Consider the following 57183-nt stretch of genomic DNA (forward strand, 5'->3'; position numbering starts at 1 on the left):
CGCCCGCACGTGTTCAAACGCCACGGCCAACCCAGCGTAGCTGGCCTGGAAATCGGCGCCGTCTACCTGTAACCGATGCAGGCCTTTGAAACCAGCGGCAAACTCGTAAGCGTTCATCGTCCGCATTTCGCGGCCCGTAGCCGAGATACCCCAGTCGTTGTCCTGCACCAGATAGATGATGGGCAACTCGTGCAGCACGGCCATTTGCAGCGCCTCACTCACCTCGCCTTCCGTCATGGCCCCATCCCCAATGGAGCACACTACCACCGGCAGTGCGGCGGGGGCATCGGGTCCGGCATGGTGCGCTGTTGTTTGCTTCGGCGCAGCTCCCCGCTGACTCTCCAAGTATTTGATGCCGTGAGCCATACCGGTAGCGGGAATAGCCTGCATACCGGTGGCCGAGCTTTGGTGCGGGATGGTAGGGAAACCAGCCCGCCGCAAAGAAGGGTGGCTGTAGTAGGTTCGGCCGCCGCTGAAAGGGTCGTCGCGCTTGGCCATGAGTTGGAGCATCAACTCGTAGGGCTCCAGCCCCAGCCCAATCAGAAAAGCGTCGTCGCGGTAATAAGGGGCGGCGTAATCAATGGCTTGGAGGTGAAAAGCCGCCGCTAGTTGAATGGCTTCGTGGCCGCGGGCGGTGGCGTGCACATATTTCGCCGTTACGGCCTTTTTCTCCTCGAAGAGGTGGGCCATTTCGGCGGCCGTGTGCATCAGGCGGTAGGCCCGCTGCCAAGTAGCACGGTCGGGTTGGGTGGTAACGGAAGCGGGTTTCAGGGGTGGGGCTGATTCAGTGAACATGCGAGAGCAGTGGGTGGCGGGGGCGAAATTACACCTTCGGCAGGGACTTCGGTAGCGTAGCGGATAGGGCGTAGTAGCGGCGTTTTTTCGGAAACTCGAGCTTACTTGCCTCGTTTGCTCGGCCAGGTTGCTACCTAGCACTTCGCCACTTCTTTTACCTTCGCGCTATGCTTGAAGATCTTGTTATTAAGCCCGCCACCCCTGCCGATGTTCCGGCATTAGCCACTTTAATAAATAGTGCTTACCGGGGCGAACAGTCCACGCTGGGTTGGACCACCGAAGCTCATCTGCTCGACGGCCAGCGCACCGATACCACGGCTCTACTCGAGTTGTTGGCTGCTCCCAAGGCCACCATTCTGCTATGCACCACCCCCGACGGCCACCTTTGCGGCTCTGTTTACCTGGAGCTCCAAGAGCCTGCCTTGTACATGGGTATGCTTTCAGTGGCGCCTACTCAGCAAGCCCGCGGCATCGGTAAACGCTTGCTACAAGCCGCGGAGGCGCATGCCCGCCAGCATGCGTGCTCCCGCATGCGCATTACCGTCATTTCTGTTCGCGCCGAGCTTATTGCCTGGTACGAACGGCACGGCTACCGCCGTACCAACGAAACCGAGCCTTTCCCTACCGATACTCGCTTTGGCATACCACGGCAGCCGCTGGAGTTGCTGGTGATGGAAAAGGAGTTATCGTAAAAAGGCATTTGTTAATAGAAGCTACTTAGCCGCGTTCTACTTTCCCACATGGCACACACTGTCTTTCGCACATCTAGCCTTCCAACCTACAGTTGGCTTCAGCTCGGAGTATGCACTTTGCTGTTCTCTCTTTGTGCCGTTGCTAGCCAAGCTCAGCTGAAAGACGACCACTTGCTGCCTGCTAAGGGCCTGCTTGCTGGCGATCCACCTCAAGATACGTACTATCTCAAAGTGCAGGAAACACTATATGTCGGGCTTGACTTAGATCCTATTGCCCGCCTAGTGGTACTCCCGTCCTTCCAACCGGAATATGTTATTTCTATTGATCAGAAAGGCAATAAGTACTACTTGACTTACAACCAAGCCTCAAAATCAATCTGGTCAACTACCCAAGCGCAAAGCAGTTCAAAAGTAGAGGCACAGGCTAAGTCGGTTGAGATAAGCAAGGAAATGGCAACTACTGTCGGCATGCTATTCAACACCGCACTCGACCAAGTAAGATATCCTGAGCCAGTTATGCGAATTACCTCTGATGGTACCACCTACACCTTTATAGCCTCTCGGGCAGGCAATGGCGTACGCGCTGGCGAAACATGGTCGCCAGACATAAAAAGCAAGATGTCAACTTTAGTGGCTGTAGCAGAAAGTTTGAAGGAACGAGCGGCCACTCCCACCAATCAGCAGCTAGAGCAAGACCTGATTCAGCAAGCCAAGCAGTTGACTACTGAATTAAGAGTTGAAAAATGACTTGCGACCGTAGCCACTGAAAGTACAATACTGGCCGGCGCAACTGCAAAGGCCTTGAATCCTCAAATCCGTACCTTTACGCCCTACTTCACAGAACACACCCTTTCATTCGCTTGATTTCTTATAAGCTTCGCTTGCCATTGAAGTCTGCGGCCCTTTCTCTCATGCTTACTCCTTTCCCTTCTGCAACTCCTGCTCCTACTTTCCGCGCCAGCGTGGAAGCATGGCTACGGGCGTTTCAGGATTGGCTTTGCCAGCAACTAGAAACTACCGATGGCACAGGCCGCTTCCAAGAAGACGCTTGGCAGCACCACAGCGGCGGGGGTGGCCGCTCACGCATCCTGACGGGCGGCACGATCATCGAGAAAGGTGGAGTGAATTTTTCGGCGGTATCAGGCAACATGACCGAACAGGCCGCTCGTGTACTGCTTATGCCCACCACCGAGTACTTTGCTACCGGCGTATCGGTGGTGCAGCATCCACGCAGCCCGATGGTGCCCATCTCCCACATGAACGTGCGCTACTTCGAGGCCGGCAACGGCGAAGCCTGGTTCGGTGGGGGCTTGGATCTGACTCCAATCTATGTGGATGAAGCGCAAGCCCGGTGGTTTCACCAGCAAATTGCCGAAGTCTGTGCGCAGCACGGCCCCACCTATTACGCACGGTTCAAGCAGTGGGCCGACGACTACTTTTACATAACGCATCGGCAGGAAACACGCGGCATCGGTGGCATCTTTTTCGACCGCCTGACGGTGGGCAAAGATGGCGACCGGGAAGCCTTGTTTGCTTTCATCCGGGCGGTGGGCGAGGTATTTGGGCGCACCTACACGGAACTGATGCGCCAGAATGCCGCCCTTCCCTATACCGAACGGCAAAAGCAATGGCAACTGGTGCGCCGGGGGCGCTATGCCGAGTTCAACCTGGCCATTGACCGGGGCACGCGCTTCGGCCTCGAAACCGGCGGCCGCACCGAAAGCATCCTGATGAGTTTGCCACCGCAGGCAGAGTGGCACTATAATTTCTCTATTGAACCAAACTCGCCCGAAGCCGCCACTCAGCAATGGCTACGCAAAGGAGTTGAGTGGCTCACTGAAACACCCTTTTCCGCTTGATCGAGCAGTTACAAGCCCTGGACCGCTGGCTAGTAGTGGCCGCTAACAGCCACCGCACGCCCAAGCTGGATGCGCTGATGATATTCTTCACGGAGCGCGAAGTGTGGTTTCCGGCCTACTTCGTGCTGCTGGTGCTGCTGAGCTACCTCTACAAGCGCCGGGCCTTGCTGGTGGTGCCTCTATTGGGACTAAGCGTAGGCTTGGCCGACTTAATATCGAGTAGGTTCTTTAAGCCATACTTCGCCCGCCTGCGGCCCTGCCACGACCCCGAACTGTCGGCCACCCTCAACCTGATTCATGGCTGCGGGGGGCAATTCGGCTTTCTTTCATCGCATGCGGCCAATGCGTTTGCCTTCGCCATCTTCGTAAACCTGGTGCTGCCCCGGCAGTACCGGGTAGCCAAGTGGCTGCTCTTGGTGTGGGCGGTGTTGGTCAGCTACAGCCGCATCTATCTAGCGGCCCACTTCGCCTCCGATGTGCTGGCTGGGGCCACGCTCGGTACTCTGACGGCCTTGCTGAGCGCCACTATCTACAAGCGCCTCACCACTCCGGATTTCTCGCCAAGAATTTCCTAGCTAGGCGCTTACCTAAGGCGTAAACGCTAACAACCAACAAGCAGAAGGCCCCTACCAAGTAACTTGGTAGGGGCCTTCTGCTTGTGGGAGCGTATTATTTAGCTGGCTTCCGGCTACCCGTGTGGCCGTCTCCCCGGTCGCCTTGTCCGGGCTTGCTCGTAATCTTAGAGTTGTGCTGGTCGTCCTGCGACAACGAGCGGTGCAGGTCAACCTCGCTGGTGAAGCGGCCTTGGGCATTGCGGCGCACGTAGCGCTTGTCGCCGGGAGTGGGTTCGATTAGTTCGCGTTTGGACTTAGACATGGCCGATACACTTGTAAGAGCTTATAGATCTTACTGATACGCAATGCCAAGCCGAGGGTTAGGCTATTTGCCCAGCAGTTTTGCCACGTATTTGCCCACAATGTCGAACTCCAGATTCACTTGGTGCCCAGGCCGCAGGTCTTGGAAGGTGGTGTGCTCGTAGGTATACGGAATGATGGCCACAGAAAAGCCATCATCAGTGGAGTTGAAGCAAGTAAGGCTCGTACCGTTTATGCAGATAGACCCTTTTTCGACGGTTACGCGGCCAGGGCCGGGCGCATGCCGAAAGCGGTAGACCCAGGAACCGTTTTGGTCTTCTACCGTTTCGCATTCGGCCGTTAGGTCAACGTGGCCTTGCACGATGTGGCCGTCAAAGCGGCCGTTAGCCGACAAGCAACGCTCTAGGTTTACGCGACGGCCAGGTTGCCAATGAGCCAGATTGGTCTTTTGCAGGGTCTCGTCGATGGCCGTGACAACGTGCGTTCCGGCTGCGGCGTCCACGGCTACTACCGTTAGGCACACGCCGTCGTGGGCCACGCTTTGGTCGATGCGCAGTTCTGCCGCAAAAGGCGAGGCTACAGTGAAGTGAATATTAGTGTCGGCGCGGCGCACATCCTGGATGGTGCCTAGTGTTTCGATGATGCCAGTAAACATGAATGCGAATTCTAATCGTTGGTTGTTCATTTCCAGCGCCTCTTCAATAGGCACTAGGGAGAGAACTAGAAACCAGCAACAAACAGCTGGCGCTTTGTTCTACTTTCCGCGCCCCTCAATGATAATTTTGAGGGTGTACAATAAGACCCGGAAGTCCATGGCCAAGCTCATATTCTCGATGTACAGAATATCGAACTTGAGGCGTTCTACCATCTGGGTCACGGTTTCGGCATAGCCGTATTTCACTTGCCCGAGGCTGGTGAGACCTGGCCGGACGCGGTGCAGATGGCGGTAATGAGGGGCAATTTTCACAATCTGGTCGATGAAAAACTGGCGCTCTGGGCGGGGACCCACAATGCTCATATCGCCGCGGATAACGTTCCAGAACTGCGGGAGTTCGTCGAGGCGAACTTTACGCATGAAGCGCCCCCAGGGCGTGATGCGGGGGTCGTGGTCGGAGCTAAGTGAGGGGCCTTGCTTTTCCGCATCAGTGTACATCGAGCGGAACTTGTAGATGCGGAATGGGTGCCCAAACCGCCCAATACGCTCCTGCGAGTAGAACACCGGCCCCGGCGACGACAGTTTCACCATGGCGGCCGTGAAAGCATACACTGGCCAGGCCAGCAGCAAGAAGAGCGAGGAAGCCACCACATCAATCACCCGCTTCAACACGCGCTGCCACAGCGGCAGCAGGTCCTGCTTGATTTCGATGAGGGGCGTGCCGAAAATGTGGCTCACTTTCACCGAGCCCAGCAACATCTGGTAGAGGTCCGGCAATACGCTAATCCGGGCGGGGGTGCCTTCCAGCAACGTCAGAATCTCTTCTACCACCCGGTGCTCCGAGGGCTCAATGGCAATTACAATCTGCTCAATTTTCAGGGCCCGGACCAGCGCGGGCAGCCGGCGATACGAGCCACGGGTAGGTAACTCGGCAGCCAGGCCAGCATCCACGGTGTCACCGACGGGGGCAAACCCAACCAGTTTGAGGCCCAGGTGCCGGCTGTTGCGGCGCAGTTCAAAGCAGGTTTCGAGGGCTAGGGCATTAGAGCCCACCAGTAGCGTGTTGAAGAAGATGGTGCCGTTGCGAACCAGATGCTGCACGCTACTCACAGCCATTGTTCGGAACACGGCCGAAATGGTAAAGTGCAGCAGGAAATACGCCGTAATGGTTTTGTAGTATAGCTGATAGTTGCTGACCCCTTGGTCGTCAAGCAGAAATGCAAAGAAGATAATCAACGCGCCGAGCACCGATACGCGCCCGAGCCGGATAATTTCCCCGAGACGCGACTTACGGAAAATGTCCCGATACTCGCCAATAAGCGCATACAGAGCCGTCCAGAAGAAGGCAATCATCAGGGCTGAGCCTGTTAGGTAGAATAAAGCCCCTTCGGTAAAGCGGTAGCCTTCGTTTATTTCACTCAGTAGGTGTTTGCGCAGTAGAAAGAAACACACCCATGCTAAAAGGGCCGCCCCAAAGTCGGCGGCAATTAGCTTTAGTCGTTGCAAGGTGCGGATCAAGGGCCGAAACAATCGGGCCGGCCTAAAGCCGGCGAGTGGGATTATGAGGGCGAATAGGTAGCTTCGCACCGAAACAAATGCCTTCACGGGCACTAAAGGGCCCGTTTTGGGTAGGTCAAAGGTAGGGCAATAAACCGAAATCCGGGAAAACCGTGCCAATCAAAAGCGCTGCCCCACGCCCAACTGGAACTGCTTCTCCTGCATGCACGCCGATACCTACCGACACCGCGGCCAGCGCCGCACCCTCGTAGACGAGCTGCGCCGCAAAGGAATCCGCGACGAGCGGGTACTAACGGCGCTGCTAGCCGTACCGCGTCATGCCTTTTTCGAAACCGCATTTCAGGCCCACGCATACCAAGACAAAGCGTTTCCCATTGGCGAAGGCCAAACTATTTCGCAGCCGTACACTGTAGCCTACCAAACGGCGCTGCTGGGTCTAGAGGCGCACCACAAGGTGCTGGAAGTTGGCACTGGGTCGGGCTACCAGTGTTGCGTGCTGCTGGAGCTTACGCCCCACGTCTTCAGCATCGAATACCAACCCGTGCTGTTCGAGCGCACGCGGCGGCGGCTGGCGCATCTTAACCGCACAGCCGCTCACCTATTCTGCGGCGACGGTTCCGTGGGCCTACCCGAACACGCACCCTTCGACCGGATTCTAGTCACGGCGGGCTCTCCCACGCTACCCCGGCCTCTACTCCGGCAGCTGCGCGTAGGTGGGTGCTTGGTTATTCCGGTGGGCAACGCTCAGGCGCAGCGCATGGTACGGGTGACGCGGGTAAGCGAAGAGGAGTTCACGCGCGAAGAATTCGAGCAATTTCGCTTTGTGCCACTGCTGGGGCGGGCGGGTTGGGCCAGCTAAGCGGAGGTTGCCACGAAAGCATGAGCGAAGTGCTATAATTAGAGAGCGGCACCACTGCTTCAGCCCACTAGGTCAACGATGCTATATTGTTCGGTGCGCCGGCCTAGAGCGCCTCGTATCTACCGCCTCAGAACCTATCTTTGCAGCATACTTTTCTTTTGAGAATTTCTTCGCATGATGCGCAAACAAAGGCCCGTAAAGGACTCGTTCGTTATAATGACTGAGTTGGTTCTACCGAACGACACCAACACGCTTAACAACCTAATGGGCGGCCGCATGATGCATCTCATGGACATTGCTGCCGCTATTGCTGCTCAAAAGCATTCCAACCGCATCGTCGTTACGGCTTCCGTCGACAACGTATCGTTCCGCGACGCCATTCGGCTCGGGAGCGTCGTGACTTTACAGGCTCAAGTAACGCGGGCTTTCAGCTCGAGCATGGAGGTTCATATTGATGTGTGGGCCGAGGATATTCCGAGCGGCACCAAGATGAAAACCAACGAGGCCTTTTTCACTTTCGTAGCCGTCGACCAGTCGGGCCGCCCGATTGACGTGCCAGAGGCCGTACCGGAAACCCCCGAAGAAGTACAGCTCTACGAAGGGGCCCTCCGCCGCCGGCAGCTGCGGCTAGTGCTCGGGGGACGCATGAAGCCCACAGAAGCCACCGAGCTACGGGCACTTTTTGAAATGGAATAAGCCAGAGGCACTACGGCTGCCTTACCCAGCGCCATACCAGTGGCGCTGGTGTTTGCCACCACACACTTACCGCTAGCACTTCTCAATTAGACGGTTTCTCTGCTACTCATTGCACCATGGCAACTACCGATTCGCTGGCTTTCTTTCAAAACTTTTACACGGATGTGTCGCTGTACGTAGTGGCGGAACCGGGGCCTGCCTCACAGGTTTCCGACGTGCCAGCAGCCTCATCAGTGGCCGCTACGGCTCCGGCTCCGGTGGTGGCGGTGGTGCCACTAGTTCCAGTCGCAGTACTCGTGCCTACACCCGCTTTGGTTGCATCGGTTCCGCCTCCCGCAGAGAAGCCGCCGGTGCCTAGCATAGCAGCCGCCACACCAGCCGCAATGCCCAGCAAGCTGCCTTCCTTGGCTAGCTTGCCTCTCACCCCACTACCACCTACTCCCCCCCCACCAGTTGTGGTGCCGGCCGCGGCCACCCCTGAGCCAGCCCAGCTTTTCTCTGTGCCAACCTTGGCGGAGCTACCCGCCGCACCGGCTGCGCCGGACTCGCAGCCGGGCCGGGTGCAACCCTCACCTACTCAGTCGCCGGTGGCGCACATTCCGTTTGCCACTCTTGGCAGCAACCCCAACGGGTTGCTGATTTTGGTGCGCCTACCGGCCGATGAGTTCCGCAAGCTGCCCCGCAACGTGTTCCTCAACAATATTCTGAAAGCCATCCGCCTCGTGATGGAAGATGTAGTGCTGGTGAATGTGGAGCACGATAAGTTTCCGGTGGCCTTGTGCACTCTCCGCAAAACGCTTGCAGCCAAGCAGTTCCTGGCTTTCGGCAAAAACCTGCTCGACGTGGCCGTTTACACCACCCAGCCCTACGAGCCCGTGCTCCTCTACGGCGACACTGCATTCCTGGGCGCCAGCGAAATCAAGATGCTGGAATATGACGCGGGCCGTAAAAAGCAGCTCTGGCACGCCATGCAGCGAATGTTTCTCTAGGCCTGGCGCTGAAATGGAAGAACTAGTGCCGCAAAACGGGCACTACCTTCTTCTATGTTGCGAAGAAGCCGGCCGTAGATCAGCAAGTAGAAGCGCTTGGGTGTACCAAAAGACGGTTCTGCTTTCTGCCTTGTATGGAGCAGAGTGAATACACCTCATAGTATTGTAAAATTCAGATAGTTATTTGCATATTTAGGAAGCTGGTGATTTCCCTCATTCCACTTTCTAACTCGTATGCAACAAGAAAGAACCTCTGCAATGTCTCCTACCAGTGGGTATCATCTGGTAGATGGAATCTCGATGTTGCATCAGCAAGAGCAGGACTACAATCCCTGGTTTGAAGAACAATACAGCGCTACGGCTGAGCCATGGAATTATAGTCGGCGAGGTGGCGAGTTGTTTCGCCATGCGCATACTATCGAGCTATTGCGTCGCTTTTGTCCTCACCCTTCGTCCTTGCTCGAACTAGGCTGTAGCCAAGGTCTGATGACCGCCCAGCTTGTTCCTTTCACCAAAGAGCTATTTGCCTCCGACGTGTCGCCTAGTGCGGTGAAAATCTGTAAGCGGAAATGCGATCCGCTGGCGGCCCAGCACAACTGCTCGATGCACTACTACGTGACGACTACGCCCGGCCTCCCCTTTGCTGACGATAGTTTCGAGGTAGTTACCCTCTGCGACGGAATGATTGGGTGGTGGTTCAGTGAAGAACAGAAACAAGCTGCGCTCAAAGACACGTACCGGGTGTTGCGCAAGGGAGGCTACGTCATGTTCACTGACTACGCCACTCCCGACGTATTTGACAGCTACATCCAGCTTATCCAAAACAGTGAGCTGTCAGTAGTTTCCGTCAGCTACTTATACGATAGGCCTTGGTATCTGCTTGAGTCTGTGGTTAAAAAGCTGCCGGGCAAAGCCCTGCTCAGCCCAATTGTAGCCAGCCCGAAGGTTGCTAAACTACTCCATAAGGCTGGGGGTATGGTCGGCACCGCAGCGGCCCGGCACATCCTCATCATAGCTCGCAAAGAGTAAACACTATTCTGGACAACCAAGCAACGCCCCAGCTGCACCAAACGCTGCTCCATAAAAAAGCCGAGCCTATACAGGCTCGGCTTTTTTATGTCTGCTGCTAAATCTTACTTCAACACAGAAGCTAGTTTAGCTTCCAGGGCTTCCCCACGCAGGTTTTTGCCGATAATGCGGCCTTGCGGATCAAGTAAAATAGAAGCTGGAATGGACTTGATGCTGTAAGTCTGACCAGCGGCGCTTTCCCAGCCCTTCAGATCGGAAACGTGCTTCCACACCAGGCCATCAGCCTGAATGGCCTTCAGCCATTTTTCGCGGTCCTGGTCGAAGCTAACGCCATAGATTTCAAAGCCTTTGCCTTTGAACTTGTTGTAGGCTTTCACCACGTTAGGGTTTTCGCGGCGGCACGGCCCGCACCACGAGGCCCAGAAGTCGATTAGCACGTACTTGCCCCGCAGGCTGCTCAGCGCTACGGGCTTGCCATCCGGAGCGGCCAAGCTGATTTCGGGGGCTTGTACGCCAACTGCCGTAGAGCGCATCGGCTCCAGCTTGGCCACCAAGGCCTTGGTATAGCGCGATTCGGGCTGCGTGGTTTTGAAAATGGTCGTCATCGAATCCGCGAAGGCAAATTGCTCGTCAGGGTTGATGAGGTTGGCTACTGCAAACCCCGAGACCACCGAGCCAGGGTTCTGCCGCACCAAGCCTTTAACACCTTCAGTGCTGCGAGCTTGCAGCGCATAAAACTGTTTTTCCAGCACCTGCATCGAGTCGGAGCGGCCGGCTTGCGCATTTTGGTTGTAGCGCTGCTCCAAACGGCCCATCTGCGTCTTCGACTGCGTCATGGTACGGCTCAGCTGCTGCAATACTTCCGAATCTTTGGAGCCCTTTACGGTGTAGCTGTCGCTTAGCTTTTGTGCGTCGCCGGTCAGGGACAGGCTACTGCCGTTGGCTAGTGCTACCAGCACCTGATTTTGGTCGTTTACCTTCACTTGGTACAAGCCGGCTTCTGGCACGGTGCCCGTGAACTTGAACTCCCCTTTGTCGTCAACCGCAGCCGTATCGCGCGAGATAAACTGGGTGTCACCTAGCTCCGCAAGATATACCTTGGCGCCAGCTGGCGCATTAGTTAGTTGGCCCGTAATCTGGTAGCCGGTACCAGATGTGGCCGAGCCAGTGGTGGGCGGCGTGGCTTTATTACAGGCATTGGCCATTCCTAGCACCGCACCAATCAACAGGAAGCTTTTCATTTTGTGCATCATCTCAGACGAAAAAACCAGCAGGAAGCCAGCAAACTCAGGGGGCAAAGATCGACGTTTCGTGCCGCAAGTTGTCTATTTAAGCGCGAATGCAAAAATACCTGCCTCCTACCCATCGTTTACGTGGTCTGCTACTGAAAACCTAAAAGTTCACCCTTAGTTCCTAGAGCAGCTACAACTGCTTTTCTAAGGGTAGCAAAGGCCCGCTTCTCGAAAGTAAATCTGGGTTGTAAGAAGCCAGGCGCGCCTCAGGATACGGAGGCACGCTTCAGGGGCAGCCATGCGCCGCTCTAGCTTTTCTCTTTTCGCTCACGCTAGAGAGGTGGCGGTAGCCAGACTCTTACACAAGCAAAAAGCACAGGCTACAAACGTAACTTGTGCTTTTTGCTTGTGTAAGAGCTATGGTAGATCAGCCTTCCAACTTCTGGCGTAGCAGTTGGTTGGCCATTTTGGGGTCGGCCTTACCGCCCGTTAGCTTCATCAACTCGCCCATAAACATGCCCGTCAACGACTTCTTACCCGCGCGGTACTCGGCTACCTTGGCGGGGTTGGCGTCCAGCACCTGCTGAATCATAGCTTCCAAAGCACTGCTGTCCGACTGTTGCAGTAAGCCCTGGGCTTCGGCGGCGGCGGCGGCCGTTTGCGCGGGGTGGTCGAGCAGGTACGGGAAGAGCTGCTTGCTGGCTACGGAGTGGCTGACCTTGTTGTCATCGATAAGCTGAATGATATCGGCCAGATGCTGCGCGGTCAGCGGAAACTCCGCCATGGTAAGGGCGCGCTCGTTCAGGAACGACTTCACGGCACCTTGTACCCAGTTGGCCGCGGCTTTGGCGTTCGGAGTCAGGCGGGTCAGTTCATCGAAGAACAAGGCCACGTCCTTCTCCACCGTTAGCACCGAGGCATCGTAGTCAGACAAGCCTAGCTCACCGGTGAAGCGCGTATACAACTGCTGGGGCAAGGCCGGTAGCTCCGCCTGCACGCGGTGCAGCCAGGCATCATCAATAACAACGGGCGGCAAATCGGGCTCCGGGAAGTAACGGTAGTCGTTCATCGTTTCCTTGCTGCGCTGGCCACCGGTGGTGCCGGTAGCGGCATCAAAGCCCCGGGTTTCGCTGTCGATAACTTCGCCGCGCTCCAGCATTTCAATCTGGCGCTCGATTTCGTACTCGATGGCCCGCTGCACGTTGCGGAACGAGTTCATGTTCTTCACTTCCACCTTGGTGCCGAACTTATCGGCCCCTTTCAGCATCACCGACACGTTGGCGTCGCAGCGGAGCGAGCCTTCCTCCATGTTGCCGTCGCAGATTTCCAGGTACTCCACCAGCTTCTTAATCTCGGTGAGGTACACGTACGCTTCCTCAGAAGTCCGGATATCGGGCTCCGACACAATTTCGATGAGTGGCACGCCGGCGCGGTTCAGATCCACGAGGGTTTCCACTTCGCCAGCTAAGTGCATGCTCTTGCCAGCGTCTTCCTCCATGTGAATGCGCGTCACGCCGATTTGCTTGGTCGAGCCGTCGGAGAGGCGCACTTCCACGTGCCCTTCGTAGCAGATAGGCGTTTTGTCTTGGGTGATTTGGTAGCCCTTCGGCAGGTCGGGATAGAAGTAGTTTTTGCGCGCAAACAGGTTGTCGCGGCGGATGTGGCAATTAGTAGCCAACCCCATTTTCATGGCGTACTCCACGGCCGTGCGGTTCACGCGGGGCAGCGTGCCGGGGTGGCCCAAGGTAATGACGCTCAGATTGTTGTTGGGCATGGCGCCGTACTCATTCTCATCCGAAGAGTACATTTTGCTGTGCGTGAGCAACTGCGCGTGCACTTCGAGGCCGATAACGGGCTGGTATTTGGCTTTGATGCTTTCGTCCATACGTAGTAAGTAAGCGGGTAGGCCGCCGGGGCCGCAAGTTAAAACTATCTATCCGAGAAAAAGTATCCCGCTCAAAGCAGCAAAAGACCTTTCCACACCGCAGCAGATGGTGGCTTCACCCCTGGCTTGACGTAGAAAGGTCTTTTTCACTGCTCTGCACAGCTCGGACAACGGAGTAGCTCCTGCGCGTTATTCCTAGTCGTTGAATACGGGGATGTACGTAGCCTGGAAGTTGTTGCCGGCTTGGTTGTAGGCCGTGGACAGCTTCTGGTTCTGTGTGTTATAGAGGTTGATAAAGCCGTTGAACTTGTCGGCGTCGGCTTTCGTGAAGCTGTCTTTGCGCTCCAGCAGCACCTTCATTTGGGTAGCTTGGTTGGCCGCAAAAGCCGCGTAGAATTTCACTAGGTTGCGGGCCGCGTCGCGGTAGTGGGCGTCTTTGCCCCGGAAGGGCGTAATAGCGCTCAAGCTTGCTACCGCCTTGTTGGTGTCTTCAATTAGCTGCAACCGAGCCTGTTCGAACGCTACTACATTCTGCGAACTTAAGGCATCGGTAAGGCGGGCATTGGCCTTTTCCACCAGAAACTGCGCCAGATACACTTTGTGCTGGTAGCTGTTCACCTCCGCCACCTGCCGCATGTAGTTGGCGAGGCGCTTGCCTTCCGGGTCTTCCGAAATAGTCATTTTGTGGCGCCGGGCAAACCGGTTTTGCGCAGCATCCACGCTGTCGTTGACCACTTGGAGCTTGGCTTCCGCAATTTCCTGAAGCTGGAAGTACTGCTCCATATTTTCGATGGTTGCCGTGCGGGTAGCAGCCATCAAGTCCACCGCCTTGTAGTCCTCGGAGTACACTTTCAACAACTGGTAGAAGGCCTCGGTGGTTTGCTCCTTGAAGCCTTTGTCGTCCTCGAAAGCGGGCATCTTGGCTACTTTATTCAGCGAAGCCTCGGTTTGCTTGATTAGGTCGAGGCGCTTGGCGTCGATTTTCTTCTCGTTGTCGGAGTGGGCTGATTTGCTGATGTAGCGCAGGTTCTTCTTCAGCATGGCCCGCTGTTCGGCCACAATAGCATTGTTGTAAGCGCCGGGGTCGGTGAACACCTGGGCGGAGGCAGAGAGGGATAAGCCGGCCGCTAACACCGCCGTAGCAAGAGTAAAAAAACGCATAATGAAAAGAAAGAAGGGTAGTTAGTTGATTGAAAAAGTGACGGGCAACGTGAACAATACATCCGTTACTTCCCCATCAAGCCGAGCGGGTTTCCAGCCTTTGAGGCTGTTCACTACCCGCAAGGCTTCCTGGTCGAGCAAGGGACTGACGCTTTTTCTGACGCAGGCATCCTGCACCACTCCCTTACTGCTCACCACAAAATCAATCAACACTTTCCCTTCTTCCTCGTTGCGTAGTGCCTCTTTGGGGTATTCGGTGTTGCTCTGGATGGCTCTGAGCAGAGTAAGCAGCCCACCCGGGTAGTCGGGAAACTGCAAATAATCAAAGTAGCCAACTGGTTTGCCATCCGGGGCAAAGCACTCGGCTTTCACTTGCTTGCCCTGTTGGTATTCTTCCCGGCGCCGTAGGGTGCCGTCAGGGTAATAGGTTAGGAGCTGGCCGTGCCGCTGGTTGTTGGCGTAGTGCTCCGTGGCCTGCACCCGCCCATTTTCAAACCAGCGGGTCTGGGTGCCGTGCAGTTCGTTTTTCCGCAACAGCAGATACGGTATCTCCTCTTGTTTCTGCCCGCTGGCATAATACCGAACGATGGCCGCGGCCCCATCCGTACCGCGCACCGTATCGGTACGCGACTTCAGCCCATTGCCAAAATCAATGTCACTATGGTTGCCGGGCTGTGCTTTGAAATACGCAGTAATAGATTGGGCATTGGCTGCCGGTACTGGCACAAGCACCTCGCCGGCCAGTATATATAAAAGCAGGAAATATCTGTTCACACAATTGCTTATTACGCTACCATATTTAAAGCAAATGTAATGGACAATTTATATAATATCTGAATATTTAACTATTTTATTTCCTCCTCTAAAGTCAAGAGCGCCGTCTAAACCGCAGAGCACGTATTCTTTATTAATGAGATGATTTACAAATATTTAACCATTTCACTCACTAGTGCTGACGTATTGCGCCGCACCGTTCTTCCAACCGGTATAAGCTGTTGGCTAAGCTCAAAATGCCCTCCTTACTAGCTTCTCGTCCTTACTGACAACGGCTCTTACGCTGCGTACATTCTTGCCGCCAACCGCGGCCCACAACACCTGCTTTCTAGATCAGACATGATATGCCATACAAATACTATGAAAACTATATATTCACTGAAGTCATTATTTAACTTGCTGCATGAAAAAAATTATTCTTCGTACGCTGGCTGTTATCGTGCTGGTAGTGGCTGTATTAGTTATCAATACCATCTGGTTTAAGCCATTTTTCATTCGGGCGTTTTACGAGCGGATATTCGCGGAATTCGCTTTCGATTCGCCGGAGATACTTTCCCGGCTGCGGCTGGTGGAAGGCCTGGGCATCCAGGGCCACAACCGCAAGCTCGACGACGCCTCGGAGGCCGAGGCCGCCCGGCAAGTAGCGAAGCTGCACGACATCCAGAAAATGCTGCACAGCTACGACACCACCGGCATGCGCGGGCAAGACCGGCTTAATTACCAAGTGCTTGACTGGTACATAGCTAAAGAGGTAGCCGGGGCAACCTTCCGTTACGACAATTACCCGGTCAACCAGATGTTTGGCGTGCAGAACGACTTTCCCGCCTTTATGGCCAGTGTGCACCAAGTGCACAACCGCCGCGACGCCGACTACTACAACGAGCGCCTAGCAGCCGTGCGCGTCAAGTTTGCGCAGGTGCTGGAAGGGTTGAAAATTCGGGAGCAGCACGGCGTAGTGCCTCCCACGTTTGTTGTTGACAAGGTGTTGGCTGAAATGGCAGGTTTGGTGGCGCAGCAGCCTGAGCAAAGCATCCTTTACACCTCCCTGGTTGAGAAGCTGAAGAAAGTTAAAGACCTGGATGCCACCGAGCAGGCTGAAATACTGGCCGAAACCAAGCGGCAGATAACCGGCAACGTGTATCCAGCCTATCGGGACCTGATAGCCTACTTTACGGCCCTGCGCCCCCGCTCGACCACCGACGCGGGCGTGTGGAAATTTCCTGACGGCAAGGCGTATTATGCCTACTGCCTCAAGCAATACACCACTACCAACCTCACCGCCGCTCAGATTCATGCCCTGGGAGTAAGCGAAGTGGCCCGCATTACGGCCGAGATGCACGCTATTTTGCAAGCTGAAAAAGTAGCGGGCGCCGACAGTGTGGGCGCTACCATGGTCCGGCTCGGCGAGGAACCCCGCTTCCTATACCCTGATACCGACAGCGGCCGCACCCAGATCCTAGCCGATTACCGGCGCATTCTTACCGAAGTAGACAAAGGCTTGAGCGGCGCGTTCCGCATCCGGCCCAAGGCCAAGCTGGAAGTGGATCGGGTACCCAAGTTCAAAGAAAAAACGTCGCCGGGCGCGTACTATGAGTTTGCCGCCCTCGATGGCTCGCGGCCGGGCATATTCTACGCCAGCCTCTACGACGTGAAGGCAACCCCCAAGTTTGGCATGCGCACCCTGGCCTACCACGAAGGCATCCCAGGCCACCATTTCCAGATTGGAATTGCGCAGGAGCTACAGGGCCTGCCTACCTTCCGCACCGTGATACCCTTCCCAACCTACGGGGAAGGCTGGGCGTTGTACGCCGAGCGGCTGGCCTCAGAGCTAGGATTCGAAAAAGACCCGTATGACAACCTAGGCCGGCTCCGGGCCGAACTGTTCCGGGCCGTCCGCCTTGTGGTGGACACCGGCATTCATGACCAGCGCTGGACCCGTGAGCAGGCTATCAACTATATGCACCGCACCACCGGCATGGCCTTATCCGACGTTACGGCCGAAGTGGAGCGCTACATCGTAATGCCTGGCCAGGCCTGTTCCTACAAAGTGGGCATGCTCAAAATCCTGGAGTTACGGGCGCGGGCACAACAGACTCTGGGGCCAAAATTCGACCTGCGTGATTTCCATGATGTCGTGCTAAAGAACGGCGCCCTACCGCTGGAAGTGCTAGAGCAAGTAGTCAACGAGTACATTGCAACCAAGAAAACGGCGGCCTAGCTTTCGCAGGCACAGCATCAACTTAGCTTGTATTTAACATAGCTATTCAAGCGTGGTAACGTGCAAACATACAGGGGCCCGGCTATGCCAAGTGCAGCCGGGCCCCCTTTATGTTTGCACGCCCTTGCTTCTAGATTTGTGCTGTTTTTGTGCATGGCACTAGCGACACTTTATGCATGCAGATCCAGCTAATAAAGTTGCTTGATAAGCAAGGTTTACTGTATGGCAAAATCAATAGGGACTCTAAAGGAAACAGAAACAGCTTCCCCATCCTGAGTAGCTGGCGTGAGTTTTTTGAGGTTTTGCACAACACGAATTGCTTCGGCATCCGTCGAGGGAGTCAGGCTTTTAGCAACGCTCACATTTTTGACGTAGCCGTCTCTTCCAACCACGAAGCTGATAATAACCTGCCCTTGAATTTCGCTTCTTAGAGCGTCATCGGGGTATACTAAATTTATACTTAAATCTCTTAATAGACCTTCTATGCCGCCTTTGTACACAGGCATACACTCGTAAGGGGTATGCTTAACTAATTTTCCATCGAGTCCAAAACACTGGCCTTTTGTAAATGTATCGTGTGCGTAAAAATCACGTCGTTTAAGTTTGCCGTTGGCATAATAAACCAGCAGCTCGCCCTGTCGTTTGCCGTTCACATACTTTTCTCGCGCGTGGACCTTACCGTTTTCATACCAAGAAACCACCTCACCATGTCGGACTTGTTTCTTGACATCCATATACAGCACTGATTGACGTGGTTTACCCGATGGATAAAACAACGTTTCTGTGCCGTTCAGGCTATCCAAGTATACTGTTTCTACTTTGTAGCAAGCATTTTCTGCCGAGCTAAGCTTGGCATCATTTGCATCATAGTAGTCAACAACCGTGGCTGGAACAACTGCACCAGACTCAGCCTGCGCGTAGGCTGAGTCTGGGAGCTGCAAACAAAATAAGATAAGAAGCAAACACCAAGCTCTCATAAAGCTCTTACTGCTGGCAAATAGAGGTTATAACGACTTTGCTACCAGTTCCTCAGCCTTGCCAATGGCCGCACCTAAACCGGCCGCATTCTTGCCGCCGGCCGTAGCGAAGAACGGCTGTCCGCCGCCACCGCCCTGGATTTCTTTGGCCAGTTCCCGTACCAGCGTTGATGCATTCAGCTTCCCGCCTTTGGCTAGCTCATCATCCAGCATTACAGCCAATTGAGGCTTGCCGTCGATTTCGGCTCCGAGCACGGCTACCAGGTTAGGAACAGCCTGACGCAGGTTGAAGGCCAGAGTTTTAAGGCCATCGGCCGACGTTACCTGCACTTGAGCCGCCAGGAAATTTACGCCGCCAAGGGGTTTCACCTGACCCACTAGCTGCTCTTTCTGTTGGTTGATGCTTTGCTGCGCGAATTGCTCGATTTGCTTGCGCAAACCGGCGGTTTCCTCACTCAGCTTCTCGATGCTGGTTAGCAGTTGCTGGGGGTTGCCGAGCGCCTCACGCACCTGGGCCAGCAGGTCGAGTTGCTGGTTCACGTAGCTCTCGGCAGCTTCAGCGGTTACGGCCTCGATGCGGCGCACACCGGCGCCCACAGCACTTTCCGCCGTGATTTTGAAGTAGCCGATGTCGCCGGTGGTGCGCACGTGGGTGCCGCCGCACAGCTCCACCGAGAAGTCACGATCGAAGGTGATGACGCGCACGAACTCGCCGTACTTCTCACCAAATAGCGCCGTAGCGCCCAGGTTTTTAGCCTCGGCAATGGGCACGTTGCGGCGCTCATCGAGCGTAATTTGCTGGCGGATTTTCTCGTTGACGATGGTTTCCACCTGCCGCAGCTGGTCGTCGGTGACTTTGGTGAAGTGCGAGAAGTCGAAGCGCAGCAGCTTCTCGTTTACGAGCGAGCCTTTCTGCGCTACGTGGGTGCCTACTACATCGCGCAGAGCAGCTTGCAGCAAGTGCGTGGCCGTGTGGTTGCGCTGAATTTGGGCGCGGCGGGCGTGGTCGTAGCGGGCCGTAAATTCGGCGTCCATATCCTGCGGCAACTCCAGCAGCGTGTGTACGATGAGGTCGTTTTCCTTCTTGGTATCCAGCACGCGGACCTTGCTCAGCGGCGACTCCAGGTAGCCCGTGTCGCCAATCTGGCCGCCCTGCTCGGCATAGAACGGGGTCTGGTCGAGCACCACTTGGTACTCGGTTTTGCCTTTGCGGTCGGTGCGGCGGTAGCGCAGGATGCGGGCCGGGGCCTCGTCCTGGTCGTAGCCCACGAAAGCCGGCTGCTCCTCTGACTCCTTCACAATGGTCCAGTCGCTCTGCTCGGCCTCCTGGGCGTTGCGGCTGCGGTTTTTCTGGGCTTCCAGCTCCACCTTAAAGCCTTCCTCATCTATCGTCAAGCCTTTTTCGCGGGCAATGAGGGCGGTGAGGTCCAGCGGGAAACCGAAAGTATCGGAGAGTTCGAAGGCGGTTTTGCCGTCGATGCGGTTGCCGTTAGCCTTAGCAGTTTCTTCGAGGGCATCGAGCCGGCGCAAACCGGTTTCCAGCGTTTTCAGGAACGCAATTTCCTCTTCTTCAATCACGCGCTGCACGAATTGCTGCTGCGCTTTCAACTCGGGGAAGATGTTGCGCATCTGGTCGGCCAGCACGGGCACCAGCTTATACAGGAAGGGCTGCTTCTGGTTCAGCGACGAGAAGGCATAGCGCACTGCCCGGCGCAGGATGCGACGGATAACGTAGCCAGCCTTCACGTTACTCGGCAGCTGACCATCGGCAATGGTGAAGCTGATCGTCCGGATGTGGTCGGCAATAACGCGGATGGCAATGTCCGTTTTCTCGTTTTCGGTAGTAGGCTGGTCATTCACCGTGGCCGGCGAGGTGCCGTGGTATTCCAGGCCCACTTCCTTGGCAATGAACTGGATAAGCGGCTGGAATACGTCGGTGTCGTAGTTGGACTTCACGCCCGACACGGCCATCATCAACCGCTCAAAGCCCATGCCGGTATCCACGTTCTGCTGCGGCAGCTTCAACAGCGACTTGTCGGCGCGGCGCTCGAACTCCATGAACACGTTGTTCCAGATTTCCACCACTTGCGGGTGGTCGGCATTTACCAGTTCCCGGCCCGACTTGGCGGTTACTTCGCTTTCGTCGCGTAGGTCAATGTGGATTTCGGTGCAGGGGCCGCACGGACCCGTGTCGCCCATTTCCCAGAAGTTGTCCTTCTTGTTGCCGGGCAGGATGCGCTCCTCGGCCACGTACTGGCGCCACAGGTCCTGGGTTTCAGTATCAGGACCCAAACCGTCGCCTTGGTCGCCCTCGAAATAGGTGACGTAGAGCCGGTCTTTGGGCAGTTTGAACACGTCGGTGAGCAGTTCCCAGGCCCAGGCAATGGCGTCCTTCTTGAAGTAGTCACCAAACGACCAGTTGCCGAGCATCTCGAACATGGTGTGGTGGTAGGTGTCGTAGCCTACTTCTTCCAGGTCGTTGTGCTTGCCCGACACGCGCAGGCACTTCTGCGTATCAGCAATGCGCTTGAAGGGGGCAGGTTTGTTGCCGAGAAAGTAATCCTTGAACGGGGCCATGCCCGAGTTGATGAACAGCAGCGTCGGGTCGTCCTTCACCACAATGGGGGCCGAGGGCACGATGTGGTGGCCTTTGGAAGCAAAGAAATCCAGGAATTGCTGGCGAACGTGACTAGCGGTGGGCAGTGACATAGGGTCTGGCGCCAAGCTCTAGCTTGGCTGGTCGTTGGCTTCGATGGAACATAGCCGCCGTAACTTGGCAGCGGCCGGTATTTTGGCTACTTTTCGCAATGAAAGGTACTAGCGCCGACGGCAAAGGTAGCCCATCTTAGAGAAGTGAGAAACTAGAAATAAGAGCCAAGATATCCGGCCCCTTTTTCAACTGCCGCCTTATCCTTTACACTCTTCTCTACGCTCTTACTTCTTACCTCTCACTTCTATCAACATGCCCTACAAAGAGCGCGACATCGAGAAGCAATATTTCACCATCGGCGAAGTGGCCGCGCAGTTCAATGTAGCACCGTCGCTGATTCGCTTCTGGGAAACCGAGTTCGAGGAGCTGCGCCCGCGCAAAAGCAAGAAGGGCAACCGCCTTTACACGCCCCAGGATATCGATATTTTCCGCACCATCTATCACCTCGTGAAAGAGCGCGGCTATACCATCCCCGGTGCCCGCGAGATGATCAAGCAGAAAGGCCCGCAGCTCAAAGAGAAAATCGACGTGATTCAGAGCCTGGAAAAAGTGCGCAAGTTCTTGACTACGATGAAGAAGGAGCTGGACACGATTGGCAAGACGCAGGAGTAGCCCCTTATTACAAGTAGAAACTAGCTCTCCACCTCAGATGAGGAGGAGAGCTAGCTTTAGCACCTTAATTAATAGTGAAAAGCAAAATGAATCACGTGTTAGAAGTGCTATATGGTTGATACGGATACTCTACTTTACGAAGTCGCGCTTACTTTATTTCCCAACATTGGGCCGCAGATGACGCGGCAGTTGATGAGCTACGGTGGCTCGGCCAAAAACGTGTTGCACCTGCCGCCGGGCAAATTGCGCAAGGTGCCGGGCGTGGGTCCTGCCACGGTGGCTATCCTAACCGGTGCCGACCGCACAGCCGCTTTGAACCAAGCCGAGAGCATCGTGCGAAAAGCGGAGAAAGACGGTGTGCAGCTACTGTTCTACACCAGCAAGCAGTTCCCGACGCGCCTCAAGCAGATTGCCGATGCCCCTGCCCTACTTTATTACCAAGGCACAGCCGACCTCAACCAAAAGAAAACAATAGCCTTGGTCGGCACTCGCAAAGCTACCGACTACGGTCGGGAGCAAACCGAACGGCTGGTGCAGGGCCTGGTCCAGCATCGGCCGCTGGTAGTAAGTGGGCTGGCTTACGGCATTGACATTGCGGCGCACCGGGCAGCCTTGCAGGAAGGGCTGGAAACGGTGGGCGTTATGGCTACAGGCCTGGACGTTATCTACCCGGCAGTCCACCGCAAAACCGCCGAGAAGATGCTCACCCAGGGCGGCTTGCTTACCGAATTCCCCTTTGGCACCCAGCCCGACAAGTATAACTTCCCCGCTCGAAACAGAATTATAGCCGGCCTCTCCGACGGTACGGTGGTAGTGGAAGCCGCCCGGAAAGGCGGCGCGCTCATCACCGCCGACCTGGCAATGGGCTACGACCGGGACGTGCTGGCGGTACCTGGGCCCCTAGGCTCGGCCGCCTCGGAAGGTTGCCATGAGTTGATTAAGGCCAATAAAGCGGCCCTATACTCCGAGCCCAAGGACTTAGAGCAGCTACTCAACTGGGACGCAGCCTTGCATCTTAACGGCAAGTTCCAGTCCGCTCCCGCTTATTCGGCAGATGATTTTACGGCTGAAGAATTTGCGCTTGTAACTGTGCTGGTGGCAGTCAAGGAAATGCAGATGGACGAGTTAGCCTGGAAGTCGCAGCTTCCTATTCACGCGGTGGCCTCGCTATTGCTGGGCCTGGAATTTCGGGGTGTAGTGCGGGCGCTGCCGGGCAAGGTGTTTTCTATAGCGTAAGGGTGAGCCGCTTTGCAAGACGTTAAGCGCGGCTGCCTTACCTATACTATTCCGTACTGTACACACCTTATGCGGGGGTATGGTAGTGTGCTATCTGCCAGTACACTCCCCCTTCAACTGAAAATATTCCAGTAAAAAGAAGGATGTGCCAATGGGTTGGTTCTTCTTTGTGTTCACCACAGGCTTGTGGTCTACCAATTTCGCCATGCTCCTCTATAACGGCCAACTGCTGCCCGACGAACACTTCGCTCTGACGCTACCCAACCGAGGGCTGTTTTTCAATGATGGATTTTTCGAGACGATGGTATGGGTGGAAGGCGGTATCCGCTACCTGTCCTACCACCTGGCACGGATGCAGCAAGCGGCAGGAGCACTAGGCCTACAGTTGCCTGTAGAGTTGGCAGCAGCCCAAAACCTGACCACCACCCTAGCCACACTGCTAGCAGCTGATTCAAAACACTTTGGTGGCAGTTGCCGCGTTCGGCTGCAGGTGTGGCGTAGCGGCGGCGGCCTCTACACCCCAACCACCGACGCGCTGGAGTGGCTAGTTACGGCACAGCCGTTTCAAGCGCAGGACGCCCCGGTTGCAACCGCCGACTTTGCCAGTACGGTGCACACCCACTTCTCCCCTGTATCCTTCTGCAAGGGGCCAAATAGCTTGACGTACGTATTGGCCGCACGTGAAAGAGCCCACCGCAGCCTCGAGGAACTGATCTTGTTGAATACAGCCGGGCACGTAGCCGAAAGCGTATCGGCGGCAGTGTTTTGGATAACCGACGGCTGCTTGTATACCCCAGCATTGACTACTGGCTGCGTGGCGGGAGTCCGGCGGGCGCATTTGTTGTCGGTGGCTAGCCAACACGGCATGGAGTGCCGGCAGGGCTTATTTCACCCCAAGGAGTTGCTGGAAGCCGAATTGGTATTCACGGCTAATGTAGCCGGTATTCGAGTATTGCGGCGGTTGCAAGAGCGGCACTGGAGTGCGGTGTCTCCCCTCCTAGCTCAACTCCGGGAGTGGGAAGCGAGGTAGTAGGTAGTGCGGGTAAGGCAGCCGGTTGCGCAGCAGCTGCCAGCTTTCTTCGAATTCAAGCAAGTCTTCTTCTGTCACGTCGTTGAGGTGCAAAACCTCTGCGCGGTTTTGGTTAACTTCTAGGAGTGAGTACAAGGCAATCCAGGCGCGTTGCTGGCGTGTGAGCGGACGTGAAGGAGAAGAGAACAAAGCAAGAGAATTCATGATGCATATATACGCACCCAACCTCTTATTTGGATTTTTTTTGTTTGATTTAATTTTACCAATAAGTATAAATATTCTTATTGACTGATCTTCGTCATATTTTAAATATGATCTTTTACAATGCATTTGATTCTGTAAAATTCCCATTATATGACCTGAAAAAGCATTTATATTATTTTACAAATTGTGTTTCTCAGTGCACACCCGTAATGCATGATTGTATTTTTCTTCACCCTTCACCAGCGTCGGCGTGAAACACCCACTCTATAAGCCAATTTTGACGTGGTTGCTTGGAGTGTTGTAAACAACAGGGCTACCAGCATGGCACTGATAATAGCTTAAACTAGAAGCATACGGCAAAGCCCAGCCATTCTTTCTTTTTCAGACAAGGAAAGACAGCAAATTGAGCAGCAGTAGTAAGACAGCCCTTGCTGGTTGCTATCAGGCAGACAAACGCCTGTTATCCAGTTTGCCTCGCGCAGCCTGCACTGGGCAGCACATAACCCGACCAACACACTACCGAAACGCTTAAAGCTACACCCCCATTGTTCGGAGTAAGAAAACACCCCAATTATACCTGCGTGAGGACAATGGGTTGAGCGTTGTGGTGGAGCTAGGCGCGGGCAGTTGTATACGGCGTGTTGGACTGCCTTATCATACGAGTGCGCGTACGAATTGGGCAGCAGGTGGCCTACCAGCTTTGGACTGCTTGCTTGCTCGACCATAAACTGGGTGTTGCGGTTGCTTTACTGCTTAGGCAACAGGCACCAGGAAACGCCCCGCTTACGCCGCCTATACGGCCACTGGCGCTTTGATGGCGGGCCAGGCCTCGTAGTTCTCTAGTTGAAAGTCTTCGAACTGAAACTCGAAGATGTCTTTCACCTCGGGGTTGAGGCGCATGTGGGGCAATGGGTGGGGCTCCCGGGTGAGCTGGAGGCGTGCCTGCTCTAAGTGGTTGCTGTAGAGGTGCGTGTCGCCGCCGGTCCAGATGAACTCGCCGGGTTGCAGCCCGGTTACCTGCGCCATCATCAGCGTGAGCAAAGCGTAGGACGCAATGTTGAAGGGTACGCCCAGAAATACGTCGGCGGAGCGCTGGTAGAGCTGGCAGGAAAGTTTGCCCTCAGCTACGTAGAACTGGAACAGGGCGTGGCAGGGCGTAAGGCGCATTTGGGGCAGGTCGGTCACGTTCCAGGCTGATACTACCATGCGGCGCGAGTCGGGCTGGGTGCGGAGCAGGCGCACCATTTCGGCAATCTGGTCGATGCTCAGGCCGTCGGGGGCCTGCCAGCTGCGCCACTGCTGCCCGTAGATGGGGCCCAGGCTACCGTCGATATCGGCCCACTCGCGCCAGATCTTCACACCTACTTCCTCTAAAGAATTGTTGTTGGTGTCGCCGCGCAGAAACCACAGCAGCTCGTGGATGATGCTTTTCAGGTGAACCTTCTTGGTGGTAACCAGCGGAAATCCTTGCGCCAAATCGAACCGCATCTGGTAGCCAAACACCGAGAGCGTGCCGGTACCCGTACGGTCGGTTTTCCGGGTGCCGTGGTCAAGGATGTGGCGAACGAGGTCGAGGTATTGGCGCATGGGAAGGAAGATATAGCGTGAGCTTGAGCTTGTACCGAGCAAGGGAAAGGTCAAAAATAGAAAAAGCCACTCGCATCATGTCAGTGTTTGTCACTGAAGCTCGGTGCGAAAAAAGGCCTGCCTTTGCCTTCGGCCTTGGCATGCTGTTCTACGACGTAGCTTCTGCCGCTGATATACTGTACTATAGATGACGTTTCAACTGCTTACTCATACTTATAAGTAAACACGAATTCCTCGTCTGTAGTAGTAGCAGCAGGTTCAAACTTCAATTGACGCATCAGAAAGTAAACCTGCTGAACCATATTCTCACGCCCAACTGCGCCTGCCGGAATCGTATTTTCTGTGCTTGTAATGCTGACTACCTGACCCGTAGGATTCACAGCTAGCCGTAGGGTAATTCTTCCTTCGGTTTCTGCTCGTAGCGCTTCACTCGGGTAGTGAAACGACTTGCTCATATACTCATGATGTCTAATATCCTCAGCTATCATTTGGCCCTCTTTCATGCGCTGACCGATGCCCCGGCGCAAAGAAGGTACTTCGGCCGCATTGGCCACAATCCTCAAGGAGTCCTGACGTGCTTTGGCTTTAGTTGTCTCACTGGCTCGTTGCTTGCCAGATGTGGCTGGGGTCGGCTTTACTACTGGCCGTGCTTCCCACCGGTTGAACGATGTCTGCGCTAAAGTTTCTCTGCTAGTTAGCAGAAGCCCTAACAATGCTAACTGGTACCACCTCATTGTGCTCACATTTGCAATAACATGCGCGTCGAATTAATGAAACGAAGAACGTTTCGATTTATTCAAAATGGAGCGTAAACTTCCGCCGCGAGGCACAATTTGTTTGATGATTTGGGTTCCAACAGAAAAGCCGCCTTAGCACGGCGGCTTTTCTGTTGGTACGCTCAGGCTCAATAGCTCGCAATGTTTCGCTGTATGTTGGTTCTACCCAATCCCGCTCACCGCTTGCTGATCTTGTTCATTGAGATGCTTCTTTGCTGATTGGACTTGAAATGGTCCATTCCATCGGCACGCAAGGCTTGGTGCTTGGTGCTGCGGCCGGCCATCCGCTTGCGCCACATGCGAAACGAGGACGCTTTCATGGTCTTGCGCATCAAGGCAATAACATCCTTTTCGGGCAAGCCAAATTGTGCTTCAATGGCCTCAAATGGGGTGCGGTCCTCCCATCCCATTTCAATGATACGGTCGGTGTCGGCGGCCGACAAATGCTGGAAGCTGGCGGGGTCGTTGCTCATGTATAGCGGGCTGAAGTAGATGGGCCGCAGTAGGCAGGTTGGCAACAAGCCAGGACCTGTACACTGGGGCTGATACCCTTAACAACAACTTTCTGCTGAACTTGGCTTGCCCCAATGCTATTTACTTGTCTGTTCGCTTAATTTCTTGAGGTGCTCTACCGCGCCGATATTCCTTGGATTCAAGGCCAGTGCCCGCTTGTAGTTGGTGATGGCTAAGGCGCTGTTGCCCGCCATTTCGCACGCTTCGCCTAGGCTGTCGTAGCTGTTCCAGCTGTTGGGGTGCAGACCAACGTTCAGCTTGAATAGCTCAACGGCTTGCTGAGGGCTGCCTTGCTGAGCGTGTAGCCCCATTCATTCACAAACTCTTGGGACAGATCCAGCTCCGGGTGCTTTCATTTCACTGCTGTGTACACGTCTAGGGCTTGCTTGGCCGTAGTTGCTTGCAGTCAAGTCGCTGCGGAAAGCTTGGAGGGCTGGCGGTGTGCCATACGTGCCTTCCGTTACCTCGTCGGCTAGATATTGCTCCCTTTATCAGCCGTGCTGTACCGCAAACCACCCGACGGCTCCAGCTGATTGGTATGGCAGCATCAAAAGTCATGAGCAGCAGCACCTTTTGGTGGGCGTTACTATCATCCGTAAGCCCAGGAAACGCTTTGCTTGTGCTGCTCGGTGAGCGGGTAATCGGATTTCATGCCTTCTAGGCACTGGGGACCTCCTGCTTGACAGGCTAACAGCCAATAGCGTAGCGGCTGTATCGGCCCAGCAGGCGCTGCACCAACAAAATGAAAGCAACCGTTAGTCCTGCCACTAAGCCAAAGGCAAACAAGTAGTTTTCAAGATCGTACGTTAATCTTTTGCCTGGCATGACGCAGTTCAAGACATAAGACAACACGAACAACACGAGTCCATGAATCAAATAAATCCCAAAGCTCATATCCGCTATTGCACCGGCCTGCTTAGGAACTCGCGTTTCGTACCGGCGAAACAAATACAGCAGCAAGGCTCCTAAAATGCTTTTTTGGACGTATTGCAATTGCTCTTCCAGCACCTCAGGAAACTGCCATTCAAAGGCTACAATTACCAGCAGCACAGCAACCAACCCCTTGAAGTACTTTCTGGAAAGAAGGAAAATCTGGTCTTTGTTCCGGCTGAAAAACATGCCAAGCAGGTACGACGAGAAAAAATGAATGAAATACACCAGCGGATTCCCCACAATGGCTCTGGTGTAATAGAGCGACAAGCCCACAAAGAAGGGCAGAAAGTAATAGATGCGCTTGTCTTTGTCGAGCTTGATGAGGACGGGAGCCAGCAAGTAAAAAATGCAGATGACAGGAACAAACCAAAAGGTTATCATCTGATTGCCAACCAGCAAGCTGTATGCTGTTGCCTTTGCAATTTCCAAAGTACTCTTCCCTTCCAAGCTAGTTCCCAGAAAAATCCGGTAAAGAATGCACGGAACATTCATGAAGAGGTATGGAAGTACAATGAACTGTAGCTTCGATAAGTAATACTTCTTCCACTCAAACTTGCTGGCAAGATGTTGGAAGATGAACCCTGCCATAAACAGAAATAGTTGCGTACTTCCCTTCAGCAGCACGTTCTCTATTCTATCATCAGCGGCCGTGAGCAAAACTGGGCAGTGCACAGCTACTATGAATAGTGCAGAAAGTGCGCGGTAAGCATGAATGTACCCTAGAAACTGAGTTTTCTTGTTCGTACTCTGTGGACGTAGCGTACGAGTAAGGGTTGTTGAATGAGGTGTGAGAGTGGAAGGCATGTAGATGATTGGATTTTAACGATTATAATTATCCACAAACATAGACCATTTTTTATATTAACATTCAACTATAGTATGTTTTTTATAATCTTTTTCATCTTATATACATATTAATGCATTTATTCATGAGATTAATACCATATAATCAAGCACTTAGGCTGACACCCCCGATACGTCATCAACTCTTGAACAGACCCGCTTAAGCTTAAAAACTACGGCCAGACTCTGCTAACAGCTTTTAGCATCTGACTCCACAGCGAAGAAGGCTTGTTTAGCAACGCTATTAATGAGCAGCATGGCAAAAGTGCACTTCGTACACTGGGCGCAATTTTAATTCAACTAATAAGCCTTTTTCAACTGGCAAGATGCGGAGTTTGCATTAGCCGTAAAACAGCAATAGTCCTATAAGCAATAAGAAATTATATTGCAGCACAACGTTTCTTATCGGAGCTTGTATGCAACGGTAAGCTCTTCTTCGGTGCTGGTTGTAGTAGGCTCGAATCGTAGCTGGCGCAGCATAACGACTGCTTGGCGAACCATGGTATTCCTGCCTATATCAGTTGCTGGGTCACCGCCAAATGGGATAAGCAATAAACAAAATAGCCCTAGCTTCTTAAAGCTAGGGCTATAGCATTGCTGCCTGCTTTTCATTTTTTACAAGGACTTGGCAACGGGAGCTGGGGCTGGGGTTACGGATGCCGTTTTGGCGCCTTTCTTCATGCAGCACGAGCCTCCCATGGCCGTTTTTTGCGCGGCCGAGCACTCCATTTTAGCGGTGCCTTTTTTGCCTTTCTTGGTGTCTTTGTCGCCGTGGGCGGAAGCAGTGCCAACGAAGGCGAACAGAGCAAGGGCGAGCAGAGCGTTTTTCATACGAGAAGAAGAGAAGAGTGGAAACAAAACGAGGAAAACAGCGGTTGGCTTCAATGTGCCTTTTGCTCGGCAACAGCCGAACCTAAGGTAGTGAAATGACAAGTAAAGTTGCGCAAAGCTCCAGCTTCGCGCCTCGATAAACGTTCTTTGTTGCAACGATGCGCTTTTGGTCGTTCAACACCTCGCCAAGCTGGAGCTTGGTGGTACTTTCTATGCCGCTTCGTAAACTCAGTTACAGCATTTTGTTTGCCTTGGCATTGGTGTCGGGGCTGGCGTTGTTTTTCGTGGCGCAGCTACGATTCAACTACAACTTCAACGACTTCTACCCTGCCGGCGACCCGGACCTCGACTACTATCAGCAGTATTCGGCCCGCTTCGGCAACGACAACGATTACGTGCTACTGGGTTTGGAAGCGCCCAAAGGCCAGACGGTATTCGAGCCCAGCTTTCTAAGGCGGGTTGATTCGCTGACGCGCTTTATCGGGCAGCGGCGGCACGTCACGCAGGTATCTTCCCCCACCACGGCCAGCAACCCGGTGGTGGAAGGATTGGGCGTGTTCAACATCCCGTATCTGCGCCCCAACGAACCGAGCCGCCGAGCCCAAGATTCCACGCTGGTGTACCGCACGCCGGGGCTGGTGGGCAACCTAATTTCGCCGGATGCCCGCGCCGTGACGGTGCTCTTCCAAACTTCCCCCAACCTCAGCAAGCCTCCCGGCGACTCGCTGCTGGCGGCCGTCCGCACCGAGCTGAAGCGGCAGGGCTTCTTGGAAAACGAGTACCACATGGCTGGCAAAATGGTGGCCCAGTCAGTGTTCGTGGACCGGCTGCAAATGGAGCTGATGGTCTTTATGAGCCTCTCGGTGGTGCTCGTGACCGGCCTGCTGTGGCTCACGTTCCGAACCTGGTGGGGCGTGGTGCTGCCGCTGGTGGTGGTGCTGGGCGCTATTCTGTGGGGCCTGGGGCTGATGAGTGCCTGCGGCATCAGTATTGATCTGATGACGGCCTTGCTGCCAGTGATGCTCTTCGTGGTGGGCATGTCGGATACCATCCACATCATCACGCGCTACGTGACTGAACTCGGATACGGGGCCAGCAAGAAGGACTCGTTGTGGATTGCGCTCAAGGAATCGGGGTTCGGCTCGGGACTTTCGGCCCTAACGACCAGCATCGGCTTCTTTACGCTGATGACGAGCACCATCCGGCCGATTTACAACTTCGGGCTGTTTACGGGTATCTCCGTACTACTCACGTTCATCCTCAGCTTCACGTTGTTGCCGGCCATGCTGCTGCTCTTGCGCAAGCCGCAGCTCCGGGTACCGCGCGAGGATGGCCATAGCTGGGATGGCGTGCTGGGCAAGCTGTTTCGGCGGGTGCTGGCGCGGCGGCAATGGGTGGTGGGCATTAGTGCGCTGCTGCTGATTGGCTCAGTAGCGTCCGCTTCCACCATCCGCATCAACTCGGCCCTGCTCGACGACCTCTCGGCCAACGACCCGGTGAAGCTGGATTTTCAGTTTTTCGAGCGGCAGTTTGCTGGCGTGCGGCCCTTCGAGCTGGACTTGAAGCCCGCTCCCGGCCGCACCATCTACGACTTGGCGGTGCTACGCGAAACCGAGGAAATTGAAACCTATCTGACCCAGACGTTCGGGCTGAATTTTGTGGCTTCCCCCGTCACGCTGGTAAAATCAGTGCGCAAAGCACTGAACGGCGGCTTGCTAAGCGAGTATCGCCTGCCCGATTCGGAAGTGGAGCTGCGGCGCATCACCAGTAAAATCAAGCTCTTTCGCAAGAAACCAGAGTTTCGGGCGCTGGTGTTGCCCGATGGCTCGGAGGGTCGCCTGACGGGCCGCATGCCCGATGTGGGCAGCATACGAGCCGATAAGCTGAACGCCAACTTACGCACGTTCTTGCGGCAACACACCGATGCTAGCATCCTGCAAACCCGCCTGACGGGCTCGGCCAACCTCATCGATAAAAACAACGCCACCCTCACCCGCAACATGATTACGGGCATGAGCATCGACATTGTAATGGTCACACTCATCGTGCTGGCTCTGTTTCGGAGTTTGCGCATGACGCTGGTGGTGCTCATTCCCAACCTGGTGCCCATCCTGATTGTGGCCGGCGTGATGGGGCTGGCGGGCGTAAGTATGAAGGTGAGCACCAGCATCATCTTTACCATTGCCTTCGGTATTGCCGTGGATGATACAATTCACTTCATCAGCAAGTTGAAGCTGACTTTGCTCAAGGAACCCAACCTGTTTAAAGCCGTCCGCCACACGTATCTGATGGCAGGTAAGGCCGTTATCGTTACGTCGTTGATTTTGGTGGGCGGGTTCTCGACTCTGATTTTCTCGTCGTTTGATGGTACGTTTTACGTGGGCTTGCTCATTGGACTGACGCTGCTGTTTGGCGTGGTAGCCGAGCTGACCTTGCTGCCGATTCTGATTCTCGGGTTTTACCGCCACCGGCCCAAGGAAATCCGGCAGCCCGTACCGGCGTTGGGCGGCTGACCCGAGGCAGGGTACCGAGGAAGACTTAGAACGTGTTGCCGGCGCTGCGGGCTAAAAAACACCTGCGCATATTTGCAGCTATGAAACGTCTCCTCCCTTTTCTTTTCCTGGTTCACTGCGCTGCTTTCGCTCAAACACCCACGCCCCCAACGCCTGCCGACCCGCTAACCCCGCTGATCAAGGAGCGGGAGTTGATGGTGAAACAGTACGAGGAAGCCAATGCGCAGCGCAACAGCCTGTTCGGCAACAAGCCCAGCAAGAAGGACCTCGAGGAAGTGGTGGACGCCCTGAAAGGCATCATCCGCAAAGACACTGAAATCGTGCGGGCCGTGCAAGCCGCTACCCTGCGCCGCACCGCCGACGTGCTAGCCGAGAACCAGCAGGTGAAGCAGGAAGCCACCGTAGCCCGCACCGACCAAACCAGCACCCGCCAACGCTTCTACGACCTGGAAAACCAGATTTCCAACTTACAACTCCGCGACAAACAGCGCCAAAAGAAGATGATAGAACTCCAAGCCGCCGCCGAAGAAGCTATAGAAGCTCGCACCAGTCGCGACATGCTAGCTGCCGGCCTGGCTGCATTGAGTCTGGGCTTGTTGGTTTACGTGATGAAACTGCGTGGCCAGAAACCGGCGGCGCGGCGGCGGAAGTAGTCGACCAGTATACATATGAGCCCGTCATGCCGAGGCGCAGCCGAAGCATCTCGCGTGCTGATGCTATAGTAGTAATCCGACGATACCGCGCGAGATGCTTCGACTGCGCCTCGGCACGACGTTCAGCTTAGCTTCAGGCAAAGTAAAGAATCAACCCTTCTCTCCCCCATGCTTGTTCCCGCCGCCGACTACCTAACCTATGCCGAGGCGGTGGCGCTTTACAACAACCTGCGGGAAATAGACATTATCGCCTTGGTGAAATCGGCTGGGCCGCCTACGTTTCCTTATGGGGAAGGTATGTATTACCAACTGTGGATTGAGGAAGCCGAGGCCGAGGCAGCACGGGAAACGGTGGAAGCCTTTGAGGCTGAGCGAGGTAGCCTGCGGGTGCTACGCTGCCCGAAGTGCAAGGCCCCCGACCCACTGCCTAGCCCTAGCCCGGCGTGGTGGAAACGGCTGTTTTACGCGGGTACCGTCCTGCACAAATGCCCGAACTGCGGCGCGGAATTTCCGGCCTGAACCACTACTTTGCCGGGGTCTACCGCTCCGCTTCGGCGGGCATAACCCCTGCCTCCTTGACCTGGACCGAAGAACAGGCCCGCGCCCTGATAACCGACTCCGGCACCCTGAAACGGGGCCTCGAATTAGCCGGCCCCGCCAAATGGAGCAACCTGGGCCAAACCGCCACCGCCGCCTGGGGCGAGTGCAAAGGCAGCGGCTCCAAGCCCTACCAAACCAGCATTGATCTCACCGAGCCCGCCTTTAAGTGCTCCTGTCCGAGCCGGGTGTTTCCGTGCAAGCACGGCGCTGGTTTGCTGCTGCTGCTAGTCCGCCAGCCGCAGCTTTTCGGTGGTACAGTTGCCCCTTCTTGGCTGGAAGAATGGCTGGAAAAGCGCCAGCAAACCCAGGAAAAGAAACCCGTCAAAGCCGCTCCTAAAGCCCCCGCACTCCAAGAAGCTCCGCTAGATTCGCTGGCCGCCCCGGACGCGGAAACCGCCACCGACGATACTGCCGGCGCTAAAGCTTCGCAGGCGCTACAAAAGCGCCTCACCCGCATGACGCAGGGCGCGGCGGAGCTGGAAGAATGGCTGCTCGACCTAGTACGCGCCGGTACGGCCGTGGCCAAAAGCCAGCCGCGCAGCTACTGGGAAACGCCCGCCGCCCGCCTCGTTGACAACCAGTTGCCGGGCTTAGCCAGTGTGGTGCGCGAGCTACCGGCCATCTGCCACAGCGGCCCCGACTGGCCCGACCAGCTATTAACCCGCCTTGGGGAACTGTACGTGTTGGTGCGCGCCTTCCAGCGCCTCGACCACCAGACACCGGAGGCCCGCGAGGAGATTTTGCAGCAAATCGGGGTCAACCTCAAGAAAGAAGACCTACTCGCTCGCCAGCCCACCGTCACGGATGAGTGGCAAGTGGTAGGCCTGCACACCGAAGAGGAAGACCGCCTGACCGTGCGCCGCGCCTGGCTGTGGGGCCGCCACACCGGCCGGTACGCACTGGTGCTGGAATACGCTTTCGGCAGCCAACGCTTTGCTACTGCCTTGGTGCCCAACGCCGTGTACGCCGGCGAGTTGGTTTTCTACCCTGGCCTGTTGGAGCTGCGCGCTGTTCCGGTGGCCCTCACCGTGCTGAACCCCGCCCCGCCCGACCTCGACCCACCCGGCCAAAGCCCCGCGCAGCTCCTCGATGCTTACGCCGCCGCTCTGGCCCGGCATCCGTGGCTGCGGCAATGGCCGGCCACCCTGCACGACGTGCTGCCCACCTACCTCCCCACCGACGACGCATGGGTGCTGCACCACGCCACCGAGCCGGTGGCGCTGCCCCTGCGGCTGGCCCCGGAAGCTGGGTGGCAGTTGCTGGCGGCTAGCGGCGGACAGCCCATGCGCGTGTTTGGGGAGTGGAACGGCCGCACCTTACACCTGCTGACCTACTTCGAGAGTGCGCAATAAAGCGGATACTATAACCCTCTGAAAGCCCGAGCCGCACAATGTCTAGCTCTCCAACCACTTCCTTCCCGCAACCATTCTGGCCGCAGTTGCTCCGCGTGGCCCTGCTAGGTACGCGCCAAAGCGGGGAGCCCGTGCCCGCCGTATTCGACACCGCCACCAGCAGCCCCGAAGACCGTGAAAAGCAACTCCTGCTAGCCGCTGGTACGCTAGCCTTAATGCGGCGCGCCGGCTATCAGCCACCTGTGGCGGCCCCAACTCCTGCCCCAGCGCCCCCTGACCCGGTGCCCCCTCTTGGCCCGTTAGGTAAAGCCTGTTTGCTCCGCATGCTGGAAGACGGGCAGCATACGGAGATGCTGCCCGAATATTTAGAGCAAGTAGCCGCCGCCGGGCGCCGGGTACCCGATACGCTTCTTCATCTGCTGCTGCACCATGCAGCCAGCTCGTCGGAAACGGCGGCCGTGCTGGCCCCAGTGGCTGGCACTCGGGGTCGGTGGCTGGCCGCTCTCAACCCCGCGTGGCACACGCTGCTAGCGGCTCCGTCTGCTTCCGACGTGCTCAACCTGGAGCCTTGGGAAACCGGCACCCTGCCCACGCGCCGCACCTGGCTGCGGGCTCGTTTAGAGCAGGACGCCGACGCGGCCCGCGCCTTGCTGCTAGCTACCCTGCCCACTGAGCCTGCCAAAGCCCAGGAAGCTTTCCTGGAAATCCTGGCCGATTGCCTGCACCCCGACACCGAACCCGTGCTGGAAACCCTACTTCGCGCTAGGGGCCAGGAAGTACGCCGCCAAGCCGCCGCGCTGCTGGTACAGCTCCCTGGTGCGACGCTAGTAGAACGGCTGTGGGCGCGGGCCGCGCCACTGCTAACGGTGAAGCGCGGCTTGCTGGGCCTAGGCAAAATTACGTTGGAAGTTACGCTGCCTACCACTTGGGACAAAAGCTGGCTGGCTGATGGCATCGAGGAGAAAAACGACCAATACGCCTACTACTCAGGCACCGGCAACCGGGCTACTCCGCTAGGTCCGAGCGCCATCCGGCTGGGCAATATACTGGCCCTACTCCCCCCCAGCCGCTGGACTACACACCTAGACGTTTCAGCTGACGACTTGCTGGCTGCGGCCCTAGCTTCGGAGTGGGCGGTGCCGATGCTGCCGTGCTGGGCCACAAGCACCCTCCTGCATCAGGATACCGACTTTGCGGCGGCTTTTCTGAAGCTGTGGCTGCACCAGCGCCCGACCCTGCAAAAAAACCACCTCGACCGCAACATCGATTGGGCGGCCCTCACCGAATTACTGCCCGCCGCTACCCGGCAACAGCTTCTGCTCAAGCCCATGCTGCTGCGCGTCCGGCGCCAGGAACCCCGCTGGACCGACGACCTGCTGCAGCTCCCTACGCCCTGGCCCCATGAGCTAACCACCGAAGTCCTGCAAAGCCTAAGCGCCAAGCTAACCAACTCGGCCACCCTCGAACGGTTCCACACCGACCTCTACCAGCTCAGCTACTTCATCAGCCAGCACCTCGCCCCCGCCATTGCTCCCGCCGACGCCACGTTGGTAGAAACCACCCTGCTCGCCCTACCCGAAGTACACAGTACCTTCCAGAACAGCATCCACACCATGCTCGAAACTCTCCGTTTCCGCGCCGAACTGGACGCTTCGCTAATAGAAGCTACAAGTTAAAACTAGTTTCCCTCCTCAGATGAGGAGGGGTTAGGGGTGGTTGACCTACCGTTGAACGACAACTAGTTTTGGCTTCTAGTTCTAGCTGCTCAACCACCCCTAGCCCCTCCTCACCTGAGGAGGGAAACTAGTTTTCTAGCTTCAACTCTGTCACCCCTCATCTGTCACCTACCTCAACGTATCCTATATGTCCGCCACGCCAACCGAAAACCTGCTCCGCCCACACGCCGAAGTGCTATATGCAGAAGAACTAGCCGCCCTGGCGGCAGTTGACGACCGGCCCAAACCCACCAACTGGAAACTCTCGCCGTGGGCAGTGGTAACCTACTTATTGGGCGGCAAGCTCGATAACGGGTTTGAAATCGAGCCCAAGTACATTGGGCAGCGGCGGCTGATGGAAATTGCGGTAGCCACCCTCGCCACCGATAGGGCCTTGCTGCTGCTTGGGGTGCCGGGCACGGCCAAAAGTTGGGTTTCCGAGCATCTGGTGGCAGCCATCAGTGGGCACTCCAACCTGCTGGTGCAAGGCACGGCGGGCACTTCCGAAGACGCTATCCGCTATTCCTGGAACTACGCCCGACTCATTGCCGAAGGTCCATCGTTGGGCGCGCTGGTGCCCTCGCCGCTGTTCAAGGGCATGCAGGAAGGCAGCCTCGTGCGCCTCGAAGAACTCACCCGCATCCCCTCCGACGTACAGGACACGCTCATTACCATGCTCTCGGAAAAGGTGCTGCCCATCCCCGAACTCGCCACCGAGGTGCAAGCTGCGCGCGGTTTCAACGTCATTGCCACCGCCAACGACCGGGACAAGGGCGTAAATGAACTGAGCAGTGCCCTGCGCCGCCGTTTCAACACCGTGGTACTCCCCCTCCCTACCGACCTGAGCGAGGAAGTGCGCATTGTACAAACCCGCGTCGCTAAGCAAGGCAAGGCGCTACAGTTGCCGGTAGAAGCGCCCGCCGTCGAGCAAATCAACCGCCTCGTCACCATCTTCCGGGAGCTACGCAGCGGCGTGACCGAAAACGGCAAAACCAAGCTCAAAAGCCCAAGCGGCACCCTGAGCACCGGTGAAGCCATATCCGTGATGAACAGCGGCTTGGCCCTGGCCGCCTACTTCGGCGACGGTAGCCTCCGCGCCCACGACCTGGCCGCCGGCCTCACCGGCGCCGTAGTGAAAGACCCCGTACAGGACCGCACCGTCTGGCTGGAATACCTGGAAACAGTAGTAAAAGAGCGCGACGGCTGGAAGGATTTATACCGTGCCTGCCGGGAGGTAGTAGAGTAATGGATAACGCTACTATCATCGCCCGTTTACGCAGCTTAGGTTCATTGCCAGTCGATAGCACGCCGGCCATCGACGACTTTCCCTTGCAAGAATTTGATGAACTTGTGCAGCAACTTTCCGAGCCCCTAGAACCAAGCCACTCTCTAGTTTTAATTAATCTGGGGCCTCCGCGCGACACATCTGCCTGTGGTATAGAATGGTCATTGGTTCATGCTGCCGAGAACATATCCGCTGAAGCGTTGCGCAATATCTTGCACGATGCTGACGACACGGAGGTCAGAAGCCTTATTGAGATGAGGCTAATAAACTACTTGAAAAATAATACAGAATAGTATTCTCTGGATTGATGGATACTAACGAATCTAAAGCTTCTGAAACATCTCCAGAATCATACTGGACAGCCGTTGGCAATATCATTCGCGAACGTCCTTATGGGCCAGGTGGTGCCGAAACTCGCAGCGGGACAAAGCATTTTACTCCAGGGGCTAAAGTCTATATTATCGATTGGTACGCCGGGATGTGCCAACGCATAATAGTTGTTGGGCAGCACCGCAAATCCAAACGCTTCATAACGCTATCAATTGATGTTCGGTTAGTAGAAAATCTTCGTCCAAAGGTTTGCTACGACCCAATGGCAATTGCAAAATTCAAAGAGCATTACTCGCCGAAGCCACACTACAACGCGGGCAGTATAAATTCGCTGACGAAAGAATTTGCTGAGACAGTTTGCCAAGCTGTTCCCCATTGGCAGTTCAATTACAAAACCAAGCTTGAAGGCACTACTTCTGTTGATGAAGCATAATTCAGCCATTACCAAACCTTTTTGTCCCGAGTTCAGAACTTTCTTAGCTCTCTGATGAAGAATTAGTAGTAAGGCCTGACACTATAAGCACCTTAATCTTCAGTTCATGCTTGACCTGACTACTCTATTCGATGAGTTTCAACATGAAACGCCTGCTACTAGTGAGCAGTTGTCAGCGTTGGCGGTGCAGTTACCGCAGCCGTTGCCGGAATCATACCGACAGTTTTTGCTGGCTTCCAACGGGGGGTGGGGTCGAAGCGGGACGCGGGAATTCGGCTTTTTCGGCACCGAAGAAATGGCAAGCTACTGGCGCGACTATGAGTTTGGCGAATACATGCCCGGCGCGTTACCGTTCGCCCTGAATGGTGGTGGCACTTTCTATGTATTTGACGTGCGGAACGCGCTGGTGGCAAGTGAAAGTGCCGTTTTCACCTGCGATAGTGGTGCCAATACCTGGGATACAGCCACTTTACTAGCCGCTTCTTTTCAAGAAGCCTGTCAGGTCCAATAAAGCCAAGCTTATGCTTTTCACCGACCTACTCAGCCGTCTTGACGACCTGCTCCAACACCACCGGCCTGACTACTACGCCGCCCTCAACCCACCCGCCACGACTGCGGAAATAGCCGCCTTTGAAGCGGAAGTCGGGTTGCAGCTGCCGCCGGAGCTGCGCGCGTTGTACAGTTGGCACAACGGCCAGCACGGCGGGTGCTTCGATACCCTGGAGGCCAACCACGAATGCGCCAGCCTGCGCGACATGGCCGATACCATGCGCATCAACCGGGAGCTGCTCGAAGCCGGCGACTTTGTGACGAATTGGTGGCGGCCCGGCTGGCTACCGTTCCTCACCAACGGCAACGGCGACCAGGTGTGCCTCGACCTCGAAGGCACCTTCACCGGCCAGCCGGGGCAGCTAATCGAGCACTGGCACGACTGGGAGCAGCGCGACGTCCTGTTTCCCGATCTGACCACCTGGCTGGCCGCCGTGGTGCAGGCCTACGAAACGGCCCTCACCGAAACCGCCGCCCTGACTGCCGAGCAGGTTTTCGACCTAGAGCTGGAAGCCCCGGCCGGCTTTCCCCTCGAATTTCAGGCGGGCTGATACGTCATATTCTTCCGCTACCCATAGCAATCTATGGATTCGACCTTACGCGCTATTGAAGCGCATTTTCAGGTGCCTTTGCCTGCCCTCTACGTGCAGCTTTACCAAGACGGAATGCTGGATTGGTTTCTGGATGGGGGCATTCCGAACCCCAACTGGTACCGCGACATTTATCCGCGGCTGCGGCAGCGCCCACCCGTGCTGCTCTACGCACCGGATTTCGAGCTAATTGCGCCGGAGCAAGTACTGGAACAAGACCTCATTTGCGAACCCTCGCCTGACCATCTGTTCATTCCGTTCGGCACAACCGGCGCAGGCGACTTGTACTGCTTTTACCCAACGCTAGCGGAAAACGGTCAGTACCCCGTCACGCTAACCTGGCACGACGAAGACAAAACCGAGGTTCTTGCCCCCAGCCTCGATGCCTTTATTTTCCGGGAAATGCTGGCCAAAGTCACAGCCATCGACGAATACTCCCTGGAAGGCTACTCCGACTTTGAAGCCCTGCGACAGGATTTGTTGCTCGCCGCCGACTCCATCCGGCCCTACCTGAAGCCCGCCTGGAACAACATCCTGGACACCGTCTACCGCCTACCATTGCGCACCGAAACCGTGGTACTGCCCCGCACGCAATACACCATTCAGTGCCTGCTGACAGAGGCTGAACTACAGGAAATTCTAGCCAAGGAAATGCCTTTTACCTACGCCGGCCACACCTTTTCCTGCCATCCAAAACAGCTATAGGCCAGGCTAATGCCTAGATTTTTAGTTGACGCATTCCACATATTTCCGCCAGTATGCACCTTGATTCTCTGCCCCGTATCACGCAGTGGTTAGCCACCTACGCGCCGCGCATTTTGCACGAGTCGCTGAACCCTGGTGCTACCGACGAGCAGTTGGCGGCACTAGAAGTGGCGGTGGGCAAGCCCTTGCCGGACGATTATAAGACTCTGTATCAGTGGCATAATGGGTTGGATGAGGAGGCTGAGAATTGGGGCAGTCTGTTCTATGGCATGAGTTTTTTGCCATTGGCTGAAGTGCTGGATGCTTACCTCTACCAAGCGCCTCAAACCCTAACTTCTCCCTTACTACAGGCGGCACCCACCCTGAAGAGCGCAGTAATGCAGAACCCATATTGGCTGCGGCTCGGCTTCGATGGCTCGCATGGCTGGCTGCTCGTTGATCTTGACCCAACGGAGACCGGTAGCTACGGGCAGGTGCTCTACGTGTACGAACTAGATGAAATCGGCTTTCGAGTGGCTGGCTCGGTAACGGAGCTTTTAGGCACTTTCGCCCACGACCTAGAACACGGCTTGTATACCCTCGACGAAGGAGCAGCCGAAGACGGCAACGAGTTTCTGGTGCCAGCTGCGCATATTGACCCCAGCAATTACCACCAGCCCGGCCGCTGGCAGCAAGCCCTTTCTTAAACCACGTAACCTTCGCTATGCTGACGCATCCTTTTTGGGGAACTGTAGAAGAAAGTTGGGCGGGTCTCTCGGCTGAACACCCGGTTTCGGTACCTGGCTTCGAGAAACCAGTAACGGTATTTTTAGGTGAGGAGCTGTTCGAGGAAGACGAAGAGTACGACCTTACACCCACGCAGCTCGACGAGTACGCCGCTACTTTTCAGGATTTTGTGGCCGACGCTCCACGTGTGCTAACCCAACTAAAGCAGCGTGCTTTCGAGCAGTACCAAGAGCTCTACGCTGCTTTCTACGACGACCCCGCTCAGTCGGGCGCACCGCCCCTGCATCTCACCACCGCCGACCAACACTTCGCCTACATGCAGAACTTGGGCTACCTCCGCATTTCGGATGGCAACGCTCTGCGGCTCATCATCCACTACGCCTTGGATACGGAGCACGGCCTAGAGGCCTTATTCGTGAACAACGAGCTGGCCGATATGGGCGGCATTGCGGAAACCTAAGCTGTAGCCCGCTCTATTGCCTTTCTTTACTGCGAAGCGCTAACCTCTCTTTTAATGCCCACGCCTGACCTCCGCCTCTTCGGCATCCGCCACCATGGCCCCGGTAGTGCCGCCAGCCTCCGTCACGCCCTCGATGAGTTCCGGCCCGATATTGTACTGCTGGAATGCCCCGCCGATGGAGAAGCAGCCGTGCAAACCATCATTCAGCACCCCGACCTGCGGATGCCGGTAGCGCTGCTGCTCTATAACCCCAAGCAGTACCAGCAGGCCTCGTTTCTGCCCTTCGCCACCTTCTCGCCCGAAACGCAGGCCCTTCGCTACTGCCACGAGCACGGCGCCCACCTGCGCTGCATGGATTTGCCGGCTGCATTACGATTTGCCCTGCCCGATACCGTGGAAGACATGCCCGCCGGGACCTCACTCCCTAGCCCCCTCTCCCCAGGAGAGGAGGAACTAGACATAGATTCTAGCTCTAGCTTAGGAGTAACAGAGCATGCAGCAACACCAGCCGTTAATGAACTAGAGCTAGAAGAAAAGCTAGAAACTAGTTCCTTCTCTCCTGAGGAGAGGGGGCTAGGGGGTGAGGTCCGCCGCGACCCTATCTCCTACCTGGCTGAGCTGGATGGCTACGCAGATGGGGAGCGGTGGTGGGAACTGCGCTTCGAGCACACCGCCGGCCACGCCGATACGTTTGGGGCGGTGCTGAACATGATGACAGCCTTGCGGGAGGAACTGGCTTTGCCGGAAAGCCCGGAAACCTTGCTTCGCGAAGCCTTCATGCGCGAAACGTTGCGCAATACGCTCAAGCAGGGTTACCAGCGCGTAGCGGTGGTGTGCGGGGCCTGGCACGCGCCCGTGCTCCACCCAGACCTACTTAAAAAGGAAGACAAAGCCTTGCTCAAAGGCCTCAAGAAAGTACCTATCGAAGCCACCTGGATTCCGTGGACCTACGAGCGGCTGTCGTACAGTTCGGGCTACGGGGCGGGCGTGTTGTCGCCGGCCTGGTACGAGTTGCTGTTCACCGAGCCGCATACCGAGGTGGTGACGCACTGGATGGTGCGCGCAGCACGGCTGTTGCGGGGGCAGGATTTGGATGCCTCATCGGCACATGCTATTGAGGGGGTACGGCTGGCCGAAACGCTGGCCGCTGTGCGGGGCCGGTCACTGCCGGGAATTGAGGAACTTCAAGAGGCAGCCGTGGCCATTTTGGGCGGGGGCTACGAGGAAGCCTTAAGTTTGGTGCACCGGGAACTGGTGATTGGGGTGTGCATGGGCGAGGTGCCCGCCGAGCTACCCGCCACGCCCTTGCAACAGGACCTCACGCAGCAGCAGCGCCTCACCCGCCTCAAGCCCGAAGCCGCCGCCCGCACCCTCGACCTGGATTTGCGCAAAGAGTTGGATCTGAGCCGCAGCCACCTGCTGCACCGCCTACGCCTGCTGGACGTGCCGTGGGGCCAGCCGCAGCGCGCCCAAGGAAAGGCCGGCACCTTCCACGAAATTTGGCAGCTGCAATGGCAGCCTGATTACGCTCTGCACGTGCTCGACGCCGGCCGGTGGGGCAACACCATTCTCGATGCCGCCGTGGGCCGCGCCCGCCAGCGCGCCACCGAAGCCCCCGACCTGGAAACCGTGAGCAAGCTGCTGGAAGAAGCCTTGCAAGCCGACCTCGGCCCCGCCATAGCCACCCTGGTAGCCCGCTTGGAAACTCTATCGGCCGGCACCCGCGACGTAACCCACCTACTGGCGGCCCTACCGCCGCTCGTGAACGTGCTGCGCTACGGCAACGTGCGCCGCACCGAAACCGCGCAAGTGGCGCAGGTAGTCCACCACTTGGTGCCGCGCCTGTGCATCGGCCTGCCCCAGGCCTGCACCGGCCTCGATTACGATGCCGCCCGCCAACTGCTACCCCGCATCGAAGGCACGCATCAGGCCATCCGGCTACTCCAGGACGATGCGCAGGAAGCGGACTGGTATGCGGCTCTGGCCGTGGTGCTGCGCAACCCAGCCAGTTCGGGCTTGCTGGCCGGAGCTGCCGGGCGCCTGCTGTTTGATGCACAGCAGCTTTCCTCGGAAGACGCCGGCACCGCCCTCGGCCTGGCCCTGGCGCCCGCGCAGCCCACCGCCTACGCCACCGCCTGGATAGAAGGCTTCCTGAGTGGCAGCGGCCAGCTTTTGCTACATCACCGCCCCCTCTTCGCCCTGCTCGACCAGTGGCTAGGTGAGCTGAACGAAGACACCTTCCGCGAAATAGTGCCCCTGCTACGCCGTGCCTTCACCGACTTCAGCCACCCGGAACGCCGCCAGTTGCTGGAACTGGCCGTGCAAGGCGGCCAGCCAGTGGCGGCACTGGCTGTAGCAGAGGATTTCGACCTGGAACGGGGCCAGCGGGTACTGCCGATACTGCGGGAGCTGCTAGGGTTCTAGCCCCCAGACAACGTTTTATGCTCTATAGCCTCACGTAGAGGTTGACTTAACCCGCCCAACTTTCTAGTGCTCCTTCACTACTTCGTGCTTGTTAGGCTCTCCCCTAAAAATCTATAGGAGTCGCAATATTTAGGCACCTAAATAGTTAAATACCTACTATTCGGCACGTTCCGATTTTCATTAGCATCCTCCTATTCAGTCTACAATTTATTGAGAGTTATGACTTACTCGCAACTGGCCACTTCGGCCCTGTTGGTTGGCATGTTGGGCACATCCTCATTGGTAGTCGCTCAGCAAGCGCCTCAAACTATCAGCACGGCAGTTCCAATTCTGACGTTGAGCCCCGATGCGCGCTCGGCCGCGCTTGGCCAAGCTGGCGCGGCTTCGTCTCCGGACGCCAACGCGGCATACTACAACGCAGGCAAGCTTGGGTTCGCGCCAAACCGCTTCAGTTTTTCACCTTCCTATTCGCCGTGGCTAAATCCTATCTCGCGCAACGGAGGGTTGTTGTATTTATCGGGTTATGGCAGGCTGGGGCAACGCTCGGCCTTAGGAGCTAGCTTCTTACATTTCAATCCCTATTCGGGTCTACTACGGTTCAGAGAGTCAGCCTACAGTATTTCTTATGGCCGCACGCTTGGTGAGCACTTGGGGTTGGGCGCCACAGCACGCTATATCCATTCTGCTTTCACGCAGGTTGGCGTCGATGCCAAGCCGGGCAACGCTGTGTCCTTGGACTTGGGCGTTTATTATACCAAAGACATACCGGCAGGCACTGATGCCTACTCCGTAGCGCTCGGCGCTTCTATTGCCAATATTGGCAACAAACTGACGTATACTAACCCGGCTCAAGGTGATTTCTTACCTGCGAACCTAAAGATCGGCACGGCCCTCACGCGAACATTCGGTGCATCTCATAAGCTAACATTGGTAATGGATGCTAACAAGCTTTTGGTACCTAGTCCTTACTACGAGGAAGGCCCCGTTCCCGCCGATCCAGTTGAGCGGGAGAGACGTGCTGTCCGGATTGCAGCCGAGAACCAAAAGCGGCGTGATAAATCCCCTGTCATTGGTGCTCTTAGCTCGTTTGGTGATGCATCTGGCGGCTTCCGAGAAGAACTACGCGAAATCAATTTGTCTACTGGCCTAGAATATATCTATCAGAACGCCGTGTTTGTGCGCACTGGCTATTTCTATGCGAGCCCCAGAAAGGACGACCGAAATTATCTGAGTTTCGGGGTTGGTGGACGGTACCGGACCTTTGGCATTGATGGAGCTTATCTGATTCCCAATTCCAAGAACAATCCGGTAGCGCAAACCTTACGGGTATCCTTGCACGTTTCCTTGAACAAGGAGGCTTTAGCACTAGGCACCCAGACAAGCAAGGCTGATCTATAATAGCCTTAGCTCCCTACTCGAGGCAAGGCCGCAGCAAGGGCCGCTTTTTCAGTGAACTGATCACATCACCAGCTTTTCGGCCCGAAATACGTCGTCGGCGGCTTGCAGGAGCTTGGCGCGCAGCTTGGGGTTGTACTGCGGGTGCGCCGCCAGAAACTCCCGGACGGTGCGGGCGGCGGTAGGCGTTTGGTAGGAACCAAGTGTGGCTTGCAGCCAGGAATACGGGAAGAATATGTCGCCGGTCTGCTGGATTTCTTCGAGTAGCGCCAGACATTCAGGCAGATACTTTTCGGAGGTGGCGGCGCGCAGGGGGTGGTGCAAGTAGCCAAGGGCCGAAACCACCCACGCTTCTTTTTCGCGGTTCTTATCGTCTTTCAAACTGGCAAAGAAGGCGTCGCGCGTGGCTACCTCCGGGGCCAGGGCCGGCATCAGGAACTCCATGCGCTTTTGGCGGTCGGGGTTCTGGATGCGGGCGAGTTGCGCGGGTAGAATCGGTTTGGCGGCCGGGTAGTCGCGCACGGCTAACGCTAGGGCCAGGGCGGTGTAGTCGTCTTCGGTGAGCTTGATACCGGTGGGCGCCTGCTGCTTGTTCCAAATGTCGTAGAGCCGGGTTTGGGCCTCCTTGGTCAGGGCCACCGATTGGTAGGCTTTGAAAAGCAGCTTTTTGGAGTTGGGTGCCGGGTTTTGCTGCATAGTTTGCCACAGCTCTTTCTCCAGGGTCGGGGCCAGCGCAACGCGCTCCTCAGGCTTGAGCAACCGCCAGAAGATGTCGGTGGCCTGACCCGTGAGCAGCTTGATGTTCAACTCTTCTTTCTCTTTGGGCAATACCTGGCGGTACACTTCCAGCAGCTGCTGCTGCGCAATGGCGCGCCCGTTGAGCATGTTCTCGTAGAAGTTGACGTAGGCCGTGGCGCGGGCCACCGGATTTTGCAGCTTGGCTAGGTTGGCCGTCAGGTGCTTATCGATCGGGAAGACGCCGTAGCCCAAGCCCGTGGAGTTAAACAAAATGAACGTGGGCGCGGCCTCCCCAACGGCCTCCGGTAGTGCCACTTGGCGCTGGTTCATGTTCACGGTCAACTCCTTCACCCGGTCGGGGTACACTAACAGCACCTCAAACAGCTGCGGCCACAGCCGGTCGGATGTGTCTTCGGCTTGCTGCGTGAGTTCAAGGCTGGTAATCTTACCGTTTGCCGTTTCCAAGGCGTAGTCGAACACCGGGCGGCCGGGCTGGTTCACCCACACTTGGTTCCAGGCCTGCAGGTCGGCGGGGGTGCGGGCGTCGAGGATCTGGATGAGGTCGGGCCAGGTGGCGTTGCCGAAAGCGTACTTCTTGAGGTACTCCTGCAACCCCTGGCGGAAGGGCTCCTCCCCCATCAGTCGCTCCAACTGCCGCATCATGATGGGCGCTTTGTGGTAGATGATGTTGCCGTAGAGCGAGCCGGCATCTTTTAGATTTTCCAGATCCTGGCGGATGGGGTTGGCCCCCGTGGTCCGGTCTACGCCGTAGGCCGCCGGATAGTGGTCGATGACGAACTTGAGGTCGTAGTTGGAGTTAGCAACGGCTATTTGGGTGATTTTGTCGGCCATGAAGTTGGCAAACACTTCCTTCATCCACACATCGTTGAACCACTGCATGGTCACCAGGTCGCCGAACCACATGTGCGCGGTTTCGTGGCTGATGAGGTTGGAGCGGCTGATTTTCTGGTCCTGCGTGGCGCCTTCGTCCAGAAACAGCGTGCTGGCTTTGTAGTCGATGGCGCCCACGTGCTCCATGCCGCCATACTGGAAATCAGGCAGCGCCACGAAATCGAACTTGCGGAACGGATACGAAATGGCGGTGTATTTCTCCAAGAATTTCAGCGCATCGGCGTGAATCTGGAAAATGGGGTTTAGGCTCAACTTCAGCTTGTCTTTATCCGTCTCACGATGCAGAAACTGCATTTCGCGGCCCGCCAAGGTGCGGGAAATGCGCGTGAACTTGCCCGCCGCAAACGAGAACAAGTAGGTGCTGATGGTATCCGACGGCGCGAAGCGGAACGTCTTGCTCTCCGCCGTGACGGTGGAATCCTGCAAGGGCCCGTTGGCCATGGCCTGCCAGGTTTTCGGGACCGTCAGAGCTAGCGTGAACGAGGCTTTGAGGTTGGGCTGGTCGAAGACCGGAAACACCGTGCGGGCGCGGTCGGGCACTAGCAGCGTGTACAGGTAGTCGTCGTTGCGGTTGAGGCTCTGGTTGCCGGCAATAAACTCGATGCGCACCTCATTTAGGCCAGGTTTTAGGCTGACGGCCGGCAATACCAAGTGCTCTTCTCGAAAATCAACGGCTACCGTCTTGCCGTTGATGGTCAAGCTTTTCACGTGGTCAGCTTGCTCTTTGAAATCGAGCTGCACCGGCTGGTTGGCGTCGGTCAGGTGAAATGTGATGGTCTCGGAGGCAGCAATCGGCTCGTTTTTTTGAGGCGGTACGGCTAGCGTCAACCGGTAGCCAAGCCGGGAGATACGGCGGGCACGGTCCTGCGCCAGCTCTAGGCTCACGCCCGGCACTACTGCCACGGCAGGCGCGGTCACCACGGGCTTGACGTCGGAAACGGTTGGTTTTGTCACGCAGCTTGTAACGCAAACGGCCAGCGCAAAGGCCGCGCCGTGTATAGTGGTGCTATGCTGAAGTTTCATCAGTGGATTCCATCAAGTCGAAAACCCAAGATAGAGCAGTTTCCGCGTCCACCAGTCTGTCGCGCCACATAGCACGCCCGCCGTTCTTAATGTCCTACTGCGCTTCCATGCTCTTTAAGTATTTGGATTTAAGCCTACTATAAAAGTCAGTCCCTATCATATGATGTTGCGCATCTAGCAGTTAGAAGTGGAATCGTTGAGCATTCCCAAGAACGTTATGCTGAGCTTGTCGAAGCATCTCTACCGCTTTGTCCTCACGTCAGAAGTTTAGTTTGGCGAGAGAAATGCTTCGGCAAGCTCAGCACGTGAGATACTTCGGCGGCACCTCTGCATGACGGTTAGTTTGATAACGTCAGCACACAAACAGTGATGTTGCCTCAGCGTAACGGGCTGTAGTATTGCTCAGGCGTCCGTCAACCACCCCTAGCCCCTCCTCAGCTGAGGAGAGGAACTAGCTTCCAGTTTTCTTTATGATCTAGCTCTTTAAATGTTCTTAGCCTTTCTTAGAGAATTCAATCCCACTTTACCTAATGCTTCCTTCGCCTGGCAATCTTACCACTGACACACCAGTGCAGCTCTACGCGCTAGGCGACTCGGCCATCGTGTTGCAGTTTGGCGACGCCATCAGCCCAGAAACGCACCGCGCTATTCAGGCGGTGGGGACTTATTTGGAAGAACATCCATTTCCTGGCTTCATAGAGCACGTGCCGGCCTTCACCACGCTTACAGTGTATTACAACCCCTGGCTGGCCAGCCAGGCCGGGCGCCTCGACCCGTACGCCGAGGTAGCCCGCCAGCTACAGGAACTGCTCAGCCAAGTACAGGTGCCAGCTGACTCTGCTGCTGCGCCGATAGTGGAAATTTCGGTGTGCTACGGCGGGAGCTTCGGACCCGATTTAGAGTGGGTGGCCCGCCATACTGCACTGACGCCAGAGCAAGTGGTTGCCTTGCATACGGCGCCGGAATATCGGGTATACATGATAGGGTTTGCGCCGGGATTCCCGTATTTGGGGGGCATGAACGAGCAACTGGCGGCCCCGCGCAAAGACCAGCCCCGCGCCGAGGTACCGGCTGGCTCAGTGGGCATTGCGGGCAAACAAACCGGCATTTACTCCCTACCCACGCCGGGCGGCTGGCAGCTGATTGGCCGCACCCCGCGGCGCCTGTTCACGCCCGAAGCGGCATCGCCGAGCTTGTTGCGGGCGGGGCAGCGGCTGCGGTTTGTGTCTATCACCGAAGACGAGTTCCACCAATTGCAGGAGCATGAGTCTTAGTGTGATTCGGCCGGGGATGCTGACCACCGTGCAGGATGCAGGGCGCTTCGGCTACCGGCAGGCCGGCGTTATCGTGAGCGGGCCAATGGACACGCAGGCGCTGCGGCAAGCTAACCTACTGGTCGGCAACCCGCAGGGGGCGGCGGGCCTGGAAATCACACTGCGCGGACCTACTATCCAGTTTGAAGCCGACCACCTGATTGTCCTGACCGGCGCCGACCTCTCGCCGACTCTCAACGGCCAGCCGGTGCCCCTACGGCGGCCCGTTGCCGTAACGCGCGGCTGCGAATTAACCTTTGGGGTGGCCCGGAGCGGATGCCGAGCCTACCTGGCGGTGTCGGGTGGGTTGGCAGTTCCCGAAGTGCTTAACAGCCGAGCCACGTATCTGCGCGCGGGCATCGGTGGTTTCGAGGGCCGCGCCTTGCAGGCCGGCGACGTGGTGCCAGTGGCCGAGCCTACGGAACTCGGTAGCCAACTGCGCGCACATCTAACCACTCCTCACCCCGCCCGGCCGTGGGTGGCGGCAAGTTGGAGCATTGCGCCGTCGTGGCCGGTCTCACTTACCCGAACGGCAACCATCCGGGTTATGCGAGGCCCGGAGTACAACCAATTCACTGAAACCAGCCAGCAGGCTTTCTGGACGCAGAAATTCACCGTCACGCCAAGCTCCGACCGCATGGGCTACCGGCTGCACGGCCTGGAATTGCAACGCCACAACCACCAGGAAACCCTGTCCACGGCCGTTACTTTCGGCACGGTGCAGGTCCCGGCTGGTGGTCTTCCCATTATCTTGATGGCCGACCACCAAACCACTGGTGGCTACCCGCGCATCGCGCAGGTCATCTCAACTGACTTTTCACTGCTCGCCCAACTGCCGATGGGTGGTAAGTTGCGCTTTCAGGAAGTGACGCTGGCCGAAGCCCACCACGCCTATCTGCATCAGGAACAAACCCTTCATCAACTCGCTCGAGCCATCCAGCTCACTGTCCGCCACCAATGACCCAACCGTACTCCGTCGATTTGAACTGCGACATGGGGGAAAGCTTCGGCGCCTACTCCCTAGGCCACGACGAAGCCATTTTGCCTTTCGTCACGTCGGCTAACATTGCCTGCGGCTTCCACGCCGCCGACCCTGCCATTATGAAGCGCACCGTGCGTCTGGCCTTGCAGCACCAGGTAGCTATCGGCGCCCACCCTGGCCTGCCCGATTTAGTGGGTTTCGGGCGACGCGAAATGGCTATTTCCGCCGAGGAAGCTTATGATATGACGGTCTACCAGATCGGCGCGTTGCAAGCTTTTGTGCGGGCCGAAGGTGGCACCTTACACCACGTGAAGCCCCACGGCGCGCTCTACAACATGGCCGCCGTGAACCCCGCGCTGGCCGAGGCCATTGCCGAAGCCGTGTATCGGGTGCACCCGGAAGCCTGCCTCTACGGCCTGGCTGGCAGCGCCCTGATTAGCGCCGGCCAAAAGCTCGGTCTGGCCACCGCCTACGAGGTTTTCGCCGACCGCACCTACCAGCCCAACGGCACGCTCACCCCCCGCCGCCAGCCCAATGCCCTGCTCACCGATGCCACCGCCGCCATCAACCAAGTAATCCGCATGGTGAAGGAAGGCCACGTGCGGGCCTTGTCGGGGGAAGATGTGGCCATTCAGGCCGATACCGTGTGCATCCACGGCGACGGCGCGCACGCTCTGGAGTTTGCCCAACAGATTCGGGCCCGGCTACAGCAGGAAGGCATCAACGTGCAGGCTGGCCTGCGCACCCCCACCGCATGAGGCCGGCCCGCAATTGGGGGGTGCTGCTCGGTGCCGCGTTCCTGATGGCCACCTCGGCGGTTGGTCCCGGCTTCCTCACCCAAACCACCGTCTTCACTGAATCCTTGGGCGCCAGCTTTGGCTTCGTGATTCTGACTTCCATCATCATCGATATCGGCGTGCAGCTGACGGTCTGGCGGGTTATTGCGGTGGCGGAAATGCGGGCGCCCGACATTGCCAACCGGGTGCTGCCGGGCCTCGGCGGCTTTATTTCCGCCCTTATCGTGCTCGGCGGTCTGGCCTTCAACATCGGCAACGTGGGCGGCGCGGGCCTCGGCTTGCAGGTGCTCACCGGCCTTCCGGTCACGACTTGCGCGCTGCTGGCGGCGGCTATGTCCTTGGCGGTATTTCTGGTGCGCGAGGCCGGGCCAGTTATGGACCGGTTCGTACAAGTCATGGGCGTGGTAATGATCCTGATTATCATTTACGTAGCCGTTACCACCAACCCGCCCGTAGCCGAAGCCGCCCTGCGTACGGTGGCGCCCTCCCGCATCGACTTTACGTCCATCATCACCCTGGTTGGGGGCACGGTGGGCGGCTACATCACCTTTTCCGGCGGCCACCGCCTCCTCGACGCGGGCATTAAAGGACCGGCCTCCCTGCCCCACGTGACGCAAAGCGCCATTATGGGCGTTTCGGTAGCTTCCCTGATTCGGGTGTTCCTGTTTCTGGCTACGCTTGGGGTGGTGAGCCGCGGGCTAGCTATTGATGCCAGCAACCCACCGGCGTCGGTGTTTCAGCTGGCGGCCGGACAGGTGGGCTACAAGCTCTTTGGCGTGGTGATGTTTGCGGCGGCCATTACGTCTATTATTGGCTCGGCGTACACTTCTATCTCCTTCCTGAAGTCTCTGCTTCCAGGCGTTGCTGCCCACGAAAACCGCTTTATCATTGCCTTCATCGTTGTATCGACGCTGGTTTTCGTAACCATCGGCAAGCCCGTGAGCCTACTAGTTTGGGCCGGAGCGCTAAATGGCTTTATCTTACCGATTACCCTCGCAACCTTGCTTATAGCCGCCTACCGCCGCGACATAATCGGCACCTACCGGCACCCGCTGTGGCTGGCCGTATTTGGTCTGGCAGTCGTTCTGGTGATGACCGGCATGAGCGGCACCGTGCTGGTGGAGCAGGTGTCAGGGCTGTTCAAATAAATACTTGTTGTTTACTTGACCGTCAGGCTGAGCTTGTATTGGTACTGTCATGCTGAGCGGAGGCGCAACCGAAGTCGAAGCATCTCGCGTGCTGACGCAAGAGCAGTATACACCACACTAGCAAGATGCTTCGACTTCGGCTGCGCCTCCGCCTCCGCTCAGCATGACGGTCTACAGTAATTCCTTTATCTAGCTGCTCCTCCCCTTCTGCTATGAAACTCGTTTACCGCCTACTCGCCGTTACGCTACCGCTGCTAGCGGCAGGCTATGCCAGCCAACAGATCACGCAAGCTCCCTATGACCTCGTTATCACCCATGCCAATGTGGTGGACGTGGAAACCGGCCGGGTACTGCCCGATCAAATGCTTGGCGTAAGTGGTGGCCTGATTCAGCAGCTAAGCAAGTCGACCACTGCCCCACCAGCCGCCAAAAAAACGCTAGACGCCCGCGGCAAGTACCTGATTCCGGGCCTGTGGGACATGCACGTGCACTTCCGGGGCGGCGACTCGCTTATCATGGCCAACCGCAACTTGCTGCCGCTTTATCTGGCCCACGGCATTACCACCGTGCGCGACGCCGGCGGCGACCTGACGCCCGCGGTTTTCTCCTGGCGCCAACAAATCCGGTCCGGACAGTTGGCCGGACCTACCATCTACACCTCCGGCCCCAAAATAGATGGCCCCAAAGCATTTTGGGCCGGTTCACTGGAAGTGGAGACGCCCGCGCAAATCGAGAAGGCGCTGGATTCGTTGCAGGCCCTGAAGGTGGATTACGTGAAGCTCTACGAAAGCACCATCTCCCGCGACGCCTTCCTCAATACCATTACCGCTGCTGAAAAACGGGGCATGACCACCACCGGCCACATGCCCTACACCGCCACCTTGCGCGAAGCTTCCGAGCGGGGCCTCGATGCGTCGGAGCACCTCTATTACGTGTTTAAAGGTTGCTCGGCCAAAGAAGACAGCATCACCAAGGCTGTGCAAACGAGCCTGAGCACGCCCAAGCCGCTCGGTTTGTTTGCCGTGTTGCCCGCCATCTACCGCACCTACGACCCCGCCACGGCCACCCGCCTCCATCGTACGTTGGTAGCCAACAAAACCGCCGTCGTGCCCACGCTCTACATCCAGAAGCTGCTGGCCGAACTCCCCGAAACCGACCACTCCCGCGACACGCTGCTCGCCTACATCGACCCCAAGATTCAAGCCACCTATACCCGCCGCCTGGCGGGTGCCCGGGCGCAATCCGCCGCCACTCGCGCTTTCAATAAGCAGCTCGGGGCCAAATTCACAACTCTGGTACCCGCCATGCAAAAAGCCGGCGTAACGCTATTAGCCGGCTCCGACAGCGGCGCGTCCAACTCCTACGTCTACCCTGGCACCTCCCTGCTCGGCGAGCTGGAATTGATGGTACAAGCCGGCCTCACTCCCGTACAGGCGCTGCAAGCCGCCACCATCAACGGCGCGCGGTTTCTGAAAGCCGACAAACGCTCCGGCACCATCCAAAAAGGCAAAGACGCCGACTTCGTCCTCCTAGACCAGAATCCGCTAGCCAACATCACCAATCTGCGCAAAATCAACACGGTCATCACCCACGGTAAAGTCTACACCACTACCGACTTGCGTCAGATGCTGCAAGCCGTAAAACACTAAGCGCAAAGATTAGGGCTAGAATCTTTTAGTTGTTTTATTCACTCTAGCTTTAGAAAAAAGAAGCGCCTATGCCTGTTCGTGACATCCTGCAACTCGGCCACCCTATTCTGCGCCAGATAGCCCAACCCGTTGCTGATCCGACTGCGCCGGCCGTGGCAGCCCTCGTAACGGATCTGACGGATACCGTGGCCCACTGGCGGGAAACCACCGGCTACGGCCGCGCCATTGCGGCCCCGCAGATTGGCGAGTTGCAGCGCGTGATTTTGCTACGTCTGCCGGGCCGGCCAGTGTGGCCGTTCATCAACCCGAGCATCGTGGCCCACAGCCCCGAGAAAATGGTGGTGTGGGATGCCTGCCTGTCGTTTCTATCGATTTTCATGCAGGTGGAGCGCTACGAGTGGATTACGGTGCGTTACCAGGACCTCACTGGCCAGTGGCACGAAACCCACGCCGGCCGCGAAAACGACCTCGCCGAACTACTCCAGCACGAAATTGACCACCTCGACGGCATCCTCTCCATCGACCGAATGGTAGACGTTAAAACCCTCTGCTCCCGCGAGGAATTCGAGCGCCAATACCGCGCCGACAGCCCGTATGGCCGGTCTTGAGCGAGCCACTTGACGCCTAAATTGTCCTGCTGAACCTGTGTCGCATCGAGCCAGGAGTGCGTTGAGGCCGAAGCATCAGCATTTCGCACGCTGCCAAAGTAACTGTCATGCTGAGCGGAGTGGAGGCATCTCGTGTGGTGTCGTTGCCACGACAGAATGGCTTACCACCCTAGCGAGATGCTTCGTTGCACTGCGCTCAGCATGGCGGATGGTTTCGATAGTTTCGGGTAAGCCAAGATTCATCTGTACCGCCTTACCTTTCGGACAATGGCAAATATCTATTCCCCCTTCGTCGTCTACGATTTACAGGAGCACGCCACACCCGAGCGCAAGTACCGGATTGTGGTGGATCTGTCGGAGATGGACGACTACTACAACGTGTTCGAGAAGCATGGGTACAGCGGCAGCGGCGCTTCATGGGCCGAGCACATCGAAACCATTCTGGAAGAGCACGCACCTGAACTGCTGGATCATGTGGAGCTGGCCGGCGAAGGCGAAATCTTCCGTGCGTATGCGGATAGCCGCGCCACGGCCGAGCAATTTCTGCGCTTAGTGCACCCCATTTTCGGCGACCTTGGCAGTTTAAATAAGTACCTCAGTCAAACCGACCCCGGCGACTTTTTTGAATGAAGAGACTTTTCTTGAACTAGCATTTACTCTACCCAATGGTCGCCCCGACTACACCACCGCAATTCACATTCAACCCGAATGCCTACCAAGTGGGCCTTTTCGAGCAACAAGACATCGTATGTGAGTGTTGCCAGCAACCACGGGCGTACAACTATGCCGGGCCAATATACTGCGTAGCCGATGTCGAGGAGTTGTGCCCTTGGTGTATTGCGGATGGCTCAGCAGCGCGAAAATGGGACGCAGAATTTCAGGACTGGGTTTCGGTAGAAGGCCACGACCCAAACCCAACCGGCGCCGCGGCCGCACCTATCAATTCGGCTTCGCTGGATGAGGTGCTGTTTCGGTCGCCAGCTTATAACTCCTGGCAGCAAGGCGTGTGGCTGACGCACTGCCAGGACATGTGCGTATTTCTAGGCTATGTGGGCGGCAACGACATTCGGCCCTTGCTCGATGAATTGCGGCCAGATTTGAGAGCGTGGCCTAATGAAGACTTTCTGCTGCGTAATCTCTCGGCCGATGGTAGCCTGACCGGCTACCTATTTCAGTGCCGCCATTGTGGCCAGCACCGCCTGCATATCGACTGCAATTAAGTAGCTTCCGCCCTTCCATTATCTGCTCCCTGTTATGCCCGAATCCGCTGCTGCCCGCTGGAAACTGGTGCTCGGCTCTGCCGCTGACGCCGACAACCAAACGCCCTTCTCGCCCGACTACCAGGGCATGGACCAGGTGCTAACCGCCCTCTACGATGAGCAGGAAGGCAAAGAACGCAAAGCCGGCCTTGGTGGCTCAGCGCCGCGCGTCAGCCGCTGGCTCGGCGACATCCGTACTTACTTCCCCTCCGACGTGGTAGCCGTCATGCAGCGCGACGCCATGGACCGCCTAGGCTTGCAGCAGCTCCTGATGGAGCCCGAAATCCTGCGCACCGTACAAGCCGACGTGCACTTGGTGGGCACGCTCCTATCGTTAAGCCGGGTGATGCCGCAGAAGGTGAAGCACACGGCCCGCGAAGTGGTGCGCAAAGTGGTGCAGGAGCTGGAGCAGAAACTCTCGAACCCGCTGCGGCAAGCCGTGCAAGGCGCCCTCAGCCGGGCTGTGCGCAACCCCCGCCCCCGCTACCGCGAAATCGACTGGGGCGCGACTATTCGGGTGAACCTGAAGCACTACCAGCCAGCCCAGCGCACCATTATTCCGGAGCGGCTTGTGGGCTTCGGGCGGCGCGGGCAGGCGCTCAAGGAAATCGTGCTGTGCCTCGACCAGAGCGGCTCGATGGCCTCGTCGGTGGTGTATGCGGGCGTGTTTGGGGCGGTACTGGCTTCAATTAAAGCCGTGAAAACGCACATGGTGGTGTACGACACGTCCGTGGCAGACCTTACCCAAAACCTCCATGACCCGGTAGACATCCTGTTTGGCGTGCAGCTGGGCGGCGGCAACGACACTCCCCTAGCGTTGCGTTACTGTGAGCAGCTCATTACTCGCCCCACCGATACCATTCTCATTCTAATCAGTGACTTGTACGAGGGCGCTGGCGAGGCCGAGATGATTAAGCGGGCCGCGGCCCTCAAAGCAGCTGGCGTAACGGTGGTGGTACTGCTGGCCCTGAGCGACGACGGCACCCCCAGCTTCGACCGTGGCGCGGCAGAGAAAATGGGGGCCTTGGGCATCCCCAGTTTCGCCTGCACGCCGGCAAAGTTTCCGGAGCTGATGGCGGCGGCCATTCAGGGACGGGAGTTGAAGGTATGAGGTGAAATACAGTCTTCGCTTTGCGGCCCGCTGAGTTACCCCATCATGCTTAGGTTCAGCAACCTATTATGTTATGGTGGAGGCTAGGCAAATGGCAGTGAAATGCTACTAGAGTCGCACGCAACGTAACAGCCAAAAGCTAGGGCAGAGAGTGTACATTCGCCTTTAAGCCCATGCTTTTGCCGCTCCAAGCCTCTATGAAACCTGCTGCTCTCCTCTTTGCCCTGCTCTTGTCTTCCGTCGTGCAAGCCCAGAACCCTCCAAGCAAAACCACCCTCTTCGACGCAGGATGGCGCTTCCACCGCGGCGGCGCGCAGGGAGCCGAAAAAGCAGGCTTCAACGACGCCACGTGGAAACCCGTGGACCTACCCCACGACTGGAGCATCGAGGACCTACCGGGCACTGCTTCTCCCTTCAACCCCGA

55 protein-coding genes (2 of these 55 running past the window's edge) are annotated in these 57183 nt (G+C 56.8%); 37 read left to right on the forward strand and 18 right to left on the reverse strand.

Annotated features, from left to right (window positions below; genetic code table 11):
- Positions 1–795, reverse strand: the beginning of a protein-coding gene (locus MTX78_RS11600; RefSeq protein ID WP_243794019.1) for an alpha-ketoacid dehydrogenase subunit alpha/beta. The gene continues 1344 nt to the left of window position 1, outside the view; only the first 795 of its 2139 coding nucleotides appear in the window; the start codon lies at positions 793–795; the stop codon falls past the left edge of the window.
- Positions 796–962: 167 nt separating this feature from the next.
- Between MTX78_RS11600 and MTX78_RS11605 the strand changes: the two genes are divergently transcribed.
- The 4 genes from MTX78_RS11605 to MTX78_RS11620 all read left to right on the forward strand — a co-directional run bounded on the left by MTX78_RS11605 (position 963) and on the right by MTX78_RS11620 (position 3921).
- Positions 963–1487 carry a GNAT family N-acetyltransferase gene (locus MTX78_RS11605; protein WP_243794020.1) on the forward strand — a complete coding sequence of 175 codons (525 nt, stop codon included), beginning with the start codon at positions 963–965 and terminating at the stop codon, positions 1485–1487.
- A 48-nt stretch (positions 1488–1535) separates the two neighbouring features.
- Complete coding sequence (locus MTX78_RS11610) at positions 1536–2234, forward strand: hypothetical protein (RefSeq protein WP_243794021.1); 699 nt, start codon at positions 1536–1538, stop codon at positions 2232–2234.
- A 164-nt stretch (positions 2235–2398) separates the two neighbouring features.
- The gene (gene hemF / locus MTX78_RS11615) at positions 2399–3346 is read left to right on the forward strand and encodes an oxygen-dependent coproporphyrinogen oxidase (RefSeq protein WP_243794022.1); all 948 of its coding nucleotides are present in this window, start codon (positions 2399–2401) and stop codon (positions 3344–3346) included.
- Positions 3343–3921 carry a phosphatase PAP2 family protein gene (locus tag MTX78_RS11620; RefSeq protein WP_243794023.1) on the forward strand — a complete coding sequence of 193 codons (579 nt, stop codon included), beginning with the start codon at positions 3343–3345 and terminating at the stop codon, positions 3919–3921. The genes hemF and MTX78_RS11620 overlap by 4 nt, the downstream gene beginning before the upstream one ends.
- A gap of 94 nt (positions 3922–4015) precedes the next feature.
- Here the strand turns inward: MTX78_RS11620 and MTX78_RS11625 are convergent, their stop codons facing one another.
- The 3 genes from MTX78_RS11625 to MTX78_RS11635 form a co-directional block, all read right to left on the reverse strand.
- A complete protein-coding gene (locus tag MTX78_RS11625) occupies positions 4016–4222 on the reverse strand; it encodes a hypothetical protein (protein ID WP_243794024.1) in 207 nt (68 codons plus the stop codon).
- Between the two features lie 63 nt (positions 4223–4285).
- Positions 4286–4876 carry a riboflavin synthase gene (locus MTX78_RS11630; RefSeq protein ID WP_243802871.1) on the reverse strand — a complete coding sequence of 197 codons (591 nt, stop codon included), beginning with the start codon at positions 4874–4876 and terminating at the stop codon, positions 4286–4288.
- A gap of 99 nt (positions 4877–4975) precedes the next feature.
- The gene (locus tag MTX78_RS11635; protein ID WP_243794025.1) at positions 4976–6394 is read right to left on the reverse strand and encodes a sugar transferase; all 1419 of its coding nucleotides are present in this window, start codon (positions 6392–6394) and stop codon (positions 4976–4978) included.
- Between the two features lie 202 nt (positions 6395–6596).
- Here MTX78_RS11635 and MTX78_RS11640 point away from each other — a divergent pair, with 202 nt between their 5' ends.
- The 4 genes from MTX78_RS11640 (at position 6597) to MTX78_RS11655 (ending at position 9967) form a co-directional block, all read left to right on the forward strand.
- Positions 6597–7253 (forward strand): protein-L-isoaspartate(D-aspartate) O-methyltransferase, encoded by a 657-nt coding sequence (locus MTX78_RS11640; RefSeq protein ID WP_243794027.1) that lies wholly within the window; start codon positions 6597–6599, stop codon positions 7251–7253.
- Positions 7254–7430: 177 nt separating this feature from the next.
- On the forward strand, positions 7431–7949 hold the full coding sequence (locus tag MTX78_RS11645) for an acyl-CoA thioesterase (protein ID WP_394805614.1): 519 nt from the start codon (positions 7431–7433) through the stop codon (positions 7947–7949).
- Between the two features lie 116 nt (positions 7950–8065).
- Positions 8066–8938, forward strand: coding sequence for a hypothetical protein (locus MTX78_RS11650; RefSeq protein ID WP_243794032.1), 873 nt, complete (start codon positions 8066–8068; stop codon positions 8936–8938).
- Positions 8939–9196: 258 nt separating this feature from the next.
- Positions 9197–9967: a class I SAM-dependent methyltransferase gene (locus MTX78_RS11655; RefSeq protein WP_243794034.1), complete on the forward strand. Its 771-nt coding sequence runs from the start codon at positions 9197–9199 to the stop codon at positions 9965–9967.
- A gap of 104 nt (positions 9968–10071) precedes the next feature.
- On the opposite strand, the gene MTX78_RS11660 is transcribed toward MTX78_RS11655, so the two are convergent.
- The 4 genes from MTX78_RS11660 to MTX78_RS11675 all read right to left on the reverse strand — a co-directional run bounded on the left by MTX78_RS11660 (position 10072) and on the right by MTX78_RS11675 (position 15019).
- Positions 10072–11208 carry a redoxin domain-containing protein gene (locus MTX78_RS11660; RefSeq protein ID WP_243794036.1) on the reverse strand — a complete coding sequence of 379 codons (1137 nt, stop codon included), beginning with the start codon at positions 11206–11208 and terminating at the stop codon, positions 10072–10074.
- 418 nt (positions 11209–11626) lie between these two features.
- Positions 11627–13084 (reverse strand): Asp-tRNA(Asn)/Glu-tRNA(Gln) amidotransferase subunit GatB, encoded by a 1458-nt coding sequence (gatB, locus tag MTX78_RS11665; RefSeq protein ID WP_243794038.1) that lies wholly within the window; start codon positions 13082–13084, stop codon positions 11627–11629.
- Positions 13085–13279: 195 nt separating this feature from the next.
- Positions 13280–14245 carry an LIC11966 family surface protein gene (locus tag MTX78_RS11670; protein WP_243794039.1) on the reverse strand — a complete coding sequence of 322 codons (966 nt, stop codon included), beginning with the start codon at positions 14243–14245 and terminating at the stop codon, positions 13280–13282.
- Positions 14246–14266: 21 nt separating this feature from the next.
- Entirely contained in the window at positions 14267–15019 is a 753-nt protein-coding gene (locus MTX78_RS11675) for an energy transducer TonB (RefSeq protein ID WP_243794041.1), read from the reverse strand.
- Between the two features lie 403 nt (positions 15020–15422).
- Between MTX78_RS11675 and MTX78_RS11680 the strand changes: the two genes are divergently transcribed.
- Positions 15423–17237 carry a DUF885 domain-containing protein gene (locus MTX78_RS11680; protein ID WP_243794042.1) on the forward strand — a complete coding sequence of 605 codons (1815 nt, stop codon included), beginning with the start codon at positions 15423–15425 and terminating at the stop codon, positions 17235–17237.
- 215 nt (positions 17238–17452) lie between these two features.
- Here the strand turns inward: MTX78_RS11680 and MTX78_RS11685 are convergent, their stop codons facing one another.
- Together MTX78_RS11685 and alaS are read right to left on the reverse strand one after the other, a co-directional pair.
- Positions 17453–18178 carry an energy transducer TonB gene (locus MTX78_RS11685; protein WP_243794043.1) on the reverse strand — a complete coding sequence of 242 codons (726 nt, stop codon included), beginning with the start codon at positions 18176–18178 and terminating at the stop codon, positions 17453–17455.
- Between the two features lie 63 nt (positions 18179–18241).
- A complete protein-coding gene (gene alaS / locus MTX78_RS11690) occupies positions 18242–20923 on the reverse strand; it encodes an alanine--tRNA ligase (RefSeq protein ID WP_243794044.1) in 2682 nt (893 codons plus the stop codon).
- Positions 20924–21176: 253 nt separating this feature from the next.
- On the opposite strand from alaS, the gene MTX78_RS11695 reads away from it, so the two are divergent.
- From MTX78_RS11695 to MTX78_RS11705, 3 genes are all read left to right on the forward strand, one after another.
- Positions 21177–21536, forward strand: a complete 360-nt coding sequence (locus MTX78_RS11695; protein WP_243794045.1) for a MerR family transcriptional regulator — start codon at positions 21177–21179, stop codon at positions 21534–21536.
- A 111-nt stretch (positions 21537–21647) separates the two neighbouring features.
- Positions 21648–22772 (forward strand): DNA-processing protein DprA, encoded by a 1125-nt coding sequence (dprA, locus tag MTX78_RS11700; protein ID WP_243794046.1) that lies wholly within the window; start codon positions 21648–21650, stop codon positions 22770–22772.
- Between the two features lie 205 nt (positions 22773–22977).
- A complete protein-coding gene (locus MTX78_RS11705) occupies positions 22978–23802 on the forward strand; it encodes an aminotransferase class IV (RefSeq protein WP_243794047.1) in 825 nt (274 codons plus the stop codon).
- Here MTX78_RS11705 and MTX78_RS11710 read toward each other — a convergent pair.
- The 7 genes from MTX78_RS11710 to MTX78_RS11740 form a co-directional block, all read right to left on the reverse strand.
- A complete protein-coding gene (locus MTX78_RS11710) occupies positions 23770–24006 on the reverse strand; it encodes a hypothetical protein (protein WP_243794049.1) in 237 nt (78 codons plus the stop codon). The two genes, MTX78_RS11705 and MTX78_RS11710, sit on opposite strands and share 33 nt — an antisense overlap.
- A gap of 792 nt (positions 24007–24798) precedes the next feature.
- Positions 24799–25593, reverse strand: coding sequence for a thymidylate synthase (locus MTX78_RS11715; protein WP_243794050.1), 795 nt, complete (start codon positions 25591–25593; stop codon positions 24799–24801).
- A gap of 203 nt (positions 25594–25796) precedes the next feature.
- Positions 25797–26147 (reverse strand): energy transducer TonB, encoded by a 351-nt coding sequence (locus tag MTX78_RS11720; protein WP_243794052.1) that lies wholly within the window; start codon positions 26145–26147, stop codon positions 25797–25799.
- Positions 26148–26545: 398 nt separating this feature from the next.
- A complete protein-coding gene (locus MTX78_RS11725; protein WP_243794054.1) occupies positions 26546–26842 on the reverse strand; it encodes a TIGR03643 family protein in 297 nt (98 codons plus the stop codon).
- A gap of 117 nt (positions 26843–26959) precedes the next feature.
- Positions 26960–27193 carry a tetratricopeptide repeat protein gene (locus MTX78_RS11730; protein ID WP_243794056.1) on the reverse strand — a complete coding sequence of 78 codons (234 nt, stop codon included), beginning with the start codon at positions 27191–27193 and terminating at the stop codon, positions 26960–26962.
- Positions 27194–27569: 376 nt separating this feature from the next.
- Positions 27570–28619 (reverse strand): acyltransferase family protein, encoded by a 1050-nt coding sequence (locus tag MTX78_RS11735; protein WP_243794058.1) that lies wholly within the window; start codon positions 28617–28619, stop codon positions 27570–27572.
- Positions 28620–29273: 654 nt separating this feature from the next.
- A complete protein-coding gene (locus MTX78_RS11740; RefSeq protein ID WP_243794060.1) occupies positions 29274–29489 on the reverse strand; it encodes a hypothetical protein in 216 nt (71 codons plus the stop codon).
- A gap of 212 nt (positions 29490–29701) precedes the next feature.
- Here MTX78_RS11740 and MTX78_RS11745 point away from each other — a divergent pair, with 212 nt between their 5' ends.
- The 15 genes from MTX78_RS11745 to porV all read left to right on the forward strand — a co-directional run bounded on the left by MTX78_RS11745 (position 29702) and on the right by porV (position 45222).
- Positions 29702–32002 (forward strand): efflux RND transporter permease subunit, encoded by a 2301-nt coding sequence (locus MTX78_RS11745; protein WP_243794062.1) that lies wholly within the window; start codon positions 29702–29704, stop codon positions 32000–32002.
- An 80-nt stretch (positions 32003–32082) separates the two neighbouring features.
- Complete coding sequence (locus MTX78_RS11750; protein WP_243794064.1) at positions 32083–32655, forward strand: hypothetical protein; 573 nt, start codon at positions 32083–32085, stop codon at positions 32653–32655.
- A gap of 168 nt (positions 32656–32823) precedes the next feature.
- Entirely contained in the window at positions 32824–33174 is a 351-nt protein-coding gene (locus tag MTX78_RS11755) for a hypothetical protein (protein ID WP_243794065.1), read from the forward strand.
- Positions 33141–34607, forward strand: coding sequence for an SWIM zinc finger family protein (locus MTX78_RS11760; RefSeq protein WP_243794067.1), 1467 nt, complete (start codon positions 33141–33143; stop codon positions 34605–34607). The genes MTX78_RS11755 and MTX78_RS11760 overlap by 34 nt, the downstream gene beginning before the upstream one ends.
- 38 nt (positions 34608–34645) lie before the next feature.
- Complete coding sequence (locus MTX78_RS11765) at positions 34646–36283, forward strand: DUF5691 domain-containing protein (protein WP_243794068.1); 1638 nt, start codon at positions 34646–34648, stop codon at positions 36281–36283.
- Positions 36284–36470: 187 nt separating this feature from the next.
- Complete coding sequence (locus MTX78_RS11770; RefSeq protein WP_243794070.1) at positions 36471–37568, forward strand: ATP-binding protein; 1098 nt, start codon at positions 36471–36473, stop codon at positions 37566–37568.
- Positions 37568–37900: a hypothetical protein gene (locus MTX78_RS11775; RefSeq protein WP_243794071.1), complete on the forward strand. Its 333-nt coding sequence runs from the start codon at positions 37568–37570 to the stop codon at positions 37898–37900. The genes MTX78_RS11770 and MTX78_RS11775 overlap by 1 nt, the downstream gene beginning before the upstream one ends.
- Positions 37901–37914: 14 nt before the next feature.
- Positions 37915–38370 (forward strand): hypothetical protein, encoded by a 456-nt coding sequence (locus MTX78_RS11780; protein ID WP_243794073.1) that lies wholly within the window; start codon positions 37915–37917, stop codon positions 38368–38370.
- A gap of 106 nt (positions 38371–38476) precedes the next feature.
- Positions 38477–38881 carry an SMI1/KNR4 family protein gene (locus MTX78_RS11785; RefSeq protein ID WP_243794075.1) on the forward strand — a complete coding sequence of 135 codons (405 nt, stop codon included), beginning with the start codon at positions 38477–38479 and terminating at the stop codon, positions 38879–38881.
- Positions 38882–38891: 10 nt separating this feature from the next.
- Positions 38892–39470: an SMI1/KNR4 family protein gene (locus MTX78_RS11790; protein WP_243794076.1), complete on the forward strand. Its 579-nt coding sequence runs from the start codon at positions 38892–38894 to the stop codon at positions 39468–39470.
- 33 nt (positions 39471–39503) lie between these two features.
- Positions 39504–40214 (forward strand): SMI1/KNR4 family protein, encoded by a 711-nt coding sequence (locus tag MTX78_RS11795; RefSeq protein WP_243794078.1) that lies wholly within the window; start codon positions 39504–39506, stop codon positions 40212–40214.
- Positions 40215–40267: 53 nt separating this feature from the next.
- Positions 40268–40900: an SMI1/KNR4 family protein gene (locus MTX78_RS11800; protein ID WP_243794080.1), complete on the forward strand. Its 633-nt coding sequence runs from the start codon at positions 40268–40270 to the stop codon at positions 40898–40900.
- Positions 40901–40917: 17 nt separating this feature from the next.
- Positions 40918–41400, forward strand: coding sequence for a DUF6985 domain-containing protein (locus MTX78_RS11805; protein ID WP_243794082.1), 483 nt, complete (start codon positions 40918–40920; stop codon positions 41398–41400).
- 54 nt (positions 41401–41454) lie between these two features.
- Positions 41455–43824 carry a DUF5682 family protein gene (locus tag MTX78_RS11810; RefSeq protein ID WP_243794084.1) on the forward strand — a complete coding sequence of 790 codons (2370 nt, stop codon included), beginning with the start codon at positions 41455–41457 and terminating at the stop codon, positions 43822–43824.
- A gap of 219 nt (positions 43825–44043) precedes the next feature.
- Positions 44044–45222 carry a type IX secretion system outer membrane channel protein PorV gene (gene porV, locus MTX78_RS11815; protein ID WP_243794092.1) on the forward strand — a complete coding sequence of 393 codons (1179 nt, stop codon included), beginning with the start codon at positions 44044–44046 and terminating at the stop codon, positions 45220–45222.
- A 60-nt stretch (positions 45223–45282) separates the two neighbouring features.
- Here the strand turns inward: porV and MTX78_RS11820 are convergent, their stop codons facing one another.
- Positions 45283–47892 carry a M1 family metallopeptidase gene (locus MTX78_RS11820; protein ID WP_243794094.1) on the reverse strand — a complete coding sequence of 870 codons (2610 nt, stop codon included), beginning with the start codon at positions 47890–47892 and terminating at the stop codon, positions 45283–45285.
- 530 nt (positions 47893–48422) lie between these two features.
- Here MTX78_RS11820 and pxpB point away from each other — a divergent pair.
- From pxpB to MTX78_RS11870, 10 genes are all read left to right on the forward strand, one after another.
- Positions 48423–49166: a 5-oxoprolinase subunit PxpB gene (pxpB, locus tag MTX78_RS11825; RefSeq protein WP_243794095.1), complete on the forward strand. Its 744-nt coding sequence runs from the start codon at positions 48423–48425 to the stop codon at positions 49164–49166.
- The gene (locus MTX78_RS11830; protein WP_243794096.1) at positions 49156–50166 is read left to right on the forward strand and encodes a 5-oxoprolinase subunit C family protein; all 1011 of its coding nucleotides are present in this window, start codon (positions 49156–49158) and stop codon (positions 50164–50166) included. Before pxpB ends, MTX78_RS11830 begins: the two co-directional genes overlap by 11 nt.
- Positions 50163–50945: a LamB/YcsF family protein gene (locus MTX78_RS11835; RefSeq protein ID WP_243794097.1), complete on the forward strand. Its 783-nt coding sequence runs from the start codon at positions 50163–50165 to the stop codon at positions 50943–50945. Before MTX78_RS11830 ends, MTX78_RS11835 begins: the two co-directional genes overlap by 4 nt.
- Positions 50942–52132, forward strand: a complete 1191-nt coding sequence (locus tag MTX78_RS11840; protein WP_243794098.1) for an NRAMP family divalent metal transporter — start codon at positions 50942–50944, stop codon at positions 52130–52132. The genes MTX78_RS11835 and MTX78_RS11840 overlap by 4 nt, the downstream gene beginning before the upstream one ends.
- A gap of 212 nt (positions 52133–52344) precedes the next feature.
- Positions 52345–53781 (forward strand): amidohydrolase family protein, encoded by a 1437-nt coding sequence (locus tag MTX78_RS11845; protein ID WP_243794099.1) that lies wholly within the window; start codon positions 52345–52347, stop codon positions 53779–53781.
- A 68-nt stretch (positions 53782–53849) separates the two neighbouring features.
- Complete coding sequence (locus tag MTX78_RS11850; RefSeq protein ID WP_243794100.1) at positions 53850–54389, forward strand: peptide deformylase; 540 nt, start codon at positions 53850–53852, stop codon at positions 54387–54389.
- A gap of 267 nt (positions 54390–54656) precedes the next feature.
- Positions 54657–55019 (forward strand): Imm51 family immunity protein, encoded by a 363-nt coding sequence (locus tag MTX78_RS11855; RefSeq protein ID WP_243794103.1) that lies wholly within the window; start codon positions 54657–54659, stop codon positions 55017–55019.
- Between the two features lie 35 nt (positions 55020–55054).
- Positions 55055–55609 (forward strand): CbrC family protein, encoded by a 555-nt coding sequence (locus MTX78_RS11860; protein WP_243794104.1) that lies wholly within the window; start codon positions 55055–55057, stop codon positions 55607–55609.
- 34 nt (positions 55610–55643) lie between these two features.
- The gene (locus MTX78_RS11865; RefSeq protein WP_243794106.1) at positions 55644–56759 is read left to right on the forward strand and encodes a VWA domain-containing protein; all 1116 of its coding nucleotides are present in this window, start codon (positions 55644–55646) and stop codon (positions 56757–56759) included.
- Between the two features lie 197 nt (positions 56760–56956).
- Positions 56957–57183, forward strand: the start of a protein-coding gene (locus tag MTX78_RS11870) for a glycoside hydrolase family 2 TIM barrel-domain containing protein (RefSeq protein WP_243794108.1). 2182 nt of this gene lie beyond the right edge of the window; 227 of the gene's 2409 nt are visible here — the first part of the coding sequence; it begins with the start codon at positions 56957–56959; its stop codon lies beyond the right edge, outside the window.

Origin of the sequence: Hymenobacter tibetensis (assembly GCF_022827545.1) — a bacterium.
In the GTDB taxonomy this organism is placed as follows: Bacteria; Bacteroidota; Bacteroidia; order Cytophagales; family Hymenobacteraceae; genus Hymenobacter; species Hymenobacter tibetensis.

Coding starts and splice junctions, on each gene's coding strand:
- MTX78_RS11605 (WP_243794020.1), top strand. CDS start 963: ATGCTTGAAGATCTTGTTATTAAGCCCGCCACCCCTGCCGATGTTCCG.
- MTX78_RS11610 (WP_243794021.1), top strand. CDS start 1,536: ATGGCACACACTGTCTTTCGCACATCTAGCCTTCCAACCTACAGTTGG.
- hemF (WP_243794022.1), top strand. CDS start 2,399: ATGCTTACTCCTTTCCCTTCTGCAACTCCTGCTCCTACTTTCCGCGCC.
- MTX78_RS11625 (WP_243794024.1), bottom strand. CDS start 4,222: ATGTCTAAGTCCAAACGCGAACTAATCGAACCCACTCCCGGCGACAAG.
- MTX78_RS11630 (WP_243802871.1), bottom strand. CDS start 4,876: ATGTTTACTGGCATCATCGAAACACTAGGCACCATCCAGGATGTGCGC.
- MTX78_RS11640 (WP_243794027.1), top strand. CDS start 6,597: ATGCACGCCGATACCTACCGACACCGCGGCCAGCGCCGCACCCTCGTA.
- MTX78_RS11645 (WP_394805614.1), top strand. CDS start 7,431: ATGCGCAAACAAAGGCCCGTAAAGGACTCGTTCGTTATAATGACTGAG.
- MTX78_RS11650 (WP_243794032.1), top strand. CDS start 8,066: ATGGCAACTACCGATTCGCTGGCTTTCTTTCAAAACTTTTACACGGAT.
- MTX78_RS11655 (WP_243794034.1), top strand. CDS start 9,197: ATGTCTCCTACCAGTGGGTATCATCTGGTAGATGGAATCTCGATGTTG.
- MTX78_RS11660 (WP_243794036.1), bottom strand. CDS start 11,208: ATGAAAAGCTTCCTGTTGATTGGTGCGGTGCTAGGAATGGCCAATGCC.
- gatB (WP_243794038.1), bottom strand. CDS start 13,084: ATGGACGAAAGCATCAAAGCCAAATACCAGCCCGTTATCGGCCTCGAA.
- MTX78_RS11670 (WP_243794039.1), bottom strand. CDS start 14,245: ATGCGTTTTTTTACTCTTGCTACGGCGGTGTTAGCGGCCGGCTTATCC.
- MTX78_RS11680 (WP_243794042.1), top strand. CDS start 15,423: ATGAAAAAAATTATTCTTCGTACGCTGGCTGTTATCGTGCTGGTAGTG.
- alaS (WP_243794044.1), bottom strand. CDS start 20,923: ATGTCACTGCCCACCGCTAGTCACGTTCGCCAGCAATTCCTGGATTTC.
- MTX78_RS11695 (WP_243794045.1), top strand. CDS start 21,177: ATGCCCTACAAAGAGCGCGACATCGAGAAGCAATATTTCACCATCGGC.
- dprA (WP_243794046.1), top strand. CDS start 21,648: ATGGTTGATACGGATACTCTACTTTACGAAGTCGCGCTTACTTTATTT.
- MTX78_RS11705 (WP_243794047.1), top strand. CDS start 22,978: ATGCTCCTCTATAACGGCCAACTGCTGCCCGACGAACACTTCGCTCTG.
- MTX78_RS11710 (WP_243794049.1), bottom strand. CDS start 24,006: ATGAATTCTCTTGCTTTGTTCTCTTCTCCTTCACGTCCGCTCACACGC.
- MTX78_RS11715 (WP_243794050.1), bottom strand. CDS start 25,593: ATGCGCCAATACCTCGACCTCGTTCGCCACATCCTTGACCACGGCACC.
- MTX78_RS11725 (WP_243794054.1), bottom strand. CDS start 26,842: ATGAGCAACGACCCCGCCAGCTTCCAGCATTTGTCGGCCGCCGACACC.
- MTX78_RS11730 (WP_243794056.1), bottom strand. CDS start 27,193: ATGGGGCTACACGCTCAGCAAGGCAGCCCTCAGCAAGCCGTTGAGCTA.
- MTX78_RS11735 (WP_243794058.1), bottom strand. CDS start 28,619: ATGCCTTCCACTCTCACACCTCATTCAACAACCCTTACTCGTACGCTA.
- MTX78_RS11740 (WP_243794060.1), bottom strand. CDS start 29,489: ATGAAAAACGCTCTGCTCGCCCTTGCTCTGTTCGCCTTCGTTGGCACT.
- MTX78_RS11745 (WP_243794062.1), top strand. CDS start 29,702: ATGCCGCTTCGTAAACTCAGTTACAGCATTTTGTTTGCCTTGGCATTG.
- MTX78_RS11750 (WP_243794064.1), top strand. CDS start 32,083: ATGAAACGTCTCCTCCCTTTTCTTTTCCTGGTTCACTGCGCTGCTTTC.
- MTX78_RS11755 (WP_243794065.1), top strand. CDS start 32,824: ATGCTTGTTCCCGCCGCCGACTACCTAACCTATGCCGAGGCGGTGGCG.
- MTX78_RS11760 (WP_243794067.1), top strand. CDS start 33,141: ATGCCCGAACTGCGGCGCGGAATTTCCGGCCTGAACCACTACTTTGCC.
- MTX78_RS11765 (WP_243794068.1), top strand. CDS start 34,646: ATGTCTAGCTCTCCAACCACTTCCTTCCCGCAACCATTCTGGCCGCAG.
- MTX78_RS11770 (WP_243794070.1), top strand. CDS start 36,471: ATGTCCGCCACGCCAACCGAAAACCTGCTCCGCCCACACGCCGAAGTG.
- MTX78_RS11775 (WP_243794071.1), top strand. CDS start 37,568: ATGGATAACGCTACTATCATCGCCCGTTTACGCAGCTTAGGTTCATTG.
- MTX78_RS11780 (WP_243794073.1), top strand. CDS start 37,915: ATGGATACTAACGAATCTAAAGCTTCTGAAACATCTCCAGAATCATAC.
- MTX78_RS11785 (WP_243794075.1), top strand. CDS start 38,477: ATGCTTGACCTGACTACTCTATTCGATGAGTTTCAACATGAAACGCCT.
- MTX78_RS11790 (WP_243794076.1), top strand. CDS start 38,892: ATGCTTTTCACCGACCTACTCAGCCGTCTTGACGACCTGCTCCAACAC.
- MTX78_RS11795 (WP_243794078.1), top strand. CDS start 39,504: ATGGATTCGACCTTACGCGCTATTGAAGCGCATTTTCAGGTGCCTTTG.
- MTX78_RS11800 (WP_243794080.1), top strand. CDS start 40,268: ATGCACCTTGATTCTCTGCCCCGTATCACGCAGTGGTTAGCCACCTAC.
- MTX78_RS11805 (WP_243794082.1), top strand. CDS start 40,918: ATGCTGACGCATCCTTTTTGGGGAACTGTAGAAGAAAGTTGGGCGGGT.
- MTX78_RS11810 (WP_243794084.1), top strand. CDS start 41,455: ATGCCCACGCCTGACCTCCGCCTCTTCGGCATCCGCCACCATGGCCCC.
- porV (WP_243794092.1), top strand. CDS start 44,044: ATGACTTACTCGCAACTGGCCACTTCGGCCCTGTTGGTTGGCATGTTG.
- MTX78_RS11820 (WP_243794094.1), bottom strand. CDS start 47,892: ATGAAACTTCAGCATAGCACCACTATACACGGCGCGGCCTTTGCGCTG.
- pxpB (WP_243794095.1), top strand. CDS start 48,423: ATGCTTCCTTCGCCTGGCAATCTTACCACTGACACACCAGTGCAGCTC.
- MTX78_RS11830 (WP_243794096.1), top strand. CDS start 49,156: ATGAGTCTTAGTGTGATTCGGCCGGGGATGCTGACCACCGTGCAGGAT.
- MTX78_RS11835 (WP_243794097.1), top strand. CDS start 50,163: ATGACCCAACCGTACTCCGTCGATTTGAACTGCGACATGGGGGAAAGC.
- MTX78_RS11840 (WP_243794098.1), top strand. CDS start 50,942: ATGAGGCCGGCCCGCAATTGGGGGGTGCTGCTCGGTGCCGCGTTCCTG.
- MTX78_RS11845 (WP_243794099.1), top strand. CDS start 52,345: ATGAAACTCGTTTACCGCCTACTCGCCGTTACGCTACCGCTGCTAGCG.
- MTX78_RS11850 (WP_243794100.1), top strand. CDS start 53,850: ATGCCTGTTCGTGACATCCTGCAACTCGGCCACCCTATTCTGCGCCAG.
- MTX78_RS11855 (WP_243794103.1), top strand. CDS start 54,657: ATGGCAAATATCTATTCCCCCTTCGTCGTCTACGATTTACAGGAGCAC.
- MTX78_RS11860 (WP_243794104.1), top strand. CDS start 55,055: ATGGTCGCCCCGACTACACCACCGCAATTCACATTCAACCCGAATGCC.
- MTX78_RS11865 (WP_243794106.1), top strand. CDS start 55,644: ATGCCCGAATCCGCTGCTGCCCGCTGGAAACTGGTGCTCGGCTCTGCC.